Raw genomic sequence first — 56377 nt, forward strand, 5'->3', positions numbered from 1 at the left:
GGGCTGGCCGTCGAGGAGTTCGGAGATGAAGCCCTCCTCGTCGTCGTTCTCCACGTACTTCGGCCACCACGCGAACTTCCGCTCGTATCCCACCGAGCTGGACGGCAGCGCCCCCAGCGACTTGCCGCAGGCCGAGCCGGCGCCGTGGGCCGGGAACACCTGGACGTGATCGGGAAGGGTGAGGAAGCGCTCGCGGAGGCTGGCGAAGAGCTGCGTGGCGCTCTCGTAGCGGGTGTCCTCGCCGCCCGAATCGCTGCCGCCGGCGGTCTCGTCGAGCAGGTCCGGACGCCCGAGGTCGCCACAGAACACGAAATCGCCGGTCAGCGCGTAACCGGGCTCGTCGGCGAACGCGCCGTCGGTGATGAGGAACATCAGGTGCTCGGGCGTGTGGCCGGGGGTGTGCACGGCCTCGAGGCGGACGTTGCCGAGCTCGATGGTGTCGCCGTCGCGGAGCCGCTCGCCCTCGAAACCGTAGCGCCAGTCCTCGCCGCCCTCGTCGGAGAGGTACGTGGTGGCACCGGTGGCGGCGGCCAGCTCGCGGGTGCCGGACAGGTAGTCGGCGTGGATGTGGGTCTCGGTGACCGTGACGATGGTCATGCCGTGCTGGTCGGCCATCTCGACGTAGGGCCGGAGGTCGCGGCTGGGGTCCACGACGATCGCCTCGCTGCTGCTCTGGCAGCCGATGAAGTAGCTGGCGTGGGCGAGGTCGTAGTCATAGATGCGTTCGAAGAGCATGGTGTGTGTCCGTTTCCGTGGGGAACAGGTACACACTCCACCGTAAAACCCTCGGGGGTATAGCGCCACCCCTCGGCGCGGACGACGCGCACACTGGACCGGAGTACCCGCCACCGACGAGAGGACCGCGCGCCGTGTCTGACTCACACCAGTCCGAATCGCACCAGCCCGAATCACACCCGTCCGAAGCACACCCGTCCGGCTCCCCGCTGACCGACGACCTGCGCCGCCTGCTCGCCCGGCCGAATCCGTGCGTCATGGCCACGCTGCGCAAGGACGGCTCCCCGGTGACCGTGCCCACCTGGTACCGGTTGGTCGCCGACCGCATCCACCTCAACCTCGACGCCGGCCGGGTCCGACTCCAGCACCTGCGGCGCGACCCGCGGGTGGCACTGTCCGTGCTGGACGCGGACGACTGGTACTCGCACGTGAGCATCCAGGGCCGGATCACCGAGATCGCCGAGGACCCGGACCTGGCCGGCATCGACGCGCTGTCCCGGCACTACACGGACCAGCCGTACCCGGTCCGCGATCGCGCCCGCGTCGACGTCTGGCTGGAGATCGAGCGGGTACACACGTGGGGGTCCGCGGCGCGATCCTGATCCGGCGGCGGGCGACGCGGCATAGCCTCTGGGCAGACCTCCAGCCCCTCCAGCCCTGAGCCCCTCCACTGCTCAGTTCCCCGCCCCTCAGCCCGGCGCCCCACCCGGGCGCCCCACTCCCCCGGAGCCGCACATGTCCGACCGATTCCCCCTCGCCGAGCTCGCCGATCTCCCCGACGACCTGCGGGAGCGCATTCTGACGGAGCAGGAGAAGGCCGGGTTCGTCCCCGAGGTGTTCCTGATGTTCGGGCGCCGCCCGGCGGAGTGGCGGGCCTTCTTCGCCTACCACGACGCGGTGATGGACCGCGAGGGCTCGAACATGTCCAAGGCGGACAAGGAGATGATCATCGTGACCATCTCCGCGCAGAACAACTGCCAGTTCTGCGTGGTGGCGCACGGTGCGATCCTCCGGATCGTCAAGAAGGACCCGTACCTCTCCGACCAGTTGGCCGTGAGCCATCACAAGGCCGAGCTGACCCCACGGGAACGCGCCATCTGCGACTTCGCCACCAAGGTGAACCTGCGGTCCGACGAGCTCGTCGACGCCGACTTCGCCGCGCTGCACGCGCACGGCCTGGACGACGAGGACGCGTGGGACATCGCGACGATCACCGGCCTGTTCGGGCTGAGCAACCGGGTGGCCAACGCCACCGACATGCGGCCGAACCCGGAGTTCTACCTGATGGGCCGAGCGCCGCGGGAGAAGTAGGCCGCCGCGGTCACGCCCTACAGCTGCTTGTGCGGGATCCCGTTGATGGTCCCGCCGTCCACCACGAACTCCGTGGCGGTGGCGTAGGAAGACTCGTCGGAGGCCAGGAACAGCACGAAGTTGGCTACGTCCTCGACGGTGCCCAGCCGGCCGAGGGGGATCGGGATCATATCGTCCGGGATCCCCTCGGTGATCGGGGTGCGCACGAGGCCCGGGTGCAGCGAGTTGCAGCGGATGCCGTGCGGGGCGAGCTCGAGCGCGACCGATTTGGTGAGCCCACGGACGGCCCACTTGGCGGCCACGTACCCGTGAGCCCACGGCGTACCGCGCATTCCCTCGATCGACGAGACGTTGATGATCGACCCACCACCGGCGGCGATCATCGTCTCGGTGACGGCCTGACATCCGTAAAAGGTCCCCGTGAGGTTCACGTCCAGGATCTGCTGCCACTTGTCATGCCGGAACCTGTGCAGCTCGGCCCCGTTGGCGATCCCCGCGTTGTTGACCAACACATCGACCCCGCCCCAGTCGGCGACCGTCTCCTCGACGACGGCCTTCCACTGCTCCGCATCGGACACGTCGAGATGGCGGTAGCGCGCGCCCTCCCCCTGCTCGGCCGCCACGGCCTCGCCCTGATCGTCCAACACGTCGGTGAGCACGACCTTCGCGCCCTCCGCGACGAGCCGGCGCGCGTCGGCCTCGCCCATCCCCCGCGCGGCACCCGTGATGATGGCGACCTTGCCCTCGACCCGACCCATGACGACTCCCTCTACTCGTGAACAGCTGTGGTGACGACGTCGGTCGACGCGTCAGCGCGTACCGACGATGCCCGGCGCGCCGGTGAGCGGCAGATCCAGCGTCGTGGTCAACCCCGGCGCCGCGGCCACGACGGCGGGTACGGCGTTGACCACCCTGCCGACCCCGGCGAGGATCGCCGAGTAGTTGTGGTCGCCGTCCGCGCTCTGCGCGGCCAGGTCGAGGACGTACGACGGCTCGCCGATCACCTCGACGCGGTACGAGTGCCCCTCCTGGACCGCGTACGGCCAGTCCGGCCGCAGGTCGTCCCGGGTCCGGGTGACGTGTTCGACCACGATGACGGGCTCGCCCGCCACCATGCCGGTGATCTGGAAGCGGAACCCCGCCTGGGTGCCCTCGGCGATGGTGCAGGCCGCGACCTCGTAGGTCTCCGGGGCGGGTTCGCGCTCGACGTGTTCGGTGATCTCGTCCACCTCCACGCCCAACCCGGCGGCGAGCAGGTGGATCGACGCCCCCCACCCCGCCGTCAACACCCCGGGCAGGAACAGCAGCGGGGTCTGGTCGAGCGGGGTGCCGAAACCCATGACGTCGACCATCGACTCGGTGGAATCGTAGGTGGCGTAGTCGGAGAACTCGGTGCAGCGGACCTGGCGTACCTCGCGGCAGGTGCCGGTGATCGCGAGCGGCAGGAGGTCGTTGGTGAACCCCGGGTCCACGCCGGTGACGAAGAGGGTGGCACCGCCCTCCAGGGCCGCGGCCTCGAGCTTGGCGCGCGCGCTGTCGGGGACGCCCGCGGCGGGGTTGATGAGCGGAGTGGGCGCGGTGCCCGCCACGTTGATCCCGGCGGCGAGGTACTCGCGGATGTCGCGCGCGGCCTCCACCGGCCGGGTGTCGCTCATCGCGCAGTAGACCACGCAGTCGGGCGCCGCGGCCACGATGTCGGCCGCACTCGTGGTGGCGGTGACACCCGTGTCCACCCCGAGACCGGCGAGCTCACCCGCGTCCCTGCCCGCCTTGTCCGCGGAGTGCACCCAGACGCCGACGAGCTCGAAGCGCGGGTCCTCGATGAGGTGGCGCAGGGCGATCGCCCCGGCGTTCCCCGTGGCGATCTGTGCGACCCGGATGGCCATGTGTCCCCTCCCGACCTGAGGCGGCGCGTGGTGACGCGCGCCTGTTCGCGGCGGACGCTACCAGAGCAGGCCGCCTGATCGGGGGGTTATCAGACACGTGACCGGACAGTTGTCCGGTCACGTGTCGGAGGGGGTCAGCCGACGACCACCCCGCAGGCGATCCTGCTGCCTCCGTCGCCGGCCATCAGCGTGTCCTCGTCCGGCCCGTCCGGTGCGTAGCGCTCCGGGATGTGGGCGAGGTTGTCCGGGTCCTCGTGGATCATCACGGCCGAACCGTCGTCGTCCAGCAGGAGCTCCCGGTCCAGCCGGTCTGTCAGGGTGGTGAGGCGGGCGGTCCCGTCGCCGGCGACGTACAGCGGCGGCAGGTCGCCCGCGTGCTCGGGATGCCCGGCCCCGCCGTCCGGCCCGGCCAGATGCCCGCCGGCCGAGAGGAACGCGCCCCTCTCATCGGGGTCGTTGGGATTGGCGCTGTCCGGCTCACACAGCCCGGTCGTGTGGATGTGCAGTCCGTGGAATCCGGGCTCGAGTCCGCTGGCCTCGACGGTGACCAGGGTGCCGCCCTCGGACTCGACGAACTCCACCGTGCCCAGCGGTCCGGCCTCGGGGTCTGTGAGCTCCGCGGTGGCGAAGGCCCGGTCGCCCTGCTCCCCGCCCCCGGCTCCCGCGTCAGCGGTGGTGGCGGTGTCCTGGGGGGTGGTGGTCCCCTCGGCGGCGGGAGAGTCCTCCCCCGTTCCGCACGAGGCGGCCAGCACCGCGGCTGCGGTGAGTGCGACGAAGGCGCTGCCCCTGCGGGCTCGGCGGAGAGTGGGCACGGTCTGGGCGTGAACTGTCTGGTCGGGAACGGTCTGTCCAGGTCGGTTCTGTGCGGTCATCCGGTGGACCTCCTAGTCGGCGTCGTGAATATCGGCGTCGTGGCCGCCACCGTACCCAGGCTCAACGCGGATGCAACCGTGTCTCCGCCCGATCCGAGCCGGAGTCCGCGAAGCGATTCCGATATGACGTGGGGGTGGTTGAATAGGCCCGCACGAAGTTCTGGCGAAAGGTGACCGCACTACCGAAACCGCATTCCTGCGCGATCTCACCGATCGGGTCCGAGGACCGCTCGAGGAGTACCCGCGCGCGGTCCAGGCGGCGGGACAGCACCCAGCGGGCCGGAGTCGTCCCGGTGGCCCTCTGGAACGACCGGACGAAGTTCCGCCGGCTCATGCACGCCCTGTCCGCCAGGTCGTCCACGGAGAGCCTGCGGTCCAGGTTCTCCAGAACCCACTCGATGGCCTGTGCCACCCGGTCGTCTCCACCTGGTTCCGGGATCGGCTGCTGGATATACTGCGCCTGATCCCCGTCCCGGTGCGGCGCCACCACGATGTGTCGCGCGAGTACCGAGGCGGCGGCCGAGCCCAGCCGCGTCCGCACGATGTGGAGGCAGGCGTCCAGCGACGACGCCGTCCCGGCGGAGGTGAGCACATCGCCGTGGTCGATGTAGAGGTCCGCCGAGCGAACCTCCACGCCGGGGTGCCGGCGGGCGAGCTCGTCCGCCACCTCCCAGTGGGTGACCGCGGTTCGGCTGTCGAGCACGCCGGCCGCCACAACGGGGAACGCCCCGAGGCACAGTCCCGCGACCGCGGAGCTGCGGCGTCGCGCGGCGCGGATCACATCGAGCAGGCCCGGATCCGGTTCGCGCAGATCGACGGGCCACGAGGGGAACACCACGAGATCGGCCTCCGCAGCGATTGCGGGCCCGCTGAGATCGTCGAGGTACACCCCCTCCGCGGTCCGGATCCCGCTCCCGTCCGCGCTCCAGGTACGCACCTCCCACCCGCTCGCGAGCTCAAGCCTGGTGACCTCACCGAAGACGAGCAGAGGGGCTGCGAGGTGGAACATCGTGATCCCGTCGAACACGTGGACGGCGATCTTCAACTCTGGCCCGGATCCATCGAATGTCTGCGCATATGCCACTCACGGTACCTCGCCCAGGCGGCGAAGACTGGTGCGCGGCGTCGGCGGCTGCCGGCGCCATCCCGTCACACCCCCTCGGAGGCTCCCGATGACCGAATCCCGCCGCGCCCTCGTCCTGGTCGACATCCAGAACGAGTACTTCACCGGCCCCCTCGAGATCCAGTACCCGCCCCGCGACGCCTCGCTCGCCCGGATCCTGCGTGTGGTCGACGTCGCGGGTGAGGCCGGCATCCCCGTGGCCGTGGTCCAGCACGAGCTCCCCGACGGCGCGCCGGTCTTCGCGGGCGGCAGCGCCGGGTGGGAACTCCACCCGGAGCTGGAGGCGGCCCTCCCCGCCGACCCGGCCCGGTTCAGCAAGAACTACGCCAGCATCTTCGACGGCACCGGAATGGCCGACTGGCTCCGCGAGAATTCCATCGACACCGTCACGCTCGTGGGATTCATGACTAACAACTGCATCATCGGCAGCGCGGTGGGTGCCGAGCCTCTGGGCTTCGCCGTCGAGGTGCTCTCCGACGCCACGGGTGCCATCCATATCTCCAACGAGGCGGGTTCGGCCTCCGCCGAACAGGTGCACACGACGCTCATGGCTGTCCTCAACTCCAACCTGGCGGCGGTGGCCACCACCGACGCCTGGGCCGAGGCGGCAGCGACCGGGACCGCGTTGCAGGGCAGCGACCTCGGCAGCTCCGCAATGCAGGGCCGCAGCGAGCACTGACCAGCCCGAACCCCCGATCTCCGCTGCGCGGTCCGCTGCCCGAGTCGGGTAGCGGACCGCGCAGCGGCGTAGCGGGACCTGCGGCTGGGGCGGCGGGGGTCAGACCGCCGCGCGGAACCTCCGCAGCCGCAGGCTGTTGGCCACCACGAACACCGAGGAGAACGCCATCGCCGCGCCCGCGATCATCGGGTTGAGCAACCCGGCCGCCGCCAGGGGCAGCGCGGCCACGTTGTAGGCGAACGCCCAGAACAGGTTGCCCTTGATGGTCCGCAGGGTGCTGCGGGACAGCCGGATCGCATCGGCCGCGGCGCGCAGGTCCCCGCGGACCAGGGTGAGGTCGGAGGCCTCGATCGCCGCGTCGGTGCCCGTCCCTATCGCCAGGCCCAGATCGGCGGTGGCGAGGGCGGCCGCGTCGTTGACGCCGTCGCCGACCATGGCCACCACCCGGCCCTGCGCCTGCAGCCTGCGGATCACGTCCACCTTCTCCGCTGGCAGCACCTCAGCGATGACCGTCTCGGAGATCGCGGTGTCTGGGCCGGGGTCGATGCCCACCTGCTGCGCCACCGACGCGGCCACCCTCGCGTTGTCGCCGGTGAGCAGGATGGGGGTGAGACCCAGGCCGCGGAACCTCCCGACCGCCTCGGCGGAGGAGTCCTTGATCTGGTCGGCCACCACCAGCACCCCGCGGGCACGGCCACCCCAGCCCACCGCCACCGCGGTGTGGCCGCGGCCGGAGGCCTCGTCGACCGCCCGCTCGAGCTCGGCCGGCAGCGGCATCTCCTGCTCGGCGAGGAGAGCCGGACGGCCCACCACGACCACCTCGTCGTCGTCACGGGTGTAGTCAGTCGGGTCGGCTCCGACCCGTCCCGACACCCCCAGCCCCTCGGTGTTGCGGAAGCCCGCTACGGCCGGTAGGTCACCGACCCGCTCTCGGGCGCCGGCGGCGACGGCCCGGGCGATGGGGTGCTCGGAGGCGTCCTCCACCGCACCGGCGTGGCGCAGCACCTGCGTCTCGTCCTCGCCGTCCGCGGCGGTCACCGAGACCAGCGCGGGCGTTCCGGTGGTCACGGTGCCGGTCTTGTCGAGCACGATCGTGTCGACGCGGCGGGTGGACTCCAGGACCTCGGGGCCCTTGATGAGGATGCCCAGCTGCGCACCGCGGCCGGTCCCCACCATGAGGGCCATGGGCGTGGCCAGACCGAGCGCACAGGGGCAGGCGATGATGAGCACCGCGACCGCGGCCGTGAACGCCATGGAGGTGCCGGATCCGGTGAGCAGCCAGAAGGCGAACGTCGCGGCCGCCAAGACCAGGACGGCGGGGACGAAGACCCCGGAGATGCGGTCGGCCAGGCGTTGCGCGGCGGCCTTCCCGGACTGTGCGTCCTCGACCATCCGCGCCATCTGCGCGAGCTGGGTGTCCGATCCCACGCGGGTGGCCCGGACGATCAGCCGCCCGCTGGTGTTGACCGTGCCGCCGACCACGGCGTCGCCGGTGGAGACCTCGGCTGGCACGGATTCACCGGTGACCATGGCGGTGTCGACGGCGGAGGCGCCGTCGACGATCCGGCCGTCGGTCGCGATCTTCTCGCCGGGGCGCACGATGAACTCGTCACCGACCTGCAGGTTCTCCACGGGGATCCGCGTCTCGACGCCGTCGCGCAGCACCGCGACGTCCTTGGCGCCGAGCTCGAGCAGCGATCGGAGCGCCGCCCCGGCCGTGCGCTTGGACCGGGCCTCGATGTAGCGACCCAGCAGCACGAAGGTGGTGACCCCGGCGGCGGCCTCGAGGTAGATGTCCCCCGCTCCGTCACTGGGCGAGAGGGAGAACTCGAACCCGTGGGTCATGCCCGGCATCCCGGCGTGGCCGAAGAACAGGGCGTACAGCGACCACAGCAGGGCGGCGGACGTGCCGATCGACACGAGGGTGTCCATGGTGAACGAGCCGTGCCGGATGTTGATCGCCGCCGCGCGGTGGAACGGCCACCCGCCCCACACGACGACCGGAGCGGCGAGGGTCAACGAGAGCCACTGCCAGTTGGTGAACTGCAACGCCGGGATCATGGCCATCGCGATCACGGGTATCGACAGCAGCGCGGAGACGATCACGCGGTGGCGCAGGCTCTCCACCCGGTCAGGGGCCGCGGAGTCGTCGGTGGCGTTGCCGGCATGTCCCGTCGCGGCGGCGGCCCCGTCTGCGTGGCCCTCGCCCGGGGCGGCAGGCGTGCCGCGGCGGGACGCGCGGGGCTGTGGCCACCGCGCCGAGTACCCGGCCTGTTCGACGGTGTCCAGCAGGAGCTGCGACTCCACGCCGGGGGCGTACTCCACGCGCGCCTTCTCGGTGGCGTAGTTGACCTCGGCGGTGACGCCGTCGAGCTTGTTGAGCTTGCGCTCGATCCGGTTGGCGCACGAGGCGCAGGTCATTCCCTCGATCTGGAGGTCGACGAAAGTCGTCGCCGGCTCACCGGTGAGGCTGCCGGCAGTGCTGGTGTCGGTGCGGCTCATCGTGGCCACCTCATTCCGCGGCGTCGAGTGTGTACCCGGCCTCGTCCACGGCGGCGCGGACGAGGGCGGGGTCGACGGGATCGGGGGCGACGACGACGAGGCGGCCCGACTCCAGGTCGACCTCCACATCGGTGACGCCGGGGATCTCCGAGACCTCCTCCTTCACGGAGGCGACGCAGTGGCCGCAGGTCATTCCGGAGACGGTGAAGGTGGCGGTGTCGGACATGGGGTTCTCCTCTGATGGTTGCAGACGGGTGGAGGGCGGCTCGGTGGAGCGGACTACGACTTGACCAGGCGCGCGATGGCCGCATTGGCCTCGGTGAGCTTGGCCTGCGCCTCCGGGCCACCGTGCTCGATCGCGCCGGCCACGCAGTGGCCCAGGTGCTCCTCGAGCAGGTTGAGCGAGAGCGACTGCAGCGCCCGGGTCATGGCGGAGACCTGCGTGAGGATGTCGATGCAGTACTTGTCCTCCTCGACCATCTTCTGCAGACCGCGGGCCTGACCCTCGATGCGGCGCAGCCGCTTGAGGTGGTCGTCCTTGTTCGGGGTGTATCCGTGCTCGGCCATGCGAGATACGGTACCCCCCTAGGGTACCTATTTCAAGGCGCGCGACGCCCCGAACCCCGGGACGCCCGCGGCTCAGGCCTGGCGGTCGGGCTTCAGGCCGTGTTCGATACCCCAGGCCACCGCCTGGGCACGCGTGGTCACACCCATTTTCCGGTAGGCAGCACGGATGTAGGTCTTGACCGTGTTCGCCGACAGGTAGCACCGGTCGGCGATGTCATGATTCGACATACCCTGCACGATCAGGCCCACCATCTCGGCTTCGCGGGCGGAGAGGCCGGCCTCCTTGGCGGGCCAGTCGTTGGCCCCCGTGGCGGACAACCCCGGCCCCACCATCGTCACGATGCGACCCGCCGCGATCTCCTCAATCCCCCGGACCAGATCCGGAGCGGACAGGGACTTGGAGAGGAAACCGTTCGCCCCCAACGCCAGACCGTCCTCGACAGCAGCACGGTCAGCGGCGAAGGAGTAGACCGCGACCGCAGCGATCGACGGGTCCTGACATAGCGCAGCCAGGCGGGCGTGCTTCCCCACCGGTGCGGCGAACGTGTCGTACAGGGCCACGTCCACCGGAGCCGCCCCCTTGGAGACCGTGCGCTTCTCCACGACCTCGATGCGGTCGGCGTACTCCGAGAGTATGGCGTTCACCCCGGCTACGACGACGAGGTAGTCGTTGATCACAGTCACCCTGACCGGCATGGACAGACCTTAGCAACGAACCCTCGGATGCCCCGATACGGCGATCACACCCCTGGGGGTGTAGTCCGCCCGCTTTCATACAACGGATGATGGGACGTTGTTCCGCGCACGGTCTTTCGACTCGTCGCCGACCCGGGAAGTGGGATGATCATTTGGCTGAGGCCGCCTCGACCGCAGTGGACGATCGATGGGCATGGGCTGACCGCGGCAACTGCGTCGGCCACCAGGACCTGTTCTACAACGACGACCACGACCTCAAGGGCACGAGGCGGAAGAACGAGGAACTCGCCAAGCAGCTCTGCCGGCAGTGCCCGGTGCTCGACCAGTGCCGTCGGTACGCCATCGAGGAGCGGGAGCTCTACGGCGTCTGGGGCGGCATGACCGAGCTGGAACGACACAAGGCGGCGGGCCGGTTGCGCACCGGCTGACCTGCGGCCCGCAACGCCGACTTCAGCGGACGCGAGCCACCGCGAAGCCATCCCAGCCCTTGGCGCCCACCGTCTGCAGGGCGGTCGCGTCCAGTCGCGGATGACCGCCGAGCAGCGTCAGCACCTCGCGGCTGCCGAGCACCCCGGGATCGTCGGAGCCCGCGTCCGCGACCGCGCCGTGGCGCACGACGTTGTCCACTACGATCACGCTGCCCGGGCGGGTCAACTGCAACGCGAGCTCGACGTAGCCCGGATTGCCGGGCTTGTCGGCGTCGATGGACACCATGTCGAACGGCTCGGTACCCGTGTCGATCAGCGCCCGCGCCGACTCCGAGGCCGGGCCCACGAGTACCTCCACGCGATCGGCCACCCCGGCCCGTCTGAAGTTTGCGCGCGCCACCTCGGCATGCCGCGGGTCGATCTCCAAAGTGACCACCTCGCCGTCGTCCCCCAGGGCGCGGGCGACGCTGGCCGCGCTGTACCCGCCGAGAGTCCCGAACTCCAGGACGCGGCGCGCGCCGATCATCCGGCAGAGCAGCGCGAGGAACCGCGCCTGCGCGGCGGAGACCTCGATCGGGGGCAGGTCCGCCGCCGCGGTGGCCTCACGCACATCCCGCAACACCTGGTCCTCGAGCCCCATCGCCTCGTCGAGGAATGCGTCGACCTCCGCCCATCCGGGCTCATGGTCAGTGGTGTCGGGCGTGGCGGGCGGGTGCTCGGTCATGGCTACGACGGTAGCTCCGGGAGGGTGCCCGACCCACGCGAGAGGGCGGCGACTTAGACTCCGCTCATCAGTGATTCACGACACATTAAGTCCGGGGGGACCGTGTTACTTCGTCGAACCGCGCTGCGCGCTGCCGCACTCGCCACCGCTCTGGCGACCACCATCGGGGGCGGGGCCGCGCTCGCCCCGGTCGCCGCAGCCCAGGGCTCGTCCAACGACCCTGCTCCCGCGTTCTATCAACCGCCCGCCCAGCTGCCCGCAGGCGCGGGAGCACTCGTCAAGACCGAGTCGTTCCCACTCGCCGGCGCCATCCCACCGATCCCCGGGGCGGAGTTCGTCTCGGACGGCGCGGGCCCGATCTCGACCGATGCCCAGCGCATCATGTACACCTCCGCGGGGTCGAGAAACCAGCCAATCGCCGTGACGGGGACGTACCTCCAGCCCCGCGCGCCGTGGACCGGCCCGGGGACGCGGCCGCTCGCAGTGCTCGCACCGGGCACCCAGGGTCAGGCCGACCACTGCGCGCCGTCGAAGACCTTCCAGAACCTGGCCACCGTCCGCACGGACCCGCCCGGCGTGGGCTTCGGCTACGAACTCATCCAGGCCTACGCGTTGCTGGCCCGCGGCTACGCGGTCGCGATGACCGACTACGAGGGGCTGGGCACGCCCGGCATCCACCCGTACGTCCACCGCGAGTCCTCGGCCCGTGCCGTGTTGGACATCGCCCGTGCCGCGCCGCGGATCCCTGGTGCGGACATCGGACCCTCGCCGCGCACCGTGTTCTCCGGGTACTCGCAGGGCGGCGGCGCTGTGGCCGCAGCCGCCGAACTGCATCCGCGGTACGCGGCCGAGGTGAACCTCGTCGGCACCGCCGCCGGATCGCCGCCCGCCGACCTCCTGGCCACTCTCGAGAGGGCAGACGGGTCGGCGATCGCCGGCGTGATCGGGTACTCGCTCAACAGTCTGGTCGACGCCTACCCGGAGATGGACCCGCTCCTCGACGCCTACCTCAACGACCACGGCCGGGCGATGCTCGCCGCCACCTCCGACCAGTGCATCGGCGAGACCGCCATCCAGTTCTTCCAGCAGCGCACCAACAACTTCACGCGGTCCGGCCAGTCCGCCGGGGAGATCGCCAGGCAGGATCCGGCCATCATGGACTACCTGGAGCGCCAACGCATCGGCCGCCTGTCGCCCACCACGCCGGTGCGGATCCTGTCCCCCGTGAACGACGACGTGGTGCCCGGTCACCAGTCACAGCGACTCGGCCGCGACTGGTGCGCGCAGGGTGCGGCCGTCGAGATGGTGATCGACCACACCCCGCCGGTGGCCACCGGGCTGGTCATCAATCACGCGGTGCCGATGCTCTCCGGCCTCGGAGGGACGGTGCAGTACCTGGCCGACCGGATCGACGGCCTGCCGGCCCCGGTCAACTGCGGGACGTACTGAGTCGACGACCCCCGCGGCTACGCGCGTCCTGCCGGGTCGCGCTGGCCTGCGCCCCCCTTCATCGGGAAGAGCGTTCCGAACACATCCGCCGAGAAGCAGGTGCTCGGAACGCTCTTCTCGTTGGGGTGCGCCGGGTATGACGCAGTCGACGACGCGTGGCTCGGTGGCGGCCTGGGCCTCGGGCTCGGTCGCGGCCTTGGCCTGGGTTTCGGTCTCGGTCTTGGTCTCGGTCTCGGTCTCGCAAGTAGATTGCGCAACTTCCTTGTAGAATCGCTTGGGTGGCCCACCAGACCGACTCTGCGAGCAGCTCCGACCCGAGCGACACCCCTGGTGCCGCGGCCACCGCGTCCGCCGCGGCCACCGCGTCCGCCACGAGCACCGCGGCCACCGACCCGGCCGCGCTCGCCGCCGACCTGCGCGAGGCGCTGCGCCCGCTGTGGCGGCGGCTCGGCGAGCACCGGACGCTGTCGATGGGGAAGGTCGGGATCCTGGCCCGCCTCGACCGCCACGGTTCGCTCACCGCGACCGACCTCGCCGCGCACGAGCGGATCAGCCATCAGGCCGTGGCGGGTGCGGTCCGCGAACTCGAACAGATGGGCCTGGTCTCCCGCAGCCCCGACCCCGCCGACGGCCGGCGGGTCCTGATCACCCTCACCGACAGCGGCCGCGCACGTCTGGACACCGAACGCTCGGCCGGGCAGGAGTGGCTGATCCACGCGGTCACCGACGAGCTGAGCGAGTCCGAACGCGCCACCCTGGCGGCAGCCGTGCCCCTGCTCGGCAGGCTCGACGCCGAGGGCACGAGGTGACCTCGACCGACCGCGCTCCCGCACCCCGCTGGTTCCTCCAGACCCTGGTCTACGCGGGGCTCACCAGCGCGATCGTCAGCTCGCTGGGCATGCTGCTCGTCCCGTCGGTGGCAGGCGAGTTCGGCATCACCGTCAGCGCCGCGCAGTGGATGCTCACCGTGAACCTGCTGGTGGGCGCGGTGGCCACCCCGATCATGGGTCGCCTGGCGGACGGCCCCCACACCAGGCGGCTGCTCCTGGCGTCGCTGGCGGTGATCTTCACGGGATCGGTCATCGCCACCGTGGCCACGGACTTCACGATCTTCCTGATCGGCCGGGCACTGCAGGGTCTGCTCTACGGCACCGTCCCGGTCACCATCGCCCTGGCCCGCCGACACCTGAGCTACTCCGAGTCCCAGCCGGCCATCTCCACCCTGTCGGTCACGGTCTCGGTGGGAATGGGGCTGGGGTACCCGCTCACCGGCCTGCTGGCCGCGGGGTTCGGCCACCGGTCCGCGTTCGCCTTCGCCGCGCTGTTCGTGGCCACCGCGGCGGCCGGGGTGTGGCGTTTCGTCCCCGCCGGTCCCGACCCACTCGCCCCGCGGACACCCCTCGACCTGCCCGGAGCCGTTCTGCTGGGCGTCGGCCTGGCCACCCTGCTGCTGTGGATCTCCGAGGCCCAGGGCTGGGGCTGGACCTCTCCGCGCGCCCTGGGGACCCTCGCGGTGGCCGTGACCGCCCTGACCGCGTGGGGCGTGCACAGCGTGCGCACCCGGCACCCGCTGATCAACCTGCGGGTGGTGCGCCGGCCCGAGGTGCTGCTGGCCAACGCGACCGCGATCGGGCTGGGCACCGCCCTGTACATCGGCCTGTCGATCGCGAGCCTGGTGGCCCAGGCCCCCACCGACACCGGCTTCGGCCTCGCCGTCCCGCTCATGTGGGCGGGCTTCATGATGGCGCCGCTGTCCGTCGGCAGTTTCCTGGCCAATCGCGCGGTCAGGGCGCTCTCCCGCCGAGTCGACATGGCGGTCTTCCTACCGGTCGGTGCGGCGGTGATGACCGTGGCGTCGCTGCTGCTGTGGTGGGCGCACGGCGACTTCCTCACGCTCGCCGTCGGGATGTTCCTGTTCGGCGCGGGGATCGGATCCGGGTACGCCGCCATGCCCGCGCTGATCGCCCGGAGTGTGGCCGTGGACCAACTCGGCAGCGCCGTGAGCTTCAACCAGGTCCTGCGCACGGTCGGCGGCGCGGTGGGTGCCGCGCTGTCCGCCGCGGTGCTCGCCGCCCACCCGTCCGAGTCGACCTACTCCACCGACGAGGGCATCACCATGGCGTTCGGCGTGGGCGTGCTGTGCTGCGCCGCGGTGATGGTCGCGTTGACGGGGCACGCCGTCACCCGACGACGACGAGGTGGCGCATCCCCCGGCGCGCGGCGGTGACCGGCGATAGCGTCGTGGGCATGCGCGCACTGAGCTGGGGCCCCGTCGCCGTGGTGACGCTCGTCCACCTGATCGCGCTTCTGACCGGCGCCGACGCGGTGGCAGCGTGGTCGCAGGTGCTGCTCATGCCCGCGCTGGCGGTGGTGCTGCTCGTGTCACCGCCCGATGACCGCGGACCCGCCTGGCCCTGGGCGCTGGCCGCGTTGGCCGCCAGCTGGGTCGGGGACTCGCTACCCAAGGTGATGCCGGAGGACGCGCGGTTCCTGGCGATGATCGGCGGGTTCGCCGTGGCCCAGGTGCTGTGGATCGTCGCCTTCACCCGAGTGGACCGGGGCCGGTCGCCGTTCGCGTGGACACTGCTGCTCATGGTGGTGGCGGTCGCGCTGCTGGCGGTGACGGTTCCGGAGGCCGGGATGCTCGCCCCGGCCGTGGTGGTCTACGGGATGTTGCTTCTCGCCGTGGCGTGGCTCGCGTCGAGCCACGGTTGGGTCGGCGCGCTCGGCGGCGCCCTGTTCGTCTTGTCCGACGGCCTGATCGCGCTGGGCGCGTTCCGGCCCGATCTCGTCGACTGGGCGAACCGCGACCTCGTGGTGATGGCCACCTATGTGGGCGCCCAGGCGATGTTCGTGGCGGTCATCCTGCTCACGCGATCACCCGAACTCACCTGGGGCCGAGCACCCCGCCGGGAGACCCGCACCCGACTCACCAGGTGAGACGCTCCGGTCGGGCGTCGGCCAGGATCTCCTCGCGGTCCTCGGGCAGGAGGAACCCCTCGGCGATGAGCCGGTCCGTGGCCGCGCGATAGGCCGCCAGGTACTGCTCACGCCCCGACTGCCCTCCGCCGGTCTGCCCACCGCCCGGCCACCGCTCCCGCAGCACCTGCTCGGGAAGCTCCACCGTCCGCCCGAGGAGCATGCACAGGGGCTGCGCCTCGGGATGGGGCACGCCGGTGAGCTGCTCGACCGGGGCCTCCACGACGGGGGTCCGCACGCCACCCCTGCCATTGCCCATCTCGTCGGTGACGACCTCGTCGTCGTCGATCTCCACCGGCGGCGCGGCCGGCGGGCGCGCACCACCGGCGACCCAGGACACCAGGTGCCTCAGGGCGGCGCGGAGGACGAACACCTGCTGACCGCTGTTGACCGGGCCGTGGCAGTCGACGAACTGCGCGAACTCACCCAGCTGATAGAGGTCCGCGTGCGCCTGGCCGGCGATCTCCCAGGTCACCACGGACTCCGAATCGGGTTGGCGGGCGGGCAGGGAGGCGATCCGGCCGATCAGGTCGCCCTCCGCCTGCACCACCATCACCGGCGCGCCAACGTCCTCGCGGAGCGTCGCCGGGCCGCGACCGAGGGCGGCGACGATGTCGCTCCCGCGGCCGCGGTCGTCGAAGGGCAGGTACCCGGCTCCACGGCTGTGGAGGAGGAACGCGTCGAACACCCCGGCCCGCGGGTGGACGCCGTTGACGTAGGAGGTCAGCGCGAACGCCGACTGCGACTCGCCCACCGCGATGACCGACCGCGCGCGCAGACCCGCGAGCGGCCCTTCCCCGTCCGGCTCGCGCACGTAGCGCCCCACCTGCGTGACGATGTCGTAGGCGTACGCGTCGCCGGGGTGGTGCAGGTCCCCGTAGCGTTCGGGCCGCTGGGCTCGGAGTCCCTTGGTCTGGCCGCCGAGGCCCACCGCGGCGTCCCCGCCCTCGACCGCGATGAACTGGGCCGACACCCCGACCCAGGCGTGACCCGCCCGGAGGATCTCGTCGGCGAGGTAGGTGTAGTCCGGCGCGGCGTCCTGCCCGCCACTGACGTTGAGCCACTCCACCAGCACCACGCCGCTGAACGACCCAGGTTCCGGCCGCCGCACCAGTACGCGGGTCGCGAACGGCGCGGAATCGGCCTCGGTGAGCTCGACGCGCCCGTCGCCCGGTGTCGCCACCGTGTCGTAGGAGACGGCCTCGCCGCTGCACGCCCACTCCGACTCGCCGAACCCGGCCGCCGCCAGGTCCGGGGCCGCGCGGCCGGACATCGGCGGGAAGGACCTGCCCTGCGTCAACTCTACGAATGTGGCTCGCCGGGATCGGTGCATGGACCGATTGTGCCTGTTAGCGTCGCCCTGGCGACCCCCTTTGAAGGCCAAGGAGACCCGGTGACCGACGGACCCGATCTCTTCCCCGGTTTCCGCTCCCGCGTGATCGAGACGCCCGGCGCCCGGATCAGGGTGCGCGTCGGCGGATCGGGACCGCTGGTCGTGCTGCTGCACGGGTACCCGCAGACCGGGGCGATGTGGCACCGGATCGCCGCCGGGCTGGCCACCCGGCACACCGTCGCCGTTCCCGACCTGCGCGGATACGGCGCCTCGGAGTGCCTCGACGACGACTTCTCCTTCCGCGCCATGGCCGCCGACGTCACCGCACTGATCGGCGAGCTCGGGGGAGGTGGGTCCGGTCCGGCAGGCGACGGGGAACGCGACGGGACCGACGACGACACCGCTGTCGTCATCGGACACGACCGGGGTGCCCGGACCGCGCATCGGCTGGTGCTCGATCGGCCCGGGTTGGTGCGGGGCGTGGCGCTGCTCGACATCCTGCCCACCACCGAGGTGTGGCGGCAGATGTCACCGGAGATGATCCGCGCCTACTACCACTGGGGCTTCCTGGCCCGGCCCGAGATCGCGGAGCCGATGATCGCCGACGACCCGGTGCGATTCCTCCATTCGGCCCTCGCCGGCCTCTACTCCCCGCTGGAGGCGTTCCATCCGGTGGCCCTGGCCGAGTACGAGCAGGCCATCGCTCGACCCGGCGTCATCCACGCGATCTGCGGCGACTATCAGGCGGCTGCCACCGTGGACCTCGCCCACGACGAGGCGGATCTGCACCGCCGGCCGGACCTGCCCGCGCTCGTGCTGTGGGGCGCCCGGGGGAAGGTGGGCGCGGAGGTGGATCCGCTGGAGGTCTGGCGCGGCCGGCTGCCCCGGGCCGAGGGCCGCGCGATCGACGCCGGGCACTACCTCGTGGAGGAGGCCCCCGAGGAGTCATGGGCGGCGATCGCCGGGTTCCTCGAGCGCATCTGACCGCCGGGGGGGATCGACATCCGGCCGGGGAAGATCGCCCTCCCCCCGACGGGGATCGCCCTCCGGCCGGCGGGACGTCAGGGCGCCCGGTCCGCTGCGGCGCCGGGGGCCGCGACCGTCGCCGTGCCGGCCGTCGCTGACCCCGCGGTGGCCGTCGAGGTGTCGGAGGGCGCCCCCGTCGGCGTCTGCGAGGTCGCGGGCGTCGAGGTCGGCATCGACGTCTGCGCCCGGGTCGTCGTCGGGGCCGCCGTGGTCCGGATCGTCGTCGGCGGGGCCGCGCCCCGGGTCGTCATCGCGCGCGGCGAGGGGACGACGGCGGAGGTCATCGACGTGCGGCAGGTGACGAGGTGCCTGCGGGCCATCCACGCCGGGGCGCCCATCGCGATGGCCTCGTCCGGGCAGGTCATGGTGTAGATCGAGACCCCATCGGCCTGCCGCCACCGGCCGTTCCGGAACACCACCCAGAACGGGTCTCCCGAGATGTCGCCGGCCATGACCGCCCAGCCGGCGTCGCAGTCGATGATCCGCGCTCCGCTGTCCGGGTACCCCAGGTCGGTGTTGATCACCCCGGCGTCACACACCGCCGCGGGTGCGGGGACGACCGCGGTGGGCGTGGCGGGAGCGGTGATGGTGGCGCGAGAGGCCCGGGTCGAGGTCGCGGTGGTGCTGGGGCCGGCCGGGGCGGCCACCTCGGGAGACGTCTCGTCGCGCGATCGCATCAGCGCGACGGTGGTGACGGTCGCGACGAGGACCCCGACCACCACGACCACCGCGAGGGCCGCGTAGACCGGCGACCGACCGCCTCCCCGCACTCCGTCGGCCCCGGTCACGTCGCCACCCCGTCGCCCTGGCTAGAGGGTCATCCCGGGCGGTAGCGGACCGATCGGGGTCGCGTCCCCCGCGCCGGCGAACGGGTTCCACACGTAGATGGTGGAGGCGTAGACGGCCTCCGCATTAGGTTGGCCCGCCACCGGCTCCTGTTGCACGCGCAGCTCCACGTGGAAGTCGCTGTGCTGCCCGAGCAGGACACGCGGCGTGGTGCCGGGCTGCGTCGCGACCTGCTCGCCCCGGTGGAACAGCACGACACGGGTGGGCGACGAGACCGTCCCGCCCGCGGTCTCCAGGAACAGGTAGCCGAGTTCACCGCACAGGTTCCCGCTCTGCCCGACCGTCCACCCGACCCCGGGGAACGGCCCGGGGGTCTGCGCGGCGATCCGCTGCACGTCCACCGAACACCCGGCGGGCGGAGGCATGAGGGAGTCGGTGTTGACCGCGGATGCAGCGGGCGCCCAGGACGCGAGCAGGCCGGCGGTCAGGGCCGTGGCGGTCAGGGCCCTGATGTTCGGTGTTCTGACGTTCGGTTTTCTGACGTTCGGTGTGCTGACGGTTCCGGGCATCGAGATCGCCTCTCCGATCGAGTACACCCCATGGTGACACGGGTCACACCGGAGAACCACCGTGAGTGGTGACCGGGCGCCCCCCGACCCCTCGGTACGGTGGGACCACCCGGCGGCGCACCCCTCACGCCGCCCGATGAGGAGAGTGCCGTGACCGGTCGATACGCCCCTGGACACACTCTGGATCAGGCCGTCGCTCTCGAACGCGGCGGCGATAACCTGGTCCGGGGCCGCACGGTCGACGCGTGGGCCAACATGGTCGGGCCGTTCGGCGGGACGACCGCGGCGACGATGCTGCAGGCGATCCTGCAGCACCCGGAGCGACACGGTGACCCGCTGGCTCTGACGTTGAACTACGCGGGCCCGGTGGCCGAGGGCGAGTTCGAGATCGAGGTGCTTCCGACCCGCACCAACCGCTCCAACCAGCACTGGTGGCTCGAGATGCGCCAGGGCGATCAGGTGGTCACCACCGCCACGGCGATCACCGCGCTTCGCCGCGAGACGTGGTCGGAGACCGAGGTCGGCCCGCCCGGGGTCCCCGCACCCGAGGACCTGACCCCGGCCGCGGCGGACCGTGGGGTCAAGTGGGTGGACAACTACGACATGCGGTTCGTGACGGGGGCGTGGCAGTCGGTCGAGGACGGACAGACGAGCCCGGATTCGACGACGACGATGTGGATCCGCGACACCCCGCCCCGCCCCCTCGACCACGTCGCGCTCACCGCGATGTGTGATTCGTTCTTCCCCAGGTCGTTCCTCCGGCTCGGCCGGCCGATCCCCGCGGGAACGGTCACGCTGACGATCCACTACCTGGCCACCACGGACGAGATCGCGGCCCAGGGCACGGACTTCATCCTGGGCAGCGTCCACGCCCACCGGTTCCACGGCAACTACCACGATGAATCGGCGAGACTGTGGGGCCGCGACGGCACCCTGCTCGCCACCAGCCACCAACTCATGTACTTCAAGTCCTGAGTACCGCGGGCCGGAGGAGGACCCAGCACATGTCGACCACTCGGAACCACACCACCCACGAGGTCCTCAACCAGGCGCCGCCGCGCGTGGACGTGGACGAGTACGCGCTCAATCCCGCACTCCGGGAGGCCGTGGGAGTCTTCGCGCCCGGCGCGGTCACCGACCGATTCCACGAGATCGGCCGACACGTGGGCACCGGGCAGTACCAGCACGACGCGGAGCTGGCCAACACCCTGCCGCCGGTGCACCGCGCCCACGACCGGTGGGGCAACCGGGTGGACGAGATCGAGTTCCACCCCTCCTATCACCGGATCATGGAGTACTCGGTGTCCCGCGGGGTGCACACCTCCGCCTGGGCGGACCCGGGGCCCGGCGCCACCGTGGAGCGGGCCACCGGCTTCATGCTGGTGTCGCAGATCGAGGCCGGGCACGGGTGCCCGCTGTCCATGACGCACGCCGTGGTGCCGTCCCTGCGGTTGAGCCCGGAGCTGGCCGCGGAATGGGAGCCGGCGCTGATGTCCAGGGTCTACGACCCCGAGCTGCGCGACCCCGCCACCAAGTCGGGGGTGTTGTTCGGGATGGCCATGACCGAGAAGCAGGGCGGGTCGGACGTCCGGGCCAACACCACCACGGCCACCCCGGTCGGGGACGGCCTGCACGTGCTGCGCGGCCACAAGTGGTTCTGCTCGGCCCCACAGTCGGACGCCTTCCTGGTGCTGGCGCAGGCACCGGAGGGACTGAGCTGCTTCCTCGTCCCCCGCGTCCTCCCGGGCGGCGAGCGCAACCCCTTCCTGGTCCAACGCCTCAAGGACAAGCTGGGCAACAAGTCCAACGCCTCGTCCGAGGTGGAGTTCGACGGCACCCTGGGCTGGATGGTCGGCGATCCCGGCCGTGGGGTGCGCACGATCATCGAGATGGTCGGGCGCACCCGCCTGGACTGCGTCCTGGGCGCCACGGCCGGAATGCGCCAGGGCGTGGCCGAGGCCGCGTGGCACGCACGACACCGGGCGGCGTTCGGGGCGACCCTGGTGGACCAGCCGGCCATGGCCGCCGTTCTGGCGGACCTCCAACTCGAGGCGGAGGCCGCCACCTGGACGGCGACCCGCCTGGCAGCGGCCTATGACGACGACGAGTCCGCCGCGTACCGGAGGCTGGCCACCGCGGTCGCCAAGTACTGGACGTGCAAGCGCGGACCCAACCACGCCTACGAGTCGCTGGAATGCCTGGGCGGCAACGGCTACACCGAGGCGTTCCCGCTGGCCCGCCGCTACCGCGAGCAGCCGGTGCTGGCGGTGTGGGAGGGCTCGGGCAACGTCATCGCGCTCGACGTCCTGCGCGCGATGGCCCGTGAGCCGGAGTCGGTGGCCGCCTTCGATGCCGAGCTCACCGCCCAGACCGGGCACCACGTGCTGTTCGACCGGCACGTCGAGCGCGTCCGCGGGCTCATCGGGCGCGCGGTGTCCGATCCTGCCGCGGCGCCCGCGATCGCACGACGACTCGTCGAGGCCATGGCACTCGCCCAGCAGGGCGCGGTCCTGCTCGCGCACGCCCCGGCGGCGGTCGCCGAGGCGTTCTGCCTGGCCAGGCTCGGCGACGAGCGCTCGGCCGAGTACGGTGCACTTCCCGACGGCGTGGACGTGGCCGCGCTCGTCGCCCGAGCCTGATCACGGCATCTGCCACCACCCCGCTGTCACCACCGCGCTGCCACCACCCCGCTGTCACCACCGCGCTGTCACCACCGCGGGGAGAAACGACACCGCCAGTTTCGCTATTCGGCTGACAGTCGCGTGAGGGAGGTCACAGACTGGAGGGACCCCGACAAAGAGGTGCAGTATGTCAATCGATGGCGATCCGCGCGATCCGGTCTACCGGCCGGGCCCGGCCCCCCTCCGCTCCCACCTGCCGATCCTGGGCGGGACCCTCGAGTACGTCGAGAATCCGCTGGCCACGATGGCCCGCCGGTACCGCGACCACGGGCCGGTCTCCGAACTGAGCTTCCTCGGCGCCACCTGGACCGCGCTGATCGGCCCCGACGCGTGCCAGATCGCCCTGCAGAACGCCGACAAGGCGTTCGCCAACGGCCCCGGCTGGGGATACCTCGTCGGCCCGTTCTTCGACCGCGGGCTGATGCTGCTGGACTTCGCCGAGCACCACCACTACCGGCACCTCATGCAGGAGGCGTTCACCCGCCCCCGGCTCGAGGGATACGCCCGTACCCTGGCCCCGCTGGTCGAGCGCGGGATCTCGAGCTGGACCCCTGAATGGGCGTTCGAGGTCTACCCCGCCCTCAAGTCGCACACGCTCGATCTGGCCACCGAGGTGTTCATGGGCGGCGCCGAATACGCCGAACCCGGGGAGATCGGGCGGGTCAACACCGCGTTCGTGGACTGCGTGCAGGCCGCCAACGGTTACATCCGCTCGACCGCTCCCCTGCCGTTCACCAAGTGGGGTCGCGCGACCCGCGGCCGGCGCCTGCTGGAGGAGTTCCTCCGGCGCCACCTGCCCGCCCGCCGTGCCAACCCCGGTGAGGACCTGTTCTCGGCACTGTGTCAGGTGGCCGACGCCTCCGGCGGGATCGACGACGACGACATCATCAACCAGATGATCTTCCTGCTGATGGCCGCGCACGACACCACGACCAGCACCGTGACCTCGATGGTCTACGAACTCGGGCGCGATCGGGAGTGGCAGGAGCGCTGTCGGAGGCAGTGTCTGGATCTGGGCCCCTCGCCGACCCTCGCCGAGCTGGAGGGCCTCACCGACCTGGACCTGGTGATGAAGGAGACGCTGCGGCTGCACCCGCCGGTGCCGGTGCTGGCGCGCCGGGCGGTCAAGGACACCGAGGTGCTCGGGGTGGCGATCCCCAAGGGACGGCTCGTCTCGGTGATGCCGCTCCTGTCGCACCACATGCCCGAGTACTGGACCGACCCGGAGATCTTCGACCCCGAGCGGTTCACCGAGGGCAGGCGCGAGGACAAGTCCCACCGCTACGCCTGGGAGCCCTTCGGCGGCGGGGTACACAAGTGCCTCGGCATGATCTTCGCCAACCTGGAGTCCAAGCTCGTCCTCAGCGCGCTGCTCCGGCACTTCGAGTGGTCGGTGCCTCTGGACTACGTCCCGCCCATGAAGAACGACTCGCTGCCGTTCCCCGGTGACGGGCTCCCGGTGTCCCTGCGGCCGCTCACGCCGGCCCGCACCGGCTGAGCCGACCCGGCGACTCGCCCGCCCGCGCGACCCGCCCGACCCGCGCGCGCAACCCGCCCAATCGCCGCCGCGACCCGTCCAGCCGCCGCCGCTCCAACGAGAAGAGCGTTCCGCGCACCTGCCTCTCGGGCGATGTGCGCGGAACGCTCTTCTCGTTGGGGCGGGACCGGACCGGTGGGGCGGCCCGACCGGGGGCTACTTCTCCAGGGCGTTGACCACCGTGAGCTCACCGTCGGAGTGCGAGACGCGGATGCGCTTCTTGTCGAGCTTGCCGACGGAGGTCTTGGGGATCTCGTCGACGAACGCGAACTTCTCCGGCACCTGCCACTTGGCCATCCTGGACTCGAGGTGCGCGCGCAGGTCCTCGACGTCGGGGTCGGCCACGCCCTCCTTGACCACGATCGTGGCCAGCGGGCGCTCGTCCCACTTGGGGTCGGGGATCCCGATCACGGCCGCCTCGGCCACGGCTGGGTGCTCGAGGAGGTAGTTCTCCACCTCCACGGAGGAGATCCACTCGCCGCCGGACTTGATGATGTCCTTGGCACGGTCAGTGAGCTGCAGGAACGCCTCGGGGCGGACGTAGCCGACGTCGCCGGTGCGCAGCCAGCCGTCGTCGAACGAGTCGGAGTTCTCCACCTTGTAGTAGCTGCCCGTGATCCAGGGGCCGCGCACCTGGAGCTCACCCACGGACTCGCCGTCCCAGGGCATTTCCTGGCCGGCGTCGTCGACGATCCGGGCCTTGACCCCCGCGATGAACCGGCCCTGCGTGGTGCGCAGGTCGAACTGCTTCTCCTCCGGCAGGTCCGCCTTCGGCCGCGACAGCGTGCCGATGGGCGAGGTCTCCGTCATGCCCCACGCGTGGATGATGTTGATCCCGTAGTTCTCCTTGAACTTGCGGATCAGCGCGGGCGGGCAGGAGCTGCCGCCCACGACCACGGCACGGAAGCTCGACATGTCGATCGGGTGATCGACGCTGTACGCGTCCACGGCCTGCCAGATCGTGGGGACGGCGGCGGCCAGGGTCGGCCGCTCGGAGGCGATCATCGCGGCCAGCGGCTCGGGCTGCAGGAAGCGCTCGGGCATGAGCAGTGAGGCACCCACCAGGAACGCCGCGTACGGCAGCCCCCACGACATCGCGTGGAACATGGGGACGATCGCCAGCACGTTGTCGTCGAGCGAGATGTCCATCCCGTCCGACATGCACACCTGCATCGAGTGGAGGTAGATCGACCGGTGCGAGTAGACGACGCCCTTCGGATCGCCCGTGGTGCCCGAGGTGTAACACATCGCGGCGCCGGAGTTCTCGTCGACCTCGGGCCACTCGAACTCGGTGGGCTGGGCCGCCAGAAGCGCCTCGTAGTCGTGCACCTGCACGCCCTCCGGGGCCTCGAGGTTCGCCGCACCGCCGCCGGTGACGATCACGTGCTCGACGGTCGAGAACCGCGGCAGCAGGGGCTGCAGGAGCGGGATCAGGCTCGGGTCGACGATGACGACCTTGTCCTCGGCGTGGTTGGCCACGAACTCGAGCTGGTCCGGGAACAGCCGGATGTTCAGGGGGTGGAGCACCGCGCCCATCGACGGGATGGCCAGGTAGGCCTCCATGTGCTCCGAGTTGTTCCACTGGAACGTCGCGACGCGCTGGTCTGCGTCGATCCCGAGCGAACGCAGCCCGTGGGCGAGCTGGGCCGCCCGCTTCCCGAGTTCGCCGAACGTGACTTTCCGCGGGCCCTGATCGGTCCAGGTGGTGACGACCGCGTCCGAGTGGACGGTCGCGCCGAACGTCAGGATGGTACTGATGTTCAGCTGTTCCGGCTGCATGGTGCTGCGCATGCGAGGGGCTCCTCACTCAGGGGGTGTCGGGGGTCACTTCTGGACACAACCCTACCTGCCGTCGAGGGCGTCGAAGACCTCCTGGACCGTCTTCATGGCCGAGAGGGCCGCCGGCGCCCCGCAGTACCCCGAGGCGTGGATCACGGCCTCGGTGATCTCCTCGCGGGTGAGGCCGTTGGTCAGGCCGCCGCGCACGTGACCGGCCAACTCGACGTTCGCCCGCAACGCCACGAGCATGCCGATGTTCAACAGGCTGCGGTCGCGGCGCCCGAGTCCCGGACGGTCCCAGATATTCCCCCACACGTTCTCGGTGACCACGTACTGGAGGGCCTCGGAGGCGGTCCCCTCGGCCCGGCCCATCGCGCGGTCCACGAAGGCGTCGCCCATCACCCCGCGCCGGGTCGCGAAACCCCGCGACCGGAGTTCCGCGGCCGAAGGCCCCTCGCCTGAACCGTTCGTCGTCGTCATCTCGTGGTCCTTCCTGTCGGTGGGTGTCGGAGGGTGGTCACGGCCCATCCTGCCGTCGACCCGGGGGTCGGCTACCCTCGGAGGGTCCGGCTCCCCCGCCGGACACCCGTGGTGCCCGGCGGAAGTCGGTGTGAATCCGACGATGCCCGCGCAACTGTGATCCCGCCCCGAGCGGGCGCGCCGGGTCGGCCGGTACCGCGGCACCGTACGAACTGACCTCGCACGAAGGACGGTTGCGTGCCGCGGCGTCCGCGTCGCTGCCGAGCTGCTTTCGTCCTGGCGATCCCCGGAGGATGTCATGCACCTGTCTCGAGCCCGGACCACGCCCCGAGCCCGCTCCCGGTTCGCCGCCGTCCTCACCGCAGTCGCGCTGATCGCCTCAGCCTGCTCCGGGGCGGACGACCCGGAGGCAGACCAGACCGGCGGCGCCGCCGCCTCCGGCGAGCCGCAGGCGATCATCTCGCTCAGCCCCACCACCACCGAGATGCTCTACGCCGTGGGTGCCGGCGACCGGGTGGTCGCGGTGGACGAACGCTCGAACTATCCCGCCGATGCGCCGGTCACCGACCTGTCGGGCTACACCCCGAACCTCGAGGCGATCCTCGGGTACCAGCCGGACCTGGTCGTGGCCACGGACGACACCGGCGACATCGTCTCCGGTCTCGAGAGGTCCGGGGTCGAGGTCCTGCTGCTCCCCGCCGCACGGACCCTGGACGACACCTACACCCAGATCGAACAGGTCGGCGCGGCCACCGGCACGGTCGGCGAGGCCGCCGAACTGGTCTCGCGGATGCGGGGCGAGATCGACGAGATCGTGGCCTCGGTCCCCCGGCGTGAGACCCCGCTGACCTACTTCCACGAGCTCGACGACACCTACTACACCGTCACCGACGACACGTACATCGGCGAGGTGTACTCCCTGTTGGGGCTGACCTCCATCGCGACCGGCGAGGACGCCTACCCGCAGCTGTCCGAGGAACTGATCCTCGAGGCGGACCCCGACCTGGTGATGCTCGCCGACGGGCAGTGCTGCGGGATCACCCCGGAGGTCGTCGCCGAGCGTCCCGGCTGGGGCGAGCTCGCCGCGGTCAGGCAGGACCGCGTCTTCGTGGTCGACGAGGACCTGGCCAGCCGGTGGGGCCCGCGCGTGGTGGACTTCATGCGTGAGGTGGCCGGGATCATCTCCACACTGACTGTGAACGAATCACAGCCCGAGAGGGAACCTGCCTCGTGACCCGTGCGTCGCCCCGCCACGCCCTGGTGTTGGGCGGAGCGACAGTGCTCTTCCTCGTGGCGCTGGTGGCGGGCACGCTGGTCGGTCCCGCCGACCTCACCCCGCGGGGAGTCCTGCTCGAGCTGGTCGGGCGACTGCCGTTCGTGCACGTCGACTCGGGGTTCTCGCCTCGCCAGCAGGTGATCCTGTGGGAGATCCGGATCCCGCGGGTCGTGCTCGGCGGGATCGTCGGCGCGATGTTGGCGATCGCCGGCGCGACCTATCAGGGCGTGTTCCGCAACCCGCTCGCCGACCCCTATCTCCTGGGTGTCTCCAGCGGCGCCGGGCTGGGCGCGACGCTGGCGATCGTCGTGGGCGGGGCCATGGGTTCGGCGATGGTGCCCCCGGCGGCGTTCGTCGGCGGCATGATCGCGGTGATGGCCACCTACACCCTCGGCCGCAGTGTCGGTGGCGGTCGGACCGAGGTCGTGATCATCCTCGCGGGAGTCGCGGTCGCCGCGTTCGCGAGCGCCATCCAGACCTTCTTCATGCAGCGCAACGACGAGACCCTGAGGCAGGTGTACTCGTGGATGCTCGGCCGGCTCACGACCAGCGGCTGGTCCGAGGTGCTGACCGTGCTGCCGTACGTCCTGGTCTCGGTCGCGGTGATCGCCCTGTTCCGGCGCACCCTCGACGTGATGGCGGTGGGTGACGTCGAGGCCTCCACCCTCGGCATCGCCCCGGCCCGGGTGCGGCTGGTGCTCATCAGCGTCGCCACGCTGGGCACCGCCGCGGTCGTGTCCGTGAGCGGCCTGATCGGCTTCGTCGGCATCGTGATCCCGCACGCCGTGCGGATGGTGATCGGCCCGGGCCACCGGTTACTCCTACCGCTCTCCCTGCTGGTCGGCGCGAGTTTCCTCGTCCTGGCCGACATAGTGGCCCGCACCGCGGTGAGCCCGGCCGAGCTGCCGATCGGGGTCGTGACGGCGGCGATCGGGGCCCCGTTCTTCCTGTTCGTCCTGCGTCGGAGCCGGGGGCTCATATGACCTCCACCCCGGACGCCGGCGAAGCCCTGTCCTGCCGCGGTCTCCATGTGGCCCGTGACGCCGTGCCCGTCCTGCACGGGATCGACCTGGTCGTGCCCACCGGGACCTGGATCTCCCTGGTCGGGCCGAACGGCTCGGGCAAGACCACGCTGCTCTACGCCATGGCCGGGCTCATCCCGTCCCGTGGGGAGGTCGAGGTCATGGGTCTGGCGCCACGGAGGGCCGGGCGACGGCGGGTCGCCCGGATGGTGGCGCTCATGCCACAACGCCCGGTCGTGCCCGAGGGCGTGAGCGCACGTGAGCTGATCCGGCTGGGCCGCACACCCCACATCCCCCGCTTCGGCACCGAGTCGCCCCACGACCACGAGGTCGTCGAGGGAGTGATCGACAGACTCGCGCTGCACGACCTCGCCCCGCGCATCGCCACCACGCTGTCCGGGGGCGAGCTCCAGCGGGTGGTCCTGGGCCGGGCGCTGGCACAGGAGCCCCGGGTGTTGTTGTTGGACGAGCCGACGAGCGCCCTCGACATCGGGCACCAACAGCAGGTCCTCGAGCTGGTCGACTCGATGCGACGCGAGAGCGGACTCACCGTGGTGGCCGCCATGCACGACCTCACCTCCGCCGCGCACTACGGCGAACGCGTGGTCCTGCTCGACGAGGGCCGGATCGTCGCCGACGGCACCGGGGAGGACGTGCTCACCGTCGAACGGGTGGCCGAGGTGTACGACGCCCGCGTCGAGGTCCTCGACCGCCCCGACGGCCGCGCCGTCCTGCCGCTCCGGGAGCCGGGGGCCTGATGGAGGTCGTGCTGCTGGGCACGGGTGCCGCCGACGGGTGGCCCAACCCGTTCTGCCGCTGCGACTCCTGCCTCGACGCCCTGCGGCGCGGGGAGGTGCGCGGCCAGACCGCCGCCCTGGTCGACGACGAGCTGCTGATCGACTGTGGTCCCGAGGTGCCGGGGGCCGCGTCGCGTCACGGCCGGACGCTCGCCGGGGTCGGACATCTGCTCATCACCCACGCCCACGCCGACCACCTGGGCCCCCAGGTCCTGCTCTCCCGCTCCTGGGTCCCCGGGGCCGGCCCGCTCGAGGTGGTCGGACCCGCCGCCGCACTCGAGGTGTGCGTGCCCTGGATCGGCCCCGGGGACCCGGTGCGGCTGGTCCCGGTCGCGGCCGGGGACCGGCTCACCGTGGGCGGCTACGACGTGCGCGTACTGCCCGCCCGGCACCGCGTGTTCGACGACGGCGACGCGGTGCTCTACGACGTCACCGGCCCGGACGGCGCCCGCATCCTCTGGGCCACCGATACCGGCCCCTGGCCCGAGGACTGGTTCGCCGCCGTCCGCGGGGCCCGGTACGACGCGGTGTTCCTCGAGGAGACCCTCGGGGACCGCGAGGACATCTCGCAGGCCCACCTCGGTCTGCCGAGGTTCGAGGACCTGATCCGGTCACTGCGGTCCGCCGGGGCGGTCGACGACCACTCCGAGATCGTGGCCGTGCACCTGGGCCATCACAACCCGCCGCTCGATCAGCTGGCCGGGCGGCTGGGCGAACACGGGGCCCGCGCGGGGTTCGACGGCGAGGTCGTCAACTGCGACCCCGCCGCCCGGCGGTGACCCTCCCGGCGCTCACCCGGTCGACGGTGCCCCTCCCGGCGGTGACCCGGTCAGCGAGCTACTCGGTGCCGCGCCGGAACTCCCGGGCCGTGCCGTGCTCGAGCAGGTCGAACGCCTCGTTCAGGTAGTCCGTCGGGCCCTGTGCCCCGGCCGGTCGATGCCTGAGCACCGACGCCCCGGCCGCGAGACCCAGGTCCACGATCACGCGGACCCGGAACCGGCTCAGCCGTGGCGCCCGGCGGCTGACCGCCTCGTACAGCGGATCGAGGATGTCATCGGCGACGCTGGACCTCGCCTCCGCGCTGAGCAGCAGACCGATCTGTTCGCCGACCACCAGGAGGTTCTCGGCCGCGTAGACGTCGTCCGCCGAGCGGCCGGAGATCTCCCGGAACATCGAGCGCAGGACCTCCAGCGGCGACATCCCCGTCGGCGCCTGCTCCACCTGCCGCACCCACTCGGCCACCTGCTCGCGCAGGAAGTGCACGAACGCGTCCTCGCGGTGGGCGAAGTAGTTGTGGAACGTCCGGGTGGAGACCCCCGCCCGGCCGGCGATGGCGGACACCGTCGCACCCTCGGCACCCACGGCGACGAGGAGTTCGACAGCGGCCACCGCGAACCGGGTCCGGGTGTCGGCCTTCTTCCGCTCGCGCAGATTAGGCATCGGTGCGGGTCCCGACACCACCGCCGGCGGCGTGGTCACCGAGCTCGTGCTCTCCCGCTCCTGCGGACTGCTCGGCCACGTCTCCGGACGCGTGCCGGCCGGCGGTCTCCTCCGAGGCTGCGTCGTACTCGGCGGTCTCGAGGGCGGAGCCCTCGACGTCGACGGTCGGGAGGATCTTGTCCAACCACCGCGGCAGGCCCCAGGCCCGCTCGCCCAGCATGAACATCACCGCGGGGATGATCGTCATGCGGACGACGAAGGCGTCGAACAGCACGGCGACCGCCAGGGCGAAGCCCATGACCTTGATGAACTGCTCGTCGATCGTCATGAACGCGGCAAAGACGCTGATCATGATGAGCGCGGCGGCGGTGACCACGCGGGCGCCGTGCTTGAAGCCGTTGGCGACCGCGTTGTGCGCAGTCTTGCCGTGGACCCACCCCTCGCGCATGCGGGTGACCAGGAAGACCTGGTAGTCCATGGCGAGGCCGAACACGATGCCGATGAGCATGATCGGCAGGAAGCTGATGATCGGCTGCGGGTCGGAGATGATGCCCAGCCAGCCCTCCTGCCAGATCGCGACGGTGAGACCGAAGGTCGCCGCCACCGACAGGCCGAAGCCCAGCGCGGCGATCAGCGGGACCCAGATCGACCGGAACACCAGCATGAGCAGGACAAAGGCGAGCGCCAGGACGATGCCGATGTACGGCAGCAGGACCTCGGTCAGTCGCTCGGAGATGTCCTCGTAGATCGGGGTGACACCGGTGACCGAGTAGGTTCCGCCGGTCTCCTGCTCGAAGGTCCCGGCGCTGGCCCGGATCTCCTCGAGGACGTCGGCGGCCCGCTCGTCGATGGCTCCGTACTGCGGGGTGATGAGCACCTGGGCGGCGTCACCGGCCTCGTTGGTCTCGATGATCTGGGCGTTCTCCACCCCGTCGAGGGCCTGGATGTCCGCCGCCGCGGCAGCCCACGCCGCCGGACGCTCCTCCTCCGGCACCTGCAGGGTGTCGACGAGGGCGATCATCGGGGCGTTGCGGCCCGGGCCGAACGCCTCGTCGGTCATGTCGTAGGCGATGCGGTTCGGGGTGTCCGGGGCCATCGTGCCGTCGGACGGCATAGCCAGACGCAGCTGCGCGGCCGGGAGGGCCAGCAGGATGAGGAGGAGGACACCGGCGGTCGCGAAGAGCACCGGGCGGGCGCGGATCTTGCGCACCCACGACAGGCCCATCGTCGGCTTCTCGTCCTCCGGGTCGGGTGCCTTGACGCCCTTCACGCGGGCCGCGAAGAGCTTGGTGCCGACCGCGCCGAGGATGGCCGGCAGCAGCGTGATCGCGACCAGGACGGCGATCGCCACGGTGGCCGCGGCGGACAGCGCCATCGCGGTGAGGAACGGGATGTTGATGATCGACAACGCGGCGAGCGCGATGAGGACGGTCAGGCCCGCGAAGACGACGGCCGAGCCGGCCTTGCCGACCGCCAGTCCGGCGAGATGCGCCCGCTGTTTGACGTCGATGGCCTTGAGCTTCTCCGCGAGTTCCGCGGGCTCCAGGTCGTTTCCGCCGATGTGTTTGACCAGCTCCGTGCGGAATCGCGAGACGATGAACAGGGCGTAGTCGATGCCCACGGCGAGACCGATCATGGACGCCAGGGTCGGCGTCATGGTGTTGATGGTGTCCGTGAAGGCGGTTGCAGCGAAGATGCCGCCGATGCCGATCCCGACGCCGATGACGCCGGTGAGCAGCGGCATGCCGGCGGCGATGAGCGAACCGAAGGTGATCAGCAGGATCACGGCGGCGACCGCGATGCCGATGATTTCGCCGACGGCGCTGATCTCGGACATCTGGAAGGCATTGCCCGAGTACGCGATGGTCAGGTCACCCTCGTGCTCGGCGACGACCTCGGCGAAGGCCTCCCGGTCCTCGGTCTGCACGTCCATCGTGGTCTCGGCCGCGAACTGGATCTCGACCGTGCCGGTGGTCTCGTCGGCGCTGAGCGGGCTCAGGGCGGCGATGTCGGCGGCGATCTGCTCCTCACCGATGCCCTGCTCGGCCTTGGCCGTGGTCAGCTGCTCCGACAGGCCTTCGGCCGCGATCACCGGGCTGACCAGCGCGTCGGTCCCGGTGAGGAACTCCAGCTCCCGCACGTCGGCGAGGAAGGCGTCGACGTCCTCGGTGACCGCGGGGTCGGTGAGGGTGCTGCCCTCGGGCGCCCCGATGACGACGGTCCCGGTCGGCGCGTCGAGCTGACTGCCCGCCCCGGCGAATCTCTCCTGCATCTCCTCCTGCGTCTCGATGGACTCGAGTCCCGGGATCGAGAAGGTGGTGCTGGTCTGCTGCGTCAACGTGGCGGCGGCCGTGCCGACACCGATGATCAGCAACATCCAGGCTGCGATGAACCGCCATCTGAACAGATAGGCGGACCGCCCGATGCGGTAGAGAAATGACGCCATGCGCTGGCTCCTGGTGCGTAGATGCGATTCGCGAACCTTCGCAGTTTTGCACGACATCTGCACGATTGCACAGCCCGTGCAACTAGGTGTGGTGCAGAACACCCTGCATATTGCCGCTCCCGGCTCGTCGCCATCTCGGCCCGTCGCCTCGTCCGGCCCCGGGAACGACCGGCCGTCCGCATACCCTCCGGGGCGTCTTGCGCATACCCCCCGGGGTATGTACAGTCGTGGCACACCCCTCGCAGGGAACACCGACCGACAAGGAGAGCACCATGCTTCTCGAACGCATCTACGACGAGGACCTCGCCCAGGCCGGCTACTTCATCGGCTGCCAGGCCAAGGGGGAGGCCGTGGTGGTCGACGCCCGCCGCGACATCCGCGAGTACCTGGACCTGGCCGCGCGCCACGGCATGACCATCACCGCGGTCACCGAGACCCACATCCACGCCGACTACCTGTCCGGCACCCGCGAACTCGCGGCCGCCACCGGGGCGACCGTCTACGTCTCCGGCGAGGGCGGTGACGACTGGCAGTACCGCTTCGCCGCGGAGCGCCTGTACCACGGCGACCGGCTGACACTCGGCAACATCACCGTCGAGGCCGTGCACACCCCGGGCCACACGCCGGAGCACCTGTCGTTCCTCATCACCGACGGCGCGTTCGCCGATACCCCCGGGTACATGCTGACCGGCGACTTCGTCTTCTCCGGCGACCTCGGCCGGCCCGACCTGCTCGACGAGGCCGCGGGCGGGGTCGACACCCGTTTCGCCGGCGCCAAGCAGATCTTCCGGAGCCTGAAGGACTCGTTCGTCACGCTGCCGGACCACGTCCAGGTCTTCCCGGGCCACGGCTCGGGCAGCGCCTGCGGCAAGGCGCTCGGCGCGCTTCCGTCGACCAGCGTCGGGTACGAGCGTCGATACGCGTGGTGGGCGGGGTACGTCAACGACGACGACGAGGAGGGCTTCGTCTCCGAACTCCTCGACGGCCAGCCGGACGCGCACGCGTACTTCGGGCGGATGAAGCGGCAGAACCGGCAGGGTCCGGACGTCCTCGGACCGCTGGCCCCGCTGCGCCGTTACGACTCCGCGGAGGTGGCCGACGCCCTCGAGACGAACGAGGTCGTCGTCGTCGACACCCGCGGCCAGGACGAGGTCCACGCGGGCACCGTCCCCGGCTCGCTCAACATCCCCGGCGTCGACAAGGCCGCCTCCTTCGGCGCCTGGGTGTACGACCCCGAGTCCGAGGACACGCCCCTGGTGGTGCTCGCCCGGGACGTCGAGATGGCCGAGGCGTTGCGGGATCACCTGCTGCGGGTCGGCATCGACACCGTCACCGGCTACACCACCGGCCTCGAGGGTCTGCCCATGACGACCCCCGAGATGATCGGGCCCGACGAGCTGGACGCGTTCGACGCCGCCATGGTCCTGGACGTGCGGAACAAGACCGAGCACTCCGAGGGGCACATCCCGGGCTCCGACCAGCTCAGCGGCGGCCGGCTCCTGTGGAACCTCGACCGGCTCCCGACCGACGGGCCGATCGTGACGTACTGCCAGAGCGGCGTCCGCAACTCGGTCGCGGCCAGTGCACTGCGTCGCGCCGGCTACCACGTGGTCGAGCTCGAGGGCAGCTACGCCGCCTGGTCCGAGCGCACCCTCGTCTCCGCCTGAGCGGACCCACCGCACACCCCGGGGGCCGGACCACCCGTCCGGCTCCCGGCCGCGCGGCGACCCGCCGCCACTCCGACTCCCCACACGAAAGGGCCGACACCACCCATGCTCTCCAGCCTCACCCACGCCCCGACCATCGCCCCGGCCGACCTGCGCGATGCGATGCACTCGGACACCCCGCCCACCGTCATCGACGTGCGATCCGGCGCCGAGTACTCCTCGGTCCACATCCGCGGCTCCTACAACGTGCCGCTGCCCCTGCTCGCCGAGCACGGGGAGGAGTTCGCCTCCCGCCTGCCCGGACAGGTCGTGTTGATCTGCCAGTCGGGCAACCGCGCCCGCCAGGCGGGCCAGCGCCTCGAGTCCGTGGGCGTGGACCCCGACTCGGTGACCGTCCTCGACGGCGGGATCGCCGCGTTCGAGTCCGCCGGCGGCGAGGTCGTCCGCGGCGCGGGCCCGTGGGCGATGGACCGGCAGGTCCGCATGGCCGCCGGCTCCCTCGTGCTGGTGGGCGTGACGGCCTCGAAGGTGCTCTCCCCGAAGTTCGCCTACCTCGCCGGCGCCATCGGGGCCGGGCTGACCTACTCCGCCGCGAGCAACTCCTGCGCCATGGCCGCCGCCCTGTCGAAGATGCCGTGGAACCGCTCGGCCGACGAGCCCGGACTCGGCTCCGTGCTCGACTCGCTGCCCGCCCGCTCCTGACCCACCCGACCCCCGACACCGGAACCGGCGCCCCGCCGGAGAAAGGCACCTGACATGGAGATCACCACGATCATCGTCGTGGCCCTGGCCGTCCTGGTCGGACTGTCCCTGGGCCTGCTCGGCGGGGGCGGTTCCATCCTCGTCGTCCCGCTGCTCACCTACATCGGCGGACTCGATCCCAAGGAGGCCATCGCCACCTCGCTGTTCGTCGTCGGCGCGACCTCGCTGGTCAGCCTGTTCGGCCACGCCCGCAAGGGCAACGTCCGGTGGCGCACCGGCCTGATCTTCGGCGCCGCCGGCATGGTCGGCGCGTTCGGCGGCGGGTTGGCCGGCGGCTACATCCCCGGCACCGTCCTGATGGTCGCCTTCGCGATCATGATGATCGCCACCGCGGGCGCCATGATCAAGGGCCGCAGGGACCGCGACGGCCAGAGCACCACCCATCACCACCCGCTGTGGCGGATCCTGCTCGACGGTCTCGTCGTGGGCGCCGCCACCGGACTGGTCGGTGCGGGCGGCGGATTCCTCGTCGTCCCGGCCCTGGTGCTCCTGGCGGGTCTATCGATGACCGTCGCGGTGGGCACGTCCCTGCTGGTCATCGCCATGAAATCCTTCGCCGGACTCGGCGGCTACCTCACCTCGGTCAGCCTGGACTGGCCGCTCGTCGCCGCCGTCACCGCCGCCGCCATCGCCGGTTCCTTCGTCGGCATCCGGCTCACCTCGGTCGTCCCGGAGAAGGCGCTGCGCAAGGGGTTCGGCTTCTTCGTCCTGCTCATGGGAGCCTTCGTCCTGTCCCAGGAACTGCCCTTCCCCGCCGCACCGATCATCCTGGGCACCGTCGCCATCCTGGGCACTGCCGCGGCCACCTGCCTCCTCGCCGCCAAGGACCGCTGCCCGCTGAGATCCGCCACTCCGATCGCCGCGCGGGCCTCGTGACGCGGAGCTGAACGGCCCCGACCGCACGGACCACGGCCCGTGCGGTCGGGGCCGTTCCCGTCGACGCCGGTTGTCCTCCGACCGCGGTGCGCGCACCATTCGCGTCATGGATACAACTCTGCTCTGGGACGGCTGGGAACCGGTCGTCCACTCCGTCGTCATGGTCGTGTGCGGTTTCGTCGCCCTGGTCGTGATCCTCCGGGTATCCGGCCCACGCACCATGGCCAAGATGACGCCCCTCGACTTCATCGTGGCGGTGACCATCGGTTCGGCGTTCGGGCGCACACTCACCGCCACCGAGGTGCCGCTGGCGCAGACGGTCCTGGTGTTGGCGCTACTCGTGGGCGTCCAGTGGTTGTTCGCGGCGGTCCGCGCGCGGTCTCCGCGCGTCCGGTCCCTGCTGGACAGCCCGCCGATCCTCCTCTATTACCAGGGACGGATGCAGGGCAGGGCGCTACGGAGCCACCGCCTTCTCGAGGAGGACGTCCACACCGCGGCCCGGCAATCCGGGAAGGGTTCGCTCGAGCAGGTCGCGGCGGTGATCCTCCAACAGGACGGCAGCCTGGGGGTCATCGGTCGCGACGATCTGGGCGACGCCTCGAGCCTCCTGCCCTTCACGGGCCGACACGACATCCGTGACAACGAGGGCTGATCGAGGGATAGCTCGAGGGATAAAGAAATCATCCCCGACCGGTGGCGTGAGGAATATCACATCGTTACGGCGACCCCACTGCGCTAGGGAAAGGCGGGGTCATGGATCAATTCAACCGGAGGGCCTTTCTCGCGCGGGCGTCCCTGTTCGGTGCATTCGTCAGCGCGGGCGTCGCGTTTCCGGGCGCCCTGAACGGCTCCCTCGAAGCGGTGGGACGAGCGAACGCCCAGGGCACGGGGAGTGCCGTCCTCGACGCGGTCGAGGAGTTCTCCCTGGACACCATGCGGGCGCTGTGTGTGATGGTCATGCCCGGACCCGACGAGTGGTCGAGGCAACAGGGCACGCCGCGCGAGGACCCGGGACCGATCGAGGTCGGCGGCGGCGAGTTCATGAAGGACCTGTTCGACAACTACCTCGCGATGGGCGACCAGCTGGCCCGACCGCTCGCGCTGGGACTCGGGACAGCTTCGCCACCGTCGCCGAGGCCGTGGAGTGGATGCGTCAGTCCCGGGTCCAGATCCGGACATCCGGAGACCCGGTCACCGGCACCACCGTCACCGTCCACCTGGCGCTCGACGACCGCAGCGGCGACTCGGCGATCATCGAGTACATCGACGGCGAGCCCCACATCTGGCATGACCGGTCCTACACGGTGATGACCAATTCGCCGCCGTTCGCAGAGCAGCTCGAACGCCTCCACGAGATCGAGGGCTTCGGCGGTGACCGCCCGCTCCCCGGGGGCACGGACGCCGACGAGAGGTTCGCCCGCGCGGCCTTCTACCTGGACCGGCTCCCGGCGCCCGCCGACCGGACGAGGGCTGTCGCGGAGCTGCTGAGCGTGATGCGCAACGCGTCCCAACCGTTCCGCGTGCCGGATCCCGACCACCCCAACGCCTCCACCACCCTGTGGCGGACCATCACCGACCACGTCGACGGTGTGTACGTCTTCGAGGACACCGGTCGGCCCAACATCGTCTGGGTCCGGCTGGACGGCCTCGATCTGTCCGAGGGCGCACCCGTGCGCAAGCTCGACCTGGTCGCCGACACCGGGCTCGAGGGGGGCCTCGTCGGAGAGGTCAGCGCGCACTTCGAGGCGACGGCCCCCATGGAGTTCCTCCGCGCATCCTGAGAACGGCTCCCGGGCGCCCCGCCCGTCGACAGCCCAGCCCGCCGGGTGCCCTGCCCGTCCCCAGCCCCGCCCGTCGGGCGCCCGGGGCGTGCGCGACCCGTTCTCAGAAGACGCCGACCCCCAGCCGTCGGCGCGCCCGCAGGTCCCACAGGTTGAGCGTGTAGACCACGCGCAGCGGCCTGGACAGGACCATGTCGAGCGCGGCCGCGAGGTTCACGAGGACCCGTCGGCGCCTGAGATCCCGAGGGGTGATCGTCCAGCGCATCTCGTCACGGATCCGCTCGGGGACCGCGAACTTGGTCATGGACAGACTCCACGGCCCCAGGGTCTTGTGCGCGAGTGTCCCCAGCTGCTTCATCCGGACCTCGAGGACCGTGAAGTCGGCGAGTGCCTGGAGGTACTCGCGGACGGTGTCGTCGATCCGGACGCCGTCGATGCCCTCGGCGAATCGTCGCTGGTACTCGGCCCAGGTCGACGGCCAGCGGGCCTCGGGCACGTTCAGGGTGGTCCCGAGCGGTCGCGCGAGTTCGATCACCCGGTCGAGCTCCGCCTCCGACAGCGGCCCGTGCACCATCTCCCACTGATCGGTGTAGTAGCGGACCAGACACAGCGCCACCCACGTCTGTGAGGCCGCGGAGTTGGCGTTGTAGCGGACCGGACTGGACCCGGTGGAGTAGACCTGCGCGTGGATCTGCCGCACCGCCTCGTGGAAGAACTTCCGGTCCTCCTGGTTCCCCAACGTGGCCACGGCGAGGTACTGGGCGGTGGTCCTCCCGCGCTTGATCGGGCGGAGGTCACCGCGGCCCCGGTCCACCCGGCTCTCGACCACGCCGTACCCGACGGCGGGGTCGGCGAGTTGCATCACCACGTTCGCGGCGGGGAGCCAGAACCACAGGTGCGTGGACAGGTCCGGGAGGTGCCGGATCCTCATCGGGTCGAGGCCTGCGTCGACGGATCGCGTTCCTGGGTTCATCACGTCACTCCCTGTGCACTGCGCGTGCCGCGCGATCATGTCGTATGTGGCCGAGTTTCAGATCACATATATCTTACATTGGGATGCGAGGGGAAGGAACCCACCGCTCGACCGCTCGACCGGGACGCCGGGACGCCGGGACGCCGGGACGCCGGGACGCCGGGACGCCGGGACTGGCAGGATAGGGTTGCCTAACTTAAGGAGGCCCCCGTGGCAGATGAGCGCAAGCGCCCCACCCCGACCACCCTCACCGTGCTGCGCACCGAGACGGTGAGCGCCCACATGGTCCGGGTCGTCCTCGGCGGCGCGGGGTTCGACGCCTTCGCCCCGCGCGCGGAGACCGACAGCTACGTCAAACTCGAACTGCCCTCCGAGGACGGCCCCGTGGTGCGGACCTACACCGTGCGTCGCGTCGACCTCCCGGCCCGCGAGATCTGGATCGACTTCGTCGTGCACGGAGACGCGGGCGTGGCGGGGCCGTGGGCCCGGACGGTCGCGCCCGGGACCGACGTCACCGTCCGGGGGCCGGGCGGCGGGTACCGTCCCGACCCCGAGGCGGACTTCCACCTCCTCGCCGGGGACGAGACCGCGGTCCCCGCGATCTCCGCCGCGCTGGAGGCCCTGCCCGAGGACTCGGTGGGAGCGGTGTTCCTGGAGGTGGGAGACGACGACGACGAGGTGTCGCTCACCGCTCCGGAGGGGGTGCGGATCACCTGGCTGCACCGCGGGACCCCCTCCACCCACGCCGGCCCCGGACGGATCGACGGCGACGCGCCGCTGGTCGTCGCCCTCCGCGAGATGCCGTGGCCGGACGGCGACGTGCAGGTGTTCGTGCACGGCGAGGCCGAGACCGTGATGAAGCATCTGCGCCCCCTGCTGCGCTCCGGACGCGGCGTCCCGGCCCGGCGGGCCTCGATCTCGGGATACTGGCGCCGGGGCCGCACTGAGGAGGGTTTCCGCACCTGGAAACGCGAGTTGGCGGAATCGGAGCCGGATCAGCAACCCGTGAGGTGAGTCCCGGGTTACGCGGTCGGTGTGACCCGGTACCCTCATGTGCCAGCACTGTTAACGCATCCGGCCCCTCACGCTCACCCGTGACCGTAGACAAGGCATGGCACATGGCATTCTCACGCGCGACGCTCTTCACCGGACTGGTGGCCACCTCGGCACTCGTCCTCGCAGGCTGCACCGGCGGCTCCGACGATGACGCCGCCGGTGGCGGCGGCGAGTCCTACACGATCGGCATCAACCAGCTCGTCCAGCACCCCGCTCTCGACGCGGCCACCGCGGGCTTCAAGGAGGCCTTCGCCGACGCCGGTGTCGAGGTGGAGTTCAACGAGCAGAACGCCAACGGTGAGCAGGCCACCGCGCTGACCATCGCGCAGCAGTTCGCCGCCGACGACCTGGACCTCGCGCTGGCGGTGGCGACCCCGGCCGCCCAGGCGATGGCCCAGAACATCATCAACATCCCACTGCTGTTCACCGCGGTCACCGACCCGGTCTCGGCCGAGCTCGTCGACTCGATGGAGGAGCCGGGCGCCAACGTCACCGGCACCTCGGACGCCGCGCCGATCGACGAGCAGCTCGAGCTGCTCAAGGAGATCGTCCCCGACGCCGAGCGCGTCGGCATCGTCTACGCCTCGGGCGAGGTCAACTCGCAGGTCCAGGTGGACCAGGCCGAGGAGGCCGCCGGCCCGCTCGACCTGGAGATCGTCACCCAGACCGTCACCTCGGTCAACGAGATCCAGCAGGCCGTCGAGGCGCTCGGCGACGTCGACGCGATCTACGTACCGACCGACAACATGGTCGTCTCCGGTATCGCGGCTCTCGTCCAGGTGGCCGAGAGCAAGCAGATCCCCGTGATCGCCGCGGAGGAGGGCACCGTCTTGGGCGGCGCCGTCGCCACGCTGGGAATCGATTACACCGAGTTGGGCCGCCAGACGGGCGAGATGGCGCTGCGCATGCTGCGCGACGGCGAGGACCCGGCCACGATGCCCGTGGAGACCGCCGCCGAGTTCACCTACGTGGTCAACGAGGACGCCGCGGAGCGCCAGGGCGTCACCATCCCGGAGGACATCCTCGCCGAGGCTGAGAAGAAGTGATCGGCGCCGTCGAGGTAGGCCTCATCTACGGGGTCATGGCGCTGGGGGTCTTCCTGACCTTCCGCGTTCTCAACTTCCCCGACCTCACCGTCGACGGCAGCTTCACCACCGGTGCCGCCACCGCGGCGACGGGCATTCTCGCAGGCTGGAACCCGGTGCTCGCGACCCTCGCGGGTTTCGTCACCGGGTTCCTGGCCGGGATCATCACCGGCCTGCTGCACACCAAGGGCAAGATCGACGGCCTCCTGGCCGGGATCCTCACCATGATCGGGCTGTGGTCGGTCAACCTGCGGATCATGGGAAGCGCGAACGCGCCGTTGCTGCGGCAGGACCACGCGTTCACCCCGCTGCGCGAAGCCGGCATCCTCGGCACCTGGGGTGGCGTCGCCATCCTCGCGGTGGCCGTGGGACTGCTCGGCCTCGTCGTCGTCTGGTTCCTCACCACGAACCTGGGACTATCGATCCGCGCCACGGGCGACAACGGTCCGATGATCTCCTCGTTCGGTGTCTCCACCGACTTCACCAAGACCCTCACCCTCGCCCTGTCCAACGGCCTCGTGGGCATGTGCGGCGCGCTGTTGGCGCAGTATCGGGGCTTCGCCGACATCTCGATGGGCATCGGCCTGATCCTCGTGGGTCTGGCCTCGGTCATCCTGGGCCAGGCGATCCTCGGCCAGCGCAGGCTGTGGCTCGCGGTGTACGCCGTGATCGTGGGCGCGGTCCTGTACCAGCTCATCATCGCCATCGCGCTCGAGGTGGGGCTCAACCCGAACGACATGAGGGCGGTCACGGCCGTGCTCGTGGTGATAGCGCTTCTCGCGCCCAAGTGGAAATCCATGGGTGGTCGGTTCGGGCGCAAGCCCACGACCGCGGTCGCCGCGAACGAGCGCGCGGTGGCGGGCGCCGGGACCGCCGTCGACGCCGGGCCCGAGTCCGCCGACACCGCCGCGACCGGCGCCAAGGAGACCTGACGATGCTGACAGTCACCGATGTGTCCAAGACCTTCTTCCCGGGCACCGTCAACGAGCGCCGCGCACTCCACGGTCTCAGCCTCACGATGGCCGAGGGCGACTTCGTCACCGTGATCGGCTCCAACGGCGCCGGCAAGTCGACCCTGCTCAACGCCGTGTCCGGCCGGTTGATCGCCGACGGCGGCAGCATTCAGATCGACGGCAAGGACGTCACCCGGTTGCCCGATCACAAGCGCGCGAAGTACGTGGGCCGCGTCTTCCAGGACCCGCTGGCCGGGACCGCGCCCACCCTCACCATCGAGGAGAACCTGTCGCTCGCGGTCCTGCGGGGCAGGCGACGTGGACTCGGCCCCAGCCTGAACAAGAAGCGCCGCGCGCAGTTCGCCGACCAGCTCGCCATGCTCGAGCTGGGTCTCGAGGACCGGCTCACCGCCAAGGTCGGGTTGCTCTCGGGAGGCCAGCGACAGGCGCTCTCGCTCCTCATGGCCGGGTTCACCCAACCGCGGATCATGCTGCTCGACGAACACACCGCGGCCCTGGACCCGCAGCGGGCCGAGCTGGTCACCACGATCACCGAACGGATCGTCCGCGAGGGCGGGCTCACCACGCTCATGGTCACGCACAACATGGAGCAGGCCATCCGGCTGGGCAACCGGCTGATCATGATGCACGAGGGCCGGATCGTCTACGAGGCCGACGACCAGAAGAAGGCGTCGCTCACCGTGCAGGACCTGCTCAAGGAGTTCGCCAACATCAAGGGCGCGACGCTGTCCGACAAGGCGTTCCTGGGCTGAGGCCCCGCCTGGCCCCGCCGCCTCGGCCGGCCCGCCGCCTCGGCCGGCCCGCCGCCCGCCCGGCCCCCATCGAAAAGGGCGTTCCGCACACCCCCCTCTCGGGCGATGCGGTCCGAACGCTCTTCCCGTCGGGGTCAGCCCTCGATTCCGGGGCGGTGGTCCTCAGCGTGCCGATCTGCGGGCACCGCCTCCCAGCCGTCGCCGCGACGGCGGACCAGGCCCCTCCGCTCGAACTCCTCGAACCACCCCGGGGCCGGCCACTCACCCCACCGCTCGGCGTAGTGGGCACCGTTGCGCAGCAGGTCCGCCAGGTGCTCCACCGGCGGAGACGACACGGGATGCCACCGGTGGTAGGCGTGGGCGCCTGCCACCAGCACCACCGGGACCCGCCGGTACAACAGCCGGCGCCCGAAGTCGGTGTCCTCCGCGCCGTAGCCCGTGTACTGCTCGTCGAACCCGCCGAAGTCCGTGCGGAGCCGTGTCCAGAGGTCGGTGTGCAGGGCGAAGGACAGCGACCAGAACATCCCGAACTCGTCCGCCTCGAGCCGCCGGACGCCGTGCTCCGGGAACGGCCGCGCAGCGTGCGGGTCGGTGAGGCCCGCCAGATCTGCGGGGTCCGGTGCCCCCGCGGATTCGGACAGGTAGGTGACCGGGCCCACCCCCACCGCATCAGACGGGAGCTCGGCGTACCGGGACCCCAGGTCCGGGCCCGGCATGCAGTCGACGTCCAGGAAGACGACCAGGTCGGCGCCGGCCTCCACCGCCCGGTCCCCGCCCGTGTTCCGGCAGCGGGCCACCGGCAGGTCCTCCCCCGCCGGGACCTCGAGTGGATCCGCGCCGTCCGCGACGAGTTCGGTCGCCAGACCCGCGCTCCCGGGCCGTTCGGGCAACACCACCACGTGGCGGGCGTCGGGTAGGTGCGCGGCCAGTGCCCGCCGCTGGGACCACAGATGCCCGGCCCGCGCCGGCGTGCACACGGTCACCACGGCAACGGACGACGGGGCGGGATCGGACGTCATCGGGCACCGACCTCCGAGTCCGCCGCGACCGTCTCCAGCACCGCCGCCAGACGCTCGGCAGCGCCGTCGATCTCCCACGCCTCCCGCAGACCGGAGCCCGCCCCGGGCGTCGACCGGGACCGTTCGAGAGTCCGCCGCACCGCGCTGACGAGGTGCTCGACGGAGGAGTCACGTCCGACAACGGCGCCGTGTCCGAGGGCCTCGAGTCTCCCGGCGGTGTCATCCTGCTCGGCGAAGGGCCGCTCCTCGGGGACCGCCACCACGTGGGCGTCCGCGGCGGCGAGGTCGGCCACCGAGCTCTGGCCGGCTGCGCTGATCACCACGTCGGCACGGCACAGTTCGGTCCACGGGTCGGCGACCCAGCGGCCGCCGGGGCCGCCGAGCTCGACCCACTCCACCTCGCCGAGCTCCGCGCGGACGGCATCCCACCGCTGGTCGCGGCCGGATCCCCCGCTACCGCGGAGGTGCAGCACCCGCGGTCGACCCTGCCCCCTGCCGGCCGGTTCGGGCGTGCGGCCGGCGAAGCGCGAGACCCCGCCCACCGGAATCACGGGCTCGGTCGCCCCGGCGGGAACGGGCGCCCCCGCCGAGCGCGGCCACCCGGCGACCAGCGCCGAGCAGACGCCGTGCGCCAGGGTGTGGGGGGCGTCGTCGCGCCGGCCGGGGAGAACGGTGGAGACCACGGGCGTTCCCGTCAGGCGGGTGGCCAGCGTGACCTCGACCGAGATGTCGGTCCACATCACGGTCGGCCGGTGGGTGTCGATCCACCCGGTCAGCAAGGCCGTGCGCCGCCGCAGACCCGACTGGCGCAGCGGGGCCCAGTGCAGGCGTCCACCGGCGGTCGGCTCGAGGGCCGGGTCGACGGTCCCGGCCACGGCGCCCGGACCGTCGTGGTCCAGGGGAAGCGGAAGTACGTGGATGCGAGAGGGATCCGGGTTCCCGCCGGCGCCGACGTCCGCGGAGGTGAGGATGGTGACGTCGTCGTCCATCGCGGCGGCCACGGCGAACGCGCGCTGGAGGTGCCCGCTGCCGTGGTGGTGGGCGTACACCCCGATCACGAGGCGGCCCCGACCGGAAGTCCTCTCAGCTGCGCCTCGACCCGGTCGATCCGCCGCTCGTGGGAGAACGCGGCGGCGGCCGCACGCGCTGTGGCCACCCGGTCGAGGGTCAGGGCCGCGGGGATGGCCGCGGACAGGGCGGAGGCCGGGTCGCGGCCCGGGTCGACCAGCACCACGCCGGGTTGGCCGCTGAGGATCTCGCGGATCCCGCCGCGGGCGAGTGCGACGACCGGGGTCCCGCAGGCCAGCGCCTCGACGGCGGTCAGCCCGAAGGGCTCCTCCCAACACGGGGTCACCAGGGCCACCGAGGCCCCCGCGACCAGCGGGACCAGCGAGTCGCGCCCGAGCGTGCCGTGGAAGCGGACCGATCCGCCGGCGTCACGAAGTCGCGGCGCCAGGACTCTACGCATGTATCGGTCATCGCCGATCCGACCGGCCAGGTCGAGGGTCATCCCGGCGCGCAGCGCGGCGTCGACCGCGAGGTGCGGCGCCTTCTCCGGCACGATGCGCCCGGACCAGACCGCGCGTGGCGGGGTCGCGCTCGTGGCGCGTGGCCGCCAGATCCGCGTGTCCACCCCGTTGGGGACCACCTCCGCACCCTGGGGCACCCGCCACGAGCCGAGGACCGAACGACTGACGGCCTGGACCATCCCCGTGGACCCGCCGAGCCGGTCAAAGGCGTCCTGCATCGGGGCGAGCCGCGGGCAGTGCAGCGTGGTGATCATGCGGGCCTCCACGTCCGCGGCCCGGGTCAGGGGGACGTGGCTGAGGCTGTGGTTGAGGATCACGTCGAACCCGGAGCCGGCGAGGTGGTCCATCAACCTGTGGAACTCGTCGGCGTCCGCCTCGTAGCCGCCCGGGGGGTAGAAACTGTCCCCGAAACCGGTGACGCCGGACATCGCCGTGAACTCGAACCGGGGATCGTGACCCTCGCTACCGGCGGCGGCGAACAGGGTCACGCGGTGCCCACGCGCTCTCAGGGCGGCGACCTCCTTGGCCACCACCACCTCGAGCCCACCGGCGTAGGGCTCGCGGATGGGGAACCGCGAAGGGCCTATCACCGCGATGCTCATCGGGTCGTCGTTCTGGGCGTCCACGGGCCCCCTCTCGCTTCTGTCCTGCCGGCCGCTCCGGCGGGTCCGGGTGTTCCCGATCTCGGTCGGTTCTCCCCGATCTCAGATGGTGACCCCCCGGGGGGCCTGCCGCCACCGGAGGGGCGGCGGCGGGGTCACCAGCCTCCGACGATCCGCTCGAGCCGCACCCCCTCGCCGTCCGCTCCGAACGGCGTGACCCCCAGGTCCGCGGCCGGGATCGCGACCGGTTCGTCGGGGCGATCACCCCAGAAGTGCTCGCGGGCCAGGGCGCGCGAGGTGCGGACCCGCGCGAGGACGCGGCCCTCGTCGTCGTCGAGGGTGACGCTCCCCACGGGTGGGCACAGGGCGCGCAACCGGTCCGGGTCGAGCCCCCCGAGCGAGCAGGGACGGAGGATGTCGACCAGGACCTCGGGACGACGACGAGGTCCCGCCCCACTCGTCCCCGGTTCCCACCACCGGCCGCGCGCGGCGAGCCTGACCCGGGGGTCGGCGGCGAAGAGTCCGGCGATCTCCGCCGCGTCGGTGCCCGCGGGGTCGGCGGTCACGGACACGTCGCCCCAGCGCAGCAGCGAGGCGCAGGTCGCCGCCTCGGCCCCGCTCCCCGCGTCACCCGCGTGGACGTGCGCGGCGACGAGTGGGACCTGGAAGATGCCGCCGGCCGGACGGGTGAGCGGGGAGACGATGAGGGGTGCCAGGCGGGCGGTCTCGGCGTTCTTCTGGGCGAGGTGACCGGGGTCGTCCTCTGCGCGGCCACCCCAGTCCGGGCCGTCGTGCCAGGCCACGGCGTCGGGGACGTAACGCAGCCGGCCGCCGGCCTGTTCGCAGCGCCAGGCCAGGTCCCAGTCCTCGCCGCCGTAGCCGACGATGTCGGGATCGAACCCGCCGGACAGGTCGTAGAGGCGCCGGTGCAGTCCGCACACCGCCGAGAGGACGCCGCGCCACAGGCCCGCGCGCCACCCGCCGGCGTCGTGGGTGAGGTCGTCGGTCTCGGCGTAGAACGAGGCGGGCCAGGCGGGGTCGGGCAGGACCTCGGTCGGCTCGGGGTCTGGTGTCGGGGGGTCGGTCAGCTCGGCGTCTGCCAGCGCGGCGTCGGACCTACCCGGGGCCGCGAACCGCCCGTACCGCCTCCGCCCCACCACCAGCAGGTCCGGATTCTGCTCGAGCGCGGCGAGCAGGGCGGCCACGTAGCCGGGGTCGGGGACGGTGTCGCCGTCGAGGAACAGGATCACCTCGCCGTCCCCGGCCCGCGCCCCCAGATGACGTGCGGCGGAGGCCCGGAACCCCAGATCGTCCTGCCTGACCACGGTCACCTCGGGCGGGACGGTGGGCGGGGTGGGTGAACCGTCGTCGGCGACGATCACCCGCGGCGTCCGGGCGAGGCCCGTCTGGCGACTCAGGGCCGCCAGGATCCGATCGAGCATCCGCTGGTCCCGGTAATACGGGATCACCACGTCGACGCTCATCGGTCGCGTTCTCCTCGGTCCCACGCTCATGCGGACCAGCTCTCCCACGCGCGCAGGTACGCCCGCCCCAGCTCCGCCAGCTCCGGTCCGGGCGGGTCGACGCGGGTCGGGGCGGGGTCGTCGAGCAGTCGTTTCAACTCACCCGGGAGGTCGGTGGCATCGGTGAGCAGCAGGGATCCGGGCCGCCTGCGCTCCATCTCCCGGGTGTAGTCCGAGGCGCTGACGAGCGGGCGGCGGCCGGCGGCGGACCAGGTGTTGATCGACCCCGAGGCCGACACGTTGCGGAACAGCGCGACGGGCACGGTCACCTCGCCGAGGACGCGGGCGAGGTCGTCGTCGTCGATACGTCCGGTCAGCTCGGCACGACCACCCGCCGCCCGGACGGTCTCGAGTGCGGCCCGCACGTAGTCCTCGTGGCCGTCGGCGGGCGCACCGAGCAGGCGCAGCGTCACCACGTGGTCACCGGCGGCGGCGAGCTCGGCGACCGCCTGTGCCACCAGGTCCACGGCCTTGCCGGGATGCAGGAAACCGAAGACGCCCACGGACCGCTCGTCCGGCCGGCTCTGGTCGGGGGACGAGCCCGCGCGGCCGAGGTCGGGGACCGGCAGGGGGATCACAGCGTCGACGGCGATGCCCGCCGCCTCGCAGAGGTGGCGCTCGTGCTCGGAACTCACCACCACCAGCCCCGCGGCCGCCGCGATCCGCTGGTAGGCCCGGGCCCGGCGCCGACACCGCTCGGCGCCCTCGGCCGGCTGCGGGAGGTCGTGGAGCGTCACGGCCACCGGGCGGTCCCGGGCCATCGATTCGACGGTGTCGGCCGCCTCGTCCGGCGTCGGCCCGAACAGCGCGTCCGTGATGTGCAGGTGCACGGGCCCGCCGGGGTGTGCGGCCAGGGCGTCGGCCAGCCGGGCCACGTCCGGCACCTCGAGCAGTGGGGTCCCGGCGGCGTGCGCGCAGTCGGCGGCGAACCTGGTCACCCCGTGCGCCGGCGGGCCGAGAGCGACGGTCAGCGGCGGGGACGGCGGGTCGGCCGACTGCGGGGTCTGCGGGTCGGCCGACTGCGGGGTCTGCGGGTTCTGCGGGTCGGTCACGTGAGCCCCAGCAGTTCGATCCGGTCGGCGTGGCGCCGCAGCCCCTCCTCGACCACCCCCGGGGTGGACGCGTACCAGGCCAGGTGCGCCTGGGTGACCTCGTCACCGGGGACGCTGACGCCGTCGACCACCCAGTCGCGGGGGCCGGTCTCCGGGAGGCCGAGTTCACGCTCGACCGCCGGGTCCACGGGCGCCCGCGTGGCGCCGAGCGGCTCCCGGTCGCCGATGCGCGGCGGGTCGTCGATCAGCCCCGGGGGCAGTGCCGCGAGGACACGGTCGAACACCTCCTGCAGGGTGTGGCGGTCCGGGTGGTTGATGGTGTGCCAGCGTGGGACGCCCTCGAGCAGATCCGAGGCGATCAGGGTGCCGTGGGCCTCCTCGCGGGTGCGCAGCGCCTCCACGGATTCCCGCGCCGCCGCGAGCGCCTGACCGGGGTCGGGCGCGGCGCCGAGCACGTCCAGGTCGCCCGTCGCGGCGGCCACGATCGCCCGGAGGTCGTGGTACGGCGCGATCGGCGGCACGAGTGAGCGATCGTGCGGCGGCCGGACCAGCACCTGGTACGGGTGCAGCCCGGCGTACCGCAGGACCGGCACCAGCACCACGGTCGCCGAGGCCGGCAATCGTGCGGAGAGCTGGCGGTGGCCGAGGGGCAGCTCGCGGTAGTCATCGCGGACGGGCTGGACGATGAGCACGTCGGTGCGCGCGAGGTCGGCGTGCAGGTCCGGCAGGTCGCGGGCCGTCATCTCGTACACCGGCCGCACATCCCTCACCGTCAGGCCCTCGGCGGAACGCAGCAGGTCACGGTAGACGTCGGCCTGGCAGTTGCCGATCACCATGACGGAAGGCTGGGTGGGGGTGGTCACCGAGCCGAGCGTAGGCAGGGCCCCAGGTGGCGGCAACCGGCGGACGTGGCACGGTGGCGGGGTGACCTCCAGTACCTCCCCGACCTCGGCCCCGCTGCGGGTCCGGTCGATCCCCGCCGGCCACGACTACGTGCGCCACGCTGTCGGCCGCGCCGCCGACCCCACCAGCGGTGGAGCACCCGGAGTCGCAACGGACCCCACCAGCGGTGCCGCAACCGACCCGGCGGGGATCGTGGTGCTCGCCGATCCCCTGCTCGATCCGGCCGAACCGTCGCGGTGGTGGCCGCACCCCGCGCTCGAGGCCGCTGAGCGTCCCGAGGTGCTGGACGGTGCCGACCTCGTCCACGTGCACTTCGGCTACGAGCACCGCAGCCCGGCTCAGGTGGCGGAGTTCGTCGCCGCGGTCCGGTCACGGGGGTCACCCCTGGTGGTGACCGTGCACGACCTGACCAATCCCCACGAGGCGGACCCGGCCGCGCATCTCGAGCGCACCGGGCACCTGGTGCTCGGAGCCGACGCGGTCGTCACGCTGACCGCGGGCGCGGCGGGCGAGATACGTCGGCGTTGGGGGGTGGACTCGCAGGTCATCCCGCATCCCCGGCTCATGCCGGTCGGGGTCACCGAGCCGTACCGGTTGCGCCGCCTCGAGCAGGCCGGTCACCCCGGGCCGCACACCGCACGGCCACCCGGGCGGCGGACCGTCGGCGTCGTGCTGGGCTCGCTGCGTGCCGGGGTCGCCGCCGAGGGCCTGCTTCCACAGCTGGCGGACGCACTGCCCGCCGGTGCCGACCTGGTGGTGATGGTTCGCTCGGATGCCCTCGCGGCAGCCCACGCTCCCGGCCACGCCCGGCATGAGGCGGCACTCGCCCTGGACACGCTCGCCGAGCGTCCGGACGTCGAGGTCCGCTCCCACGACCTGCTGACCGATGACGAGCTGTGCCGGGCCCTGGCGGGGTTCGACGCCCTGGTCCTGCCCCACCGCCACGGGACGCACTCCGGATGGCTGGAGCTGTGCCGGGATCTGGGCCTGCCGCCGGTCATCCCGCGCGTCGGCTACCTGGTCGAGCAGTGGGGTTCGCCGGCGGGCTCCTACGACCCCGCAGACCCGACCGTCACGGAACTACGCCGGGGACTGTCGACCGCCCTGGGCGGCCCACCGGTCCCCGCTCGGGCGGCCGATGCCGAGGACGGTGCGGTCGCCGCGGCCCACGCAGCGCTCTACCGTGCCGCGCGCGCCGCCGTCGCCTCTCGTCGCGGGGTCGATTCCGATCACGTTTTCCCAAGAGACTGAGCCGGATTGCCCACGTTTGCGACCACTCGCCGCGGGGGCCGGCCGGGCGGGCGCGGCCGGGCGGGCGCGGCCGGGCCGGGCGCGGCCGGGCCGGGCGGGCGGGTGCTGGCGCCGGGCCGAGCGAGGGCGAGCGCCGGGACTCAGCCCCCGGTACGGCGCACCATCTCGCCGATCCACTCCGGCGCGTAGGGCGAGGTGCAGCCCGCGGGCGTCGGGTAGTCGCGGAGCACCCCGAGTCGCTCGCCGATCTCCAGCGCGCGCGCCCGCAGGTCTACATTCCGGATCCCGATCTGGGCGAGGCACGTGTTCATCTCCCACTGCAGCCGTTCGTGCGCGTCGGCCATCTCGGCCTCGATCGCGTCCAGCAGCCCGGACGAGTCCAATCCGTCCGGCTTCTTGACCACCCTGTCGGCGGTGAGCGCCCACCCGGCGGCGGCGACCACCGGATCGGGATCACCCAGCCACTCCAGGCGCAGTTGTTCGGCGTGCGGTCCCTTCATCACCACGTACCCGACCAGCCAGTCGTGCACCTTGCGGGTGCGGGCCTCGCGCAGCATCGCGTCCAGCTGACCCCCGGAGAACTCCTTGGGGCGGCAGATCAGCAGCGCGAGCAGGCGCGCCGCCGAGTCGCCGGTGGCCCACAGTTCCTCCGCGAACGACTGGTTCTTCTTGATCCGCTTGGCCACCCCGCGCAGCGTGGTCAGGTTGACCCCGTGGTCGTCACCGTGCCGCTCGTTGACTGCCAGGATCCTGGGGTCCTCCAGCGCGGCCAGCTCGGCCATCACCTCGTCGAGGTCCGGCTCGCTCGTCGTGGTCATATCGGTCTCCTCCTCCGCGCCGCCCCGCGCCCACGGTCCTATACTCGCCGGATGCGCCTGCGGAGCATCCGTCCCGACCTGCTCGACCGCGCCGCGCCGGTCGCCGGGTGGCGTGAGGGACTCCTGGCTCAGAAGGTACTCCGCGGGCTCACCGAGGGCCATCACCGTCGCCCGCGGCCGGGACGCGTCCGCGCGATGCCGGATCCGGCCCGGCTCGGCCGACTCACGTCGCCGCGGCCCCACCCGACGTTCGATCTCGTCCCCGGCCCGGTCGCGGCCCGGGATCGCCCACCCCACCCGGAGGCCTGACCCGTGCTGCCGCTGCTCCTCGTCCCGCCCGCCCTCTCCACCGCCCTGGCCCTGAGCCCGGTGCGCGCCCCGTTCCCCGCCGCGGCCGCGGGGTGGGCGATCGGCCTCCCGGCGTTGGAGATGCCTCTCCACGTGGGGGTGGGCGTGGCGGCGGTGACGGCCACGCGACTGGCTCGCCGCCCGGTCACCGGAACCGACCTCGCGGGAGCGGGGTTGGCCGCCCTGACCTGCGCCGGGCTGGCCTTGGTGCAGGCCAGGCAGCTCGCCGCGCGCGGCGCCCTGGAGCGGGCGATCGACGAGTCCGCGCGGGCGGACGCGGGGCCCGGCGCGTCGGCACCCGACGGGCGGCCCGGGTCGGTCCCCGTCGACCGACCCGAGCCGGGAGACGCCGGTGGGGCGACGAAGACGAGGTCCGCAGCCCGCCACCGCACGCCGTGGCGGACGGTGCTCCTCCAGCCGTGGCCCCTCCGGCCGCGCGGCGTCGAGGCCCGCACCCACCTCGCCTACGGACCTGACGCCCGCGCGACCCGGTTCGACCTCTACACCGGGAGAGGGACCGAGAGCGTGCGCGGGGTGCTGATCCACATCCACGGCGGGCACTTCCGCGCGGGCGGGCCGAGCCGGGAGTCGCGGGCGATGCTCTTCGACCACGCGCTCCGCGGCTGGGCCGCGATCAGCACCACCTACCACCTCTCGTCCACGCCGGAGGCGGGCTTCCCCCAGCACCTGGTGGACGTCAAGAGGCTGATCCGCTGGATCCGCACGGAGGGCCCCGCGCACGGTATCCCGGCGGACGCCCCGATCGTTGTGGCGGGCAGCTCGGCCGGCGCGCACATCGCCATGATGACCGCTCTGACCGCCGGCGACCCGAGATTCCAACCCGGCTTCGAGGACCTGGACACCTCCCTGGCGGGTGCGATCGGGCTCTACGGCTACTACGGCCGTCTGGGCGCGGGCACGAAGGACGTCTCCGACCCGGTCCGCCACCCGGCGGAGGGCGCGCCCCCGATCGCGATCATCCACGGTACCGACGACATGTACACCCCGGTCAAGGGTTCGCGCAGGCTGGTGCGGCACCTGCGGGGCGGGTCGTCGAACCCCGTGGTCTACGCCGAGCTCCCCGGCGCGCAGCACGGGTTCGACGCGGTGCAGTCCGCCCGCTACCTCGCGGTGATCGCGGCGCTCCGGAGGTTCACCGAGCCCCTCGCCGGGTCGGGCGTAATGTCGCCTCGGTGACGACCCACCGAGCGGGATCGCACTGACGAGAGAGGCCATCATGCCGTTGTCCGGCGAGTACGAGCCCAGCCCCAGCACGTGGGTGCGGGACCAGGTCGAGCAGTACGAGAAGAGCAACGGGGCGTCGGGCTCCGAGCTGTCGGGCATGCCGGTGGTCATCGTGACCACCGTGGGCAAGAAGTCGGGGAAGCTGCGCAAGACTCCCCTGATGCGGGTCGAGCACGACGGTTCCTACGCCGCCGTCGCCTCCCTGGGCGGCGCACCCACCCATCCGGTCTGGTACTGGAACATCAAGGCCCACCCGCACGTTGAGGTGCGGGACAAGGACCGGGTCGGTGACTTCGTCGCCCGCGAGGTGACCGGTGCGGAACGCGACCTGTGGTGGGATCGGGCGGTCGCGGTGTACCCCGACTACCGCGACTACCAGGAGAAAACCGAGCGGACGATCCCCGTCTTCGTGCTCGACCCCCGGGACTGAGGTCCCTCACCACCGCACCCACCGATCCCGGTGCCCTGCCACCTCAGGAGGCCTCGAATGACCCGAATCGCCCTCGTCCTCGGATGCGGTGGCACCATCGGGGGCGCCTGGACGATCGCGGCCATGCACGCCCTCGCCGAGCAGACCGGATTCGATCCCCGCGACGCCGACGTTCTGCTGGGCACCTCGGCGGGGGCCGAGTTGGTGACCATGGTGGGCGGCGGCGTCGGGGTCGACGAGTTGGTGGACATGCAGCGCGGACGGGCCCGGGACCCCAGGCTCCGCGAGCACATCGCGTCCACCCCGCCCGGCAGGCCGCCGCTGCCCCGGCCACCCCTGCTCAATCCCGGACTGCTGCGCACGCACTCCGGCCTGGCCGCCTACGCCGGGATCGCCCCCAGCGGTCGAGGCGACATGGGATGGCTGCAGCGGTTGGCCGAGGGGTTCGAGGTGGGCTCCTGGTTGCCCCACCCTGCCGCCCGGATGGTCGCCTACGACATCCGCGCCGGTGAGCGGGTCGTGTTCGGCGCACCGGGTTCGCCGATCGCGACCGTCGGCGAGGCGCTGCGCGCGTCCTGGTCGACCCCCGGGTGGATGACCCCGGTCCCCATCGGCGACCGCATCTTCGTCGACGGCGGGATGGGCTCGACCGCCTCCGTGGATCTGCTCTCGCCCGAGGACGCGGACCTGGTGTACGTCATCGCCCCGATGGCGTCGGCGCCCGGCGTCCGCGTGCCCGGCCCCGGCGGCCGGCTCGAACACCGCCTGATCCGACGACCGATGTCCGCGCAACTGGCCGCCGAGATCGCGGTCGTCCGCGCGCGGGGCACCACGGTGGTCCCGATCCTTCCGACGGCCGTCGACCTGGCGGGGCTGGGTGCCCACTTCATGAGCAGTACCCGCCGGGTGGCGGCGTTCGAGTACTCGATGCGGACCGCGCCGGACACCGTCCGCACCGCGCTGGCCGACGCCGGAGTGGGCGCGTGAACCCGACCCGACGACGCGTCAGCGGGCCGCCCGCCGGGTGACCGGTCGGGACCCGTCGCCGAGGTCCGGGTCGGGGAGACGGCGGCCGGGATCCGCGAGCCCCACCGGGTGCCCGTCCAGCGACAGCCGCCGCATGGACTCGAGCAACATGCGACGCGCGCTCGCGTTGACCGAGGAGACGCGGCTCAGATCGAGGGTCACCTCGCCGTCACCAGGTGGGATCTCGGCCAGCTGACGCAACACCTGCTCGGCGCTCGCGAACGTCATCGGCCCCTGGAGGCGGAACGTGCGCCTGCCGGTGATCTCGTCGAACCGCACCGAACGGACGGCCTCCACCTCGGTCACCGTGGTGTTCATCAGGTGGAGTTCCAGGTCGCGCGAGAGCCGCTCGAACGTCCGCACCCCCTCGACGCTGTGTCCGTGGTCGTCGAGTCGCGGCGAGAATACGCCGAGACCCACCTGGCCGGGCAGGGCACCGAAGATCCCGCCGGACACCCCGCTCTTGGCGGGGATCCCGACGGTGGACATCCAGTCGCCCGCCGCGTCGTACATCCCGCAGGTGGCCATGACCGCCAGCACCTGCCGTGCCACCGGCGCGGAGACGACGCGCTCGCGGGTGACGGGGTTGATCCCGCCGGTCGCCAGGGTCACGGCCATCACCGCCAGGTCGCGGACGGTCACCCGGTAGGCGCACTGGCGGGTGTAGCCGCGCACGGCCTCGTCGGGGTCGTCCTCGATGATCCCGCTGGCACGGACCAGGTTGGCCATCGCCCGGTTCCGGAACGCGGTGCGCAGCTCGGAGTTCATGACGGCCGCGTCCACCTCCAGGCGCCGACCGGCGAACGACGACAACCCTGCGGCCAGCGCCTCGTCACGCTCGTCCTCGGTGGCGCCGACCGGCCCGACCAGGGTGTGGGTGGTGATGGCTCCGATGTTGATCATGGGATTCCGGGGCCTGCCGCTGATCCTCTCCAGGGAGATCTGGTTGAACGCGTCCCCGGACGGCTCCACGGCCACCTTCTCCAGGACCGCCTCGATCCCGCGGTCGCGCAGTGCCAGCGCGTAGGCGAACGGCTTGCTCATCGACTGGATGGTGAACTCGGCGTCCGCGTCGCCGGCGGTGTAGACGACGCCGTCCATCGTGCAGGCGGCCACGGCGAACCGGTCCGGGTCCACGGCCGCGAGTTCGGGGATGTAATCGGCGAGGTGCCCGTCCGCGCCCGTCGAGCACAGGTCGCGGATCTCGAGTAGGTAGTCAGGTACCGGGGTCTTCACGACCTCAGGGTGTCACGGCGCCCTCCGGTCGCGCGCCCCGACGAGTCTCTCCCGTGGGATCGGGGATGCGTCCCCGAGGTTAACGGCAGTACAACGATTGTGTCTCACCGGTTACATCTGTCGCATCAGTCCCGTCACACTGGGGTTACCCCCGACCCAAGACGAAAGGTTGCTCATGAAGCGGACGATCGCAGTAACGGGAGCTATCGGACTCGCAGTGTTCATGGGGGCGTGCGGCACGGACGACACGGCCGACGACGCCACCACCACTGAAGAGACCACCATGACCACGGAGATGACCACCGAGGAGACGACCGAGGAGGAGACGACGGAGGAGCCGGCGGCC

At 71.7% G+C, this 56377-nt stretch carries 57 protein-coding genes (2 of these 57 only partly in view); 31 read left to right on the forward strand and 26 right to left on the reverse strand.

All coding sequences use genetic code 11. The annotated features are described in order from the left end of the window. Nucleotides 1–735 carry the 5' portion of an MBL fold metallo-hydrolase gene (locus ABD250_RS11300; protein ID WP_182641168.1) on the reverse strand. Its footprint begins 675 nt before the window's first position, so only the first 735 of its 1410 coding nucleotides appear in the window; it begins with the start codon at nucleotides 733–735; its stop codon lies beyond the left edge, outside the window. Nucleotides 736–944: 209 nt separating this feature from the next. Between ABD250_RS11300 and ABD250_RS11305 the strand changes: the two genes are divergently transcribed. Together ABD250_RS11305 and ABD250_RS11310 are read left to right on the forward strand one after the other, a co-directional pair. Beyond that, nucleotides 945–1337, forward strand: coding sequence for a PPOX class F420-dependent oxidoreductase (locus tag ABD250_RS11305; RefSeq protein ID WP_179526039.1), 393 nt, complete (start codon nucleotides 945–947; stop codon nucleotides 1335–1337). Nucleotides 1338–1470: 133 nt separating this feature from the next. Next, nucleotides 1471–2046 carry a peroxidase-related enzyme gene (locus tag ABD250_RS11310; protein ID WP_095718754.1) on the forward strand — a complete coding sequence of 192 codons (576 nt, stop codon included), beginning with the start codon at nucleotides 1471–1473 and terminating at the stop codon, nucleotides 2044–2046. Nucleotides 2047–2063: 17 nt separating this feature from the next. Here ABD250_RS11310 and ABD250_RS11315 read toward each other — a convergent pair whose 3' ends face one another. The 4 genes from ABD250_RS11315 to ABD250_RS11330 all read right to left on the reverse strand — a co-directional run bounded on the left by ABD250_RS11315 (nucleotide 2064) and on the right by ABD250_RS11330 (nucleotide 5849). Further along, nucleotides 2064–2804 carry a glucose 1-dehydrogenase gene (locus ABD250_RS11315; RefSeq protein WP_182616805.1) on the reverse strand — a complete coding sequence of 247 codons (741 nt, stop codon included), beginning with the start codon at nucleotides 2802–2804 and terminating at the stop codon, nucleotides 2064–2066. Nucleotides 2805–2855: 51 nt separating this feature from the next. After that, nucleotides 2856–3932 (reverse strand): NAD(P)H-dependent amine dehydrogenase family protein, encoded by a 1077-nt coding sequence (locus tag ABD250_RS11320; protein WP_179523749.1) that lies wholly within the window; start codon nucleotides 3930–3932, stop codon nucleotides 2856–2858. Nucleotides 3933–4066: 134 nt separating this feature from the next. Further along, entirely contained in the window at nucleotides 4067–4804 is a 738-nt protein-coding gene (locus tag ABD250_RS11325) for a superoxide dismutase family protein (RefSeq protein ID WP_182639945.1), read from the reverse strand. Between the two features lie 61 nt (nucleotides 4805–4865). Next, entirely contained in the window at nucleotides 4866–5849 is a 984-nt protein-coding gene (locus ABD250_RS11330; RefSeq protein ID WP_182659216.1) for a GlxA family transcriptional regulator, read from the reverse strand. 127 nt (nucleotides 5850–5976) lie between these two features. Here ABD250_RS11330 and ABD250_RS11335 point away from each other — a divergent pair, with 127 nt between their 5' ends. Next, nucleotides 5977–6606: a cysteine hydrolase family protein gene (locus ABD250_RS11335; RefSeq protein WP_182659215.1), complete on the forward strand. Its 630-nt coding sequence runs from the start codon at nucleotides 5977–5979 to the stop codon at nucleotides 6604–6606. Nucleotides 6607–6705: 99 nt separating this feature from the next. Here the strand turns inward: ABD250_RS11335 and ABD250_RS11340 are convergent, their stop codons facing one another. From ABD250_RS11340 to ABD250_RS11355, 4 genes are all read right to left on the reverse strand, one after another. Beyond that, nucleotides 6706–9108, reverse strand: a complete 2403-nt coding sequence (locus tag ABD250_RS11340) for a heavy metal translocating P-type ATPase (protein ID WP_182659214.1) — start codon at nucleotides 9106–9108, stop codon at nucleotides 6706–6708. Nucleotides 9109–9118: 10 nt separating this feature from the next. Further along, nucleotides 9119–9334: a heavy-metal-associated domain-containing protein gene (locus ABD250_RS11345; protein WP_182639948.1), complete on the reverse strand. Its 216-nt coding sequence runs from the start codon at nucleotides 9332–9334 to the stop codon at nucleotides 9119–9121. A 53-nt stretch (nucleotides 9335–9387) separates the two neighbouring features. Then, nucleotides 9388–9675: a metal-sensitive transcriptional regulator gene (locus ABD250_RS11350; protein ID WP_182659213.1), complete on the reverse strand. Its 288-nt coding sequence runs from the start codon at nucleotides 9673–9675 to the stop codon at nucleotides 9388–9390. Between the two features lie 72 nt (nucleotides 9676–9747). Further along, entirely contained in the window at nucleotides 9748–10371 is a 624-nt protein-coding gene (locus ABD250_RS11355; RefSeq protein WP_182659212.1) for a response regulator transcription factor, read from the reverse strand. Nucleotides 10372–10547: 176 nt separating this feature from the next. On the opposite strand from ABD250_RS11355, the gene ABD250_RS11360 reads away from it, so the two are divergent. Beyond that, nucleotides 10548–10799, forward strand: coding sequence for a WhiB family transcriptional regulator (locus ABD250_RS11360; RefSeq protein WP_338404230.1), 252 nt, complete (start codon nucleotides 10548–10550; stop codon nucleotides 10797–10799). 22 nt (nucleotides 10800–10821) lie between these two features. On the opposite strand, the gene ABD250_RS11365 is transcribed toward ABD250_RS11360, so the two are convergent. Continuing rightward, on the reverse strand, nucleotides 10822–11523 hold the full coding sequence (locus tag ABD250_RS11365; protein WP_182609598.1) for an O-methyltransferase: 702 nt from the start codon (nucleotides 11521–11523) through the stop codon (nucleotides 10822–10824). A 102-nt stretch (nucleotides 11524–11625) separates the two neighbouring features. Here ABD250_RS11365 and ABD250_RS11370 point away from each other — a divergent pair, with 102 nt between their 5' ends. The 4 genes from ABD250_RS11370 (at nucleotide 11626) to ABD250_RS11385 (ending at nucleotide 15912) form a co-directional block, all read left to right on the forward strand. After that, nucleotides 11626–12972 carry a lipase family protein gene (locus ABD250_RS11370; protein WP_259847920.1) on the forward strand — a complete coding sequence of 449 codons (1347 nt, stop codon included), beginning with the start codon at nucleotides 11626–11628 and terminating at the stop codon, nucleotides 12970–12972. Nucleotides 12973–13250: 278 nt separating this feature from the next. Next, a complete protein-coding gene (locus ABD250_RS11375) occupies nucleotides 13251–13781 on the forward strand; it encodes a MarR family winged helix-turn-helix transcriptional regulator (RefSeq protein ID WP_259847921.1) in 531 nt (176 codons plus the stop codon). Then, entirely contained in the window at nucleotides 13778–15199 is a 1422-nt protein-coding gene (locus ABD250_RS11380; protein WP_182659471.1) for an MFS transporter, read from the forward strand. The genes ABD250_RS11375 and ABD250_RS11380 overlap by 4 nt, the downstream gene beginning before the upstream one ends. A 20-nt stretch (nucleotides 15200–15219) precedes the next feature. After that, nucleotides 15220–15912 (forward strand): lysoplasmalogenase family protein, encoded by a 693-nt coding sequence (locus ABD250_RS11385; protein ID WP_182659472.1) that lies wholly within the window; start codon nucleotides 15220–15222, stop codon nucleotides 15910–15912. Here the strand turns inward: ABD250_RS11385 and ABD250_RS11390 are convergent. Continuing rightward, nucleotides 15902–17224, reverse strand: coding sequence for an alpha/beta hydrolase domain-containing protein (locus tag ABD250_RS11390; RefSeq protein ID WP_182659474.1), 1323 nt, complete (start codon nucleotides 17222–17224; stop codon nucleotides 15902–15904). The genes ABD250_RS11385 and ABD250_RS11390 overlap by 11 nt on opposite strands. A 120-nt stretch (nucleotides 17225–17344) precedes the next feature. Here ABD250_RS11390 and ABD250_RS11395 point away from each other — a divergent pair, with 120 nt between their 5' ends. Next, entirely contained in the window at nucleotides 17345–18268 is a 924-nt protein-coding gene (locus ABD250_RS11395) for an alpha/beta fold hydrolase (protein WP_095718739.1), read from the forward strand. A gap of 77 nt (nucleotides 18269–18345) precedes the next feature. On the opposite strand, the gene ABD250_RS11400 is transcribed toward ABD250_RS11395, so the two are convergent. Further along, nucleotides 18346–19098 (reverse strand): hypothetical protein, encoded by a 753-nt coding sequence (locus tag ABD250_RS11400; protein WP_344392326.1) that lies wholly within the window; start codon nucleotides 19096–19098, stop codon nucleotides 18346–18348. Between the two features lie 21 nt (nucleotides 19099–19119). Continuing rightward, on the reverse strand, nucleotides 19120–19665 hold the full coding sequence (locus tag ABD250_RS11405) for a hypothetical protein (RefSeq protein ID WP_344392328.1): 546 nt from the start codon (nucleotides 19663–19665) through the stop codon (nucleotides 19120–19122). A gap of 150 nt (nucleotides 19666–19815) precedes the next feature. On the opposite strand from ABD250_RS11405, the gene ABD250_RS11410 reads away from it, so the two are divergent. The 3 genes from ABD250_RS11410 (at nucleotide 19816) to ABD250_RS11420 (ending at nucleotide 23844) form a co-directional block, all read left to right on the forward strand. After that, entirely contained in the window at nucleotides 19816–20640 is an 825-nt protein-coding gene (locus tag ABD250_RS11410) for an acyl-CoA thioesterase domain-containing protein (protein WP_182658889.1), read from the forward strand. A gap of 29 nt (nucleotides 20641–20669) precedes the next feature. Next, nucleotides 20670–22304, forward strand: a complete 1635-nt coding sequence (locus tag ABD250_RS11415) for an acyl-CoA dehydrogenase family protein (RefSeq protein WP_179523763.1) — start codon at nucleotides 20670–20672, stop codon at nucleotides 22302–22304. 169 nt (nucleotides 22305–22473) lie between these two features. Next, nucleotides 22474–23844 (forward strand): cytochrome P450, encoded by a 1371-nt coding sequence (locus ABD250_RS11420; protein ID WP_344392332.1) that lies wholly within the window; start codon nucleotides 22474–22476, stop codon nucleotides 23842–23844. A 195-nt stretch (nucleotides 23845–24039) separates the two neighbouring features. Here the strand turns inward: ABD250_RS11420 and ABD250_RS11425 are convergent, their stop codons facing one another. After that, nucleotides 24040–25674 carry a long-chain fatty acid--CoA ligase gene (locus ABD250_RS11425; RefSeq protein ID WP_182610385.1) on the reverse strand — a complete coding sequence of 545 codons (1635 nt, stop codon included), beginning with the start codon at nucleotides 25672–25674 and terminating at the stop codon, nucleotides 24040–24042. 51 nt (nucleotides 25675–25725) lie between these two features. Beyond that, nucleotides 25726–26142: a carboxymuconolactone decarboxylase family protein gene (locus ABD250_RS11430; RefSeq protein ID WP_182659126.1), complete on the reverse strand. Its 417-nt coding sequence runs from the start codon at nucleotides 26140–26142 to the stop codon at nucleotides 25726–25728. A gap of 298 nt (nucleotides 26143–26440) precedes the next feature. Between ABD250_RS11430 and ABD250_RS11435 the strand changes: the two genes are divergently transcribed. The 4 genes from ABD250_RS11435 to ABD250_RS11450 are packed head-to-tail and all read left to right on the forward strand — an operon-like array spanning nucleotide 26441 to nucleotide 30016. Next, nucleotides 26441–27376, forward strand: a complete 936-nt coding sequence (locus ABD250_RS11435) for an ABC transporter substrate-binding protein (RefSeq protein WP_182615542.1) — start codon at nucleotides 26441–26443, stop codon at nucleotides 27374–27376. Next, entirely contained in the window at nucleotides 27373–28401 is a 1029-nt protein-coding gene (locus tag ABD250_RS11440; RefSeq protein ID WP_179523768.1) for a FecCD family ABC transporter permease, read from the forward strand. The genes ABD250_RS11435 and ABD250_RS11440 overlap by 4 nt, the downstream gene beginning before the upstream one ends. Next, a complete protein-coding gene (locus ABD250_RS11445) occupies nucleotides 28398–29198 on the forward strand; it encodes an ABC transporter ATP-binding protein (protein WP_182643910.1) in 801 nt (266 codons plus the stop codon). Before ABD250_RS11440 ends, ABD250_RS11445 begins: the two co-directional genes overlap by 4 nt. After that, complete coding sequence (locus tag ABD250_RS11450; protein WP_344392339.1) at nucleotides 29198–30016, forward strand: MBL fold metallo-hydrolase; 819 nt, start codon at nucleotides 29198–29200, stop codon at nucleotides 30014–30016. Before ABD250_RS11445 ends, ABD250_RS11450 begins: the two co-directional genes overlap by 1 nt. A gap of 58 nt (nucleotides 30017–30074) precedes the next feature. Here the strand turns inward: ABD250_RS11450 and ABD250_RS11455 are convergent, their stop codons facing one another. Continuing rightward, nucleotides 30075–30677 (reverse strand): TetR/AcrR family transcriptional regulator, encoded by a 603-nt coding sequence (locus ABD250_RS11455; protein ID WP_182659491.1) that lies wholly within the window; start codon nucleotides 30675–30677, stop codon nucleotides 30075–30077. Next, nucleotides 30670–33123, reverse strand: coding sequence for an MMPL family transporter (locus ABD250_RS11460; protein WP_182659490.1), 2454 nt, complete (start codon nucleotides 33121–33123; stop codon nucleotides 30670–30672). Before ABD250_RS11460 ends, ABD250_RS11455 begins: the two co-directional genes overlap by 8 nt. Before the next feature lie 272 nt (nucleotides 33124–33395). Here ABD250_RS11460 and ABD250_RS11465 point away from each other — a divergent pair, with 272 nt between their 5' ends. The 5 genes from ABD250_RS11465 (at nucleotide 33396) to ABD250_RS11485 (ending at nucleotide 38209) form a co-directional block, all read left to right on the forward strand. Further along, entirely contained in the window at nucleotides 33396–34790 is a 1395-nt protein-coding gene (locus ABD250_RS11465) for an MBL fold metallo-hydrolase (protein ID WP_344392343.1), read from the forward strand. Nucleotides 34791–34895: 105 nt separating this feature from the next. Then, complete coding sequence (locus ABD250_RS11470) at nucleotides 34896–35492, forward strand: rhodanese-like domain-containing protein (RefSeq protein WP_182659488.1); 597 nt, start codon at nucleotides 34896–34898, stop codon at nucleotides 35490–35492. Between the two features lie 54 nt (nucleotides 35493–35546). After that, nucleotides 35547–36428 carry a sulfite exporter TauE/SafE family protein gene (locus ABD250_RS11475; protein WP_182609803.1) on the forward strand — a complete coding sequence of 294 codons (882 nt, stop codon included), beginning with the start codon at nucleotides 35547–35549 and terminating at the stop codon, nucleotides 36426–36428. A gap of 106 nt (nucleotides 36429–36534) precedes the next feature. After that, complete coding sequence (locus ABD250_RS11480) at nucleotides 36535–37080, forward strand: DUF421 domain-containing protein (protein ID WP_095718483.1); 546 nt, start codon at nucleotides 36535–36537, stop codon at nucleotides 37078–37080. Between the two features lie 322 nt (nucleotides 37081–37402). Continuing rightward, nucleotides 37403–38209 (forward strand): linear amide C-N hydrolase, encoded by an 807-nt coding sequence (locus ABD250_RS11485; RefSeq protein WP_344392348.1) that lies wholly within the window; start codon nucleotides 37403–37405, stop codon nucleotides 38207–38209. 103 nt (nucleotides 38210–38312) lie between these two features. On the opposite strand, the gene ABD250_RS11490 is transcribed toward ABD250_RS11485, so the two are convergent. Next, a complete protein-coding gene (locus ABD250_RS11490) occupies nucleotides 38313–39182 on the reverse strand; it encodes an oxygenase MpaB family protein (RefSeq protein WP_182641648.1) in 870 nt (289 codons plus the stop codon). Nucleotides 39183–39392: 210 nt separating this feature from the next. Here ABD250_RS11490 and ABD250_RS11495 point away from each other — a divergent pair, with 210 nt between their 5' ends. The 4 genes from ABD250_RS11495 to ABD250_RS11510 all read left to right on the forward strand — a co-directional run bounded on the left by ABD250_RS11495 (nucleotide 39393) and on the right by ABD250_RS11510 (nucleotide 43049). After that, complete coding sequence (locus ABD250_RS11495) at nucleotides 39393–40196, forward strand: SIP domain-containing protein (protein ID WP_182609805.1); 804 nt, start codon at nucleotides 39393–39395, stop codon at nucleotides 40194–40196. Between the two features lie 104 nt (nucleotides 40197–40300). Then, entirely contained in the window at nucleotides 40301–41284 is a 984-nt protein-coding gene (locus tag ABD250_RS11500) for an ABC transporter substrate-binding protein (protein ID WP_182659487.1), read from the forward strand. After that, nucleotides 41281–42255 (forward strand): ABC transporter permease subunit, encoded by a 975-nt coding sequence (locus ABD250_RS11505; protein WP_182618301.1) that lies wholly within the window; start codon nucleotides 41281–41283, stop codon nucleotides 42253–42255. The genes ABD250_RS11500 and ABD250_RS11505 overlap by 4 nt, the downstream gene beginning before the upstream one ends. A 2-nt stretch (nucleotides 42256–42257) precedes the next feature. Beyond that, the gene (locus tag ABD250_RS11510; RefSeq protein WP_182609808.1) at nucleotides 42258–43049 is read left to right on the forward strand and encodes an ABC transporter ATP-binding protein; all 792 of its coding nucleotides are present in this window, start codon (nucleotides 42258–42260) and stop codon (nucleotides 43047–43049) included. Nucleotides 43050–43183: 134 nt separating this feature from the next. Here ABD250_RS11510 and ABD250_RS11515 read toward each other — a convergent pair whose 3' ends face one another. The 6 genes from ABD250_RS11515 to ABD250_RS11540 form a co-directional block, all read right to left on the reverse strand. Further along, entirely contained in the window at nucleotides 43184–44068 is an 885-nt protein-coding gene (locus tag ABD250_RS11515) for a glycosyltransferase family 2 protein (protein ID WP_344392354.1), read from the reverse strand. Next, nucleotides 44065–45126: a glycosyltransferase gene (locus ABD250_RS11520; protein WP_344392356.1), complete on the reverse strand. Its 1062-nt coding sequence runs from the start codon at nucleotides 45124–45126 to the stop codon at nucleotides 44065–44067. Before ABD250_RS11520 ends, ABD250_RS11515 begins: the two co-directional genes overlap by 4 nt. Continuing rightward, on the reverse strand, nucleotides 45123–46223 hold the full coding sequence (locus tag ABD250_RS11525; RefSeq protein WP_344392358.1) for a glycosyltransferase: 1101 nt from the start codon (nucleotides 46221–46223) through the stop codon (nucleotides 45123–45125). The genes ABD250_RS11520 and ABD250_RS11525 overlap by 4 nt, the downstream gene beginning before the upstream one ends. A 131-nt stretch (nucleotides 46224–46354) precedes the next feature. Further along, a complete protein-coding gene (locus ABD250_RS11530; protein ID WP_344392360.1) occupies nucleotides 46355–47683 on the reverse strand; it encodes a glycosyltransferase in 1329 nt (442 codons plus the stop codon). A 26-nt stretch (nucleotides 47684–47709) separates the two neighbouring features. Next, nucleotides 47710–48774: a glycosyltransferase family protein gene (locus tag ABD250_RS11535; protein ID WP_344392362.1), complete on the reverse strand. Its 1065-nt coding sequence runs from the start codon at nucleotides 48772–48774 to the stop codon at nucleotides 47710–47712. Continuing rightward, entirely contained in the window at nucleotides 48771–49637 is an 867-nt protein-coding gene (locus ABD250_RS11540; RefSeq protein ID WP_344392364.1) for a WcbI family polysaccharide biosynthesis putative acetyltransferase, read from the reverse strand. The genes ABD250_RS11535 and ABD250_RS11540 overlap by 4 nt, the downstream gene beginning before the upstream one ends. A gap of 61 nt (nucleotides 49638–49698) precedes the next feature. Here ABD250_RS11540 and ABD250_RS11545 point away from each other — a divergent pair, with 61 nt between their 5' ends. Further along, entirely contained in the window at nucleotides 49699–50928 is a 1230-nt protein-coding gene (locus tag ABD250_RS11545; RefSeq protein WP_344392366.1) for a glycosyltransferase, read from the forward strand. A 140-nt stretch (nucleotides 50929–51068) separates the two neighbouring features. Here the strand turns inward: ABD250_RS11545 and ABD250_RS11550 are convergent, their stop codons facing one another. Next, on the reverse strand, nucleotides 51069–51746 hold the full coding sequence (locus tag ABD250_RS11550) for a DNA alkylation repair protein (protein ID WP_344392370.1): 678 nt from the start codon (nucleotides 51744–51746) through the stop codon (nucleotides 51069–51071). 51 nt (nucleotides 51747–51797) lie between these two features. Between ABD250_RS11550 and ABD250_RS11555 the strand changes: the two genes are divergently transcribed. From ABD250_RS11555 to ABD250_RS11570, 4 genes are read left to right on the forward strand one after another with little or no spacing between them, the layout of a single operon-like run. Continuing rightward, complete coding sequence (locus ABD250_RS11555) at nucleotides 51798–52055, forward strand: hypothetical protein (RefSeq protein ID WP_179523789.1); 258 nt, start codon at nucleotides 51798–51800, stop codon at nucleotides 52053–52055. Between the two features lie 3 nt (nucleotides 52056–52058). After that, entirely contained in the window at nucleotides 52059–53291 is a 1233-nt protein-coding gene (locus ABD250_RS11560) for an alpha/beta hydrolase (protein ID WP_344392373.1), read from the forward strand. 40 nt (nucleotides 53292–53331) lie between these two features. Further along, the gene (locus tag ABD250_RS11565) at nucleotides 53332–53769 is read left to right on the forward strand and encodes a nitroreductase family deazaflavin-dependent oxidoreductase (protein ID WP_182639810.1); all 438 of its coding nucleotides are present in this window, start codon (nucleotides 53332–53334) and stop codon (nucleotides 53767–53769) included. Between the two features lie 57 nt (nucleotides 53770–53826). After that, complete coding sequence (locus ABD250_RS11570) at nucleotides 53827–54756, forward strand: patatin-like phospholipase family protein (protein WP_344392376.1); 930 nt, start codon at nucleotides 53827–53829, stop codon at nucleotides 54754–54756. 18 nt (nucleotides 54757–54774) lie between these two features. Here ABD250_RS11570 and ABD250_RS11575 read toward each other — a convergent pair whose 3' ends face one another. Beyond that, nucleotides 54775–56031 (reverse strand): glutaminase, encoded by a 1257-nt coding sequence (locus ABD250_RS11575; protein ID WP_182658069.1) that lies wholly within the window; start codon nucleotides 56029–56031, stop codon nucleotides 54775–54777. Between the two features lie 175 nt (nucleotides 56032–56206). On the opposite strand from ABD250_RS11575, the gene ABD250_RS11580 reads away from it, so the two are divergent. Next, nucleotides 56207–56377 carry the 5' portion of a fasciclin domain-containing protein gene (locus ABD250_RS11580; protein ID WP_182658068.1) on the forward strand. The gene runs 432 nt beyond the window's last position, so only the first 171 of its 603 coding nucleotides appear in the window; its start codon is at nucleotides 56207–56209; the stop codon falls past the right edge of the window.

Source organism: Dietzia cercidiphylli, from assembly GCF_039531545.1.
Classification (GTDB): domain Bacteria; phylum Actinomycetota; class Actinomycetes; order Mycobacteriales; family Mycobacteriaceae; genus Dietzia; species Dietzia natronolimnaea.

Coding starts and splice junctions, on each gene's coding strand:
- ABD250_RS11310 (WP_095718754.1), top strand. CDS start 1,471: ATGTCCGACCGATTCCCCCTCGCCGAGCTCGCCGATCTCCCCGACGAC.
- ABD250_RS11315 (WP_182616805.1), bottom strand. CDS start 2,804: ATGGGTCGGGTCGAGGGCAAGGTCGCCATCATCACGGGTGCCGCGCGG.
- ABD250_RS11320 (WP_179523749.1), bottom strand. CDS start 3,932: ATGGCCATCCGGGTCGCACAGATCGCCACGGGGAACGCCGGGGCGATC.
- ABD250_RS11325 (WP_182639945.1), bottom strand. CDS start 4,804: ATGACCGCACAGAACCGACCTGGACAGACCGTTCCCGACCAGACAGTT.
- ABD250_RS11335 (WP_182659215.1), top strand. CDS start 5,977: ATGACCGAATCCCGCCGCGCCCTCGTCCTGGTCGACATCCAGAACGAG.
- ABD250_RS11340 (WP_182659214.1), bottom strand. CDS start 9,108: ATGAGCCGCACCGACACCAGCACTGCCGGCAGCCTCACCGGTGAGCCG.
- ABD250_RS11345 (WP_182639948.1), bottom strand. CDS start 9,334: ATGTCCGACACCGCCACCTTCACCGTCTCCGGAATGACCTGCGGCCAC.
- ABD250_RS11350 (WP_182659213.1), bottom strand. CDS start 9,675: ATGGCCGAGCACGGATACACCCCGAACAAGGACGACCACCTCAAGCGG.
- ABD250_RS11355 (WP_182659212.1), bottom strand. CDS start 10,371: ATGCCGGTCAGGGTGACTGTGATCAACGACTACCTCGTCGTCGTAGCC.
- ABD250_RS11365 (WP_182609598.1), bottom strand. CDS start 11,523: ATGACCGAGCACCCGCCCGCCACGCCCGACACCACTGACCATGAGCCC.
- ABD250_RS11385 (WP_182659472.1), top strand. CDS start 15,220: ATGCGCGCACTGAGCTGGGGCCCCGTCGCCGTGGTGACGCTCGTCCAC.
- ABD250_RS11390 (WP_182659474.1), bottom strand. CDS start 17,224: ATGTCCGGCCGCGCGGCCCCGGACCTGGCGGCGGCCGGGTTCGGCGAG.
- ABD250_RS11405 (WP_344392328.1), bottom strand. CDS start 19,665: ATGCCCGGAACCGTCAGCACACCGAACGTCAGAAAACCGAACGTCAGA.
- ABD250_RS11415 (WP_179523763.1), top strand. CDS start 20,670: ATGTCGACCACTCGGAACCACACCACCCACGAGGTCCTCAACCAGGCG.
- ABD250_RS11420 (WP_344392332.1), top strand. CDS start 22,474: ATGTCAATCGATGGCGATCCGCGCGATCCGGTCTACCGGCCGGGCCCG.
- ABD250_RS11425 (WP_182610385.1), bottom strand. CDS start 25,674: ATGCGCAGCACCATGCAGCCGGAACAGCTGAACATCAGTACCATCCTG.
- ABD250_RS11430 (WP_182659126.1), bottom strand. CDS start 26,142: ATGACGACGACGAACGGTTCAGGCGAGGGGCCTTCGGCCGCGGAACTC.
- ABD250_RS11435 (WP_182615542.1), top strand. CDS start 26,441: ATGCACCTGTCTCGAGCCCGGACCACGCCCCGAGCCCGCTCCCGGTTC.
- ABD250_RS11445 (WP_182643910.1), top strand. CDS start 28,398: ATGACCTCCACCCCGGACGCCGGCGAAGCCCTGTCCTGCCGCGGTCTC.
- ABD250_RS11450 (WP_344392339.1), top strand. CDS start 29,198: ATGGAGGTCGTGCTGCTGGGCACGGGTGCCGCCGACGGGTGGCCCAAC.
- ABD250_RS11455 (WP_182659491.1), bottom strand. CDS start 30,677: ATGCCTAATCTGCGCGAGCGGAAGAAGGCCGACACCCGGACCCGGTTC.
- ABD250_RS11460 (WP_182659490.1), bottom strand. CDS start 33,123: ATGGCGTCATTTCTCTACCGCATCGGGCGGTCCGCCTATCTGTTCAGA.
- ABD250_RS11465 (WP_344392343.1), top strand. CDS start 33,396: ATGCTTCTCGAACGCATCTACGACGAGGACCTCGCCCAGGCCGGCTAC.
- ABD250_RS11470 (WP_182659488.1), top strand. CDS start 34,896: ATGCTCTCCAGCCTCACCCACGCCCCGACCATCGCCCCGGCCGACCTG.
- ABD250_RS11475 (WP_182609803.1), top strand. CDS start 35,547: ATGGAGATCACCACGATCATCGTCGTGGCCCTGGCCGTCCTGGTCGGA.
- ABD250_RS11480 (WP_095718483.1), top strand. CDS start 36,535: ATGGATACAACTCTGCTCTGGGACGGCTGGGAACCGGTCGTCCACTCC.
- ABD250_RS11490 (WP_182641648.1), bottom strand. CDS start 39,182: ATGAACCCAGGAACGCGATCCGTCGACGCAGGCCTCGACCCGATGAGG.
- ABD250_RS11500 (WP_182659487.1), top strand. CDS start 40,301: ATGGCATTCTCACGCGCGACGCTCTTCACCGGACTGGTGGCCACCTCG.
- ABD250_RS11510 (WP_182609808.1), top strand. CDS start 42,258: ATGCTGACAGTCACCGATGTGTCCAAGACCTTCTTCCCGGGCACCGTC.
- ABD250_RS11515 (WP_344392354.1), bottom strand. CDS start 44,068: ATGACGTCCGATCCCGCCCCGTCGTCCGTTGCCGTGGTGACCGTGTGC.
- ABD250_RS11530 (WP_344392360.1), bottom strand. CDS start 47,683: ATGAGCGTCGACGTGGTGATCCCGTATTACCGGGACCAGCGGATGCTC.
- ABD250_RS11550 (WP_344392370.1), bottom strand. CDS start 51,746: ATGACCACGACGAGCGAGCCGGACCTCGACGAGGTGATGGCCGAGCTG.
- ABD250_RS11555 (WP_179523789.1), top strand. CDS start 51,798: ATGCGCCTGCGGAGCATCCGTCCCGACCTGCTCGACCGCGCCGCGCCG.
- ABD250_RS11565 (WP_182639810.1), top strand. CDS start 53,332: ATGCCGTTGTCCGGCGAGTACGAGCCCAGCCCCAGCACGTGGGTGCGG.
- ABD250_RS11570 (WP_344392376.1), top strand. CDS start 53,827: ATGACCCGAATCGCCCTCGTCCTCGGATGCGGTGGCACCATCGGGGGC.